We start from the raw sequence: 56,375 nt of genomic DNA, 5'->3' as shown, positions 1-56,375 counted from the left end.
CGGCATCTTTCATCGCGTCACCGGTGGCCGTGCGGATATACCCCAGGTGGAGCATGGACACCATAAACTGCGGCACCGCTGCCGCGACGATCGGACCGATCCCTTTCCAGCCGCCGACCGAGTTGCGATCGACGTTCAGCTTGTCGATCAGAGCATCCATTTGCGTGTGAGCGGCAACGGCACTCAACCGCTTGGCTTCAGGCGATTTGCAGAAGTCGGCGTGCAGGTCGCTCAGCATCGCCCTGGCCGTTTCCAGCGCCTGCCTGTCCATCAGCAAAACCGGTCTGCTGTCCTCAGTGGCGCCCTCCAACTGGCTGTCCAGCGCGGCGATGCGTTCGTCCAGCACCGCGAGACTGTGGTTCAGCCCCGCTTCGATGGATTTACTCGCCCGACCGGCGTATTCGCCAAGCGCCGCCTGACTGACCGCCAGCGTGTTGCGGTCGCGCAGCCCTCCGGGGCCGAATGCCTCAGCCGTCGCGTCATGCATGAGCTGGAAGTGCTCCAGCTGGTCTGCGAGCGACCGGGCAAAGCCCTTAATCAGTTGTTCGGTCTCGGCCTTGCCTGGCAGATGCCCTGGCTCAGCGAATCGTCCGAGCATTTGCTGTAAATCGGAGCCGTGAAACTGTTGCAACGCATAACGCTCAGGCGACAAACGGGCGGCCATGACCTCGAAGGGCAGTTTTTCAGACTGCAACAGACTGCCGATCAGCAGGGCCGCGTTAGCGCTGATAGTCGGCGTGGAAGTGCCTTGTACGGTGGGCTGTTCGGCACGAAACTTCTCCAATATCGGCAGATGTCGCGGCGCGACTGGCAGGCGAGCGGCACCGGCCGCCGAGCTTTCCGGCGCTTGCGCGGCCGACTGGCTGGCGGTCAGCGGCGGGTTGCTGCTCGGGCTTACCGCGTGTGGATGAGCCTGGGCGACAGCGGCAGACGGCTGCGGCTGGTTCGCCTGAACGATTTCGGTACTGCCTGATCCGCCGACTCGTGTGCCAATCATTGGAACCTCCCGGAACTCGCAGGATTGTCACGCGTAGTTGCTTGAGAAGCAGGCATATTGACCGGAGCGCCCGCAGCACCCACCGGCCCCATGAAACCGTGCTCGCGCCACTCTCTGGCCAGGTCGGCAAAGGACTTCATCAGCAACAGCACGCCCTCGGCTGTCGCTCGTTCAAGGCCTATCGATCCCATCAGCAGCACTCGGCCGGTCTGGGCATTCCAGGAGAAAGCCGGGCTGTGGGCACCCGAAAACATATGAAAGTTGATGTCCATCAACGCCAGCAAGGCCCTGTCACGATTGCGCGCGGGCAGCGCGCCCATATCCCCGTAGATGAGAATCGCACGCCCCTCGTCGCGGTCCTGATAGTGAAGGGTGAAGTCGACGTCGCTGATTTTGAAATTGGCTGACTCGTAAAAACGTTCAGGTTCGGAGATCAGGCTGAGCGCGCAAATCTCATTGATAAGCGTGTGATATTCATCATTTTTGTTCATTTCACGGCCTCTGAGTGCGATGTGAGTCCACACCATTTTTTTGCTGGCGTGTGCGCACTGAGTCGGAGGGCAAGGGGTTTTGGTTCCTTGGGGCGAGGTGATCTCTCCAGAGCGATGCATCGGGATCATCGTCCGTCAACGCACACAAACGGGAACCCATCCCCCCGTGCTGCCACTCACTTCGGGCAACGCCAAGGCAGAGTCCTCATCGACCTATAGAACCCGACAAGGACGCGGCGATCAACGCCGGTAAATCCGGAAGACGACGCTGGTTCATATGTCCATCACATCGAGGTAAAGCACCATGAGCATCGGTATCAACTCATCCACCTCCTACCAACCCGCTTCAACCCAGCTGGACTTCTCGGCGCTGAGCGGCAAGAGTCCGCAGACCAATACGTTCAGCGATGAGAGCACTGCACAGGCCGTCGACCCGAGTGCCCTGCTGTTCGACACTGCCAGACAGAAAGACGTCAGCTTCGGACAGCCCGACAATACGGTTCAAAACCCCACCGACAGCAGCGCTGCAACTGACACTCAATCCAACGTCGTCAAGCTGCTCAGTGCACTCGTCACATCGCTGCTGCAAATGCTCATGAACCTCAATAAAAAACAGGACACGGGTCAGGACTCCAACGAGTGGCAAGACCCGTTTCAAAACGAGGGAGGACTCGGTACGCCATCGGCCGAAGGCAGTGACGGTGGTACTCAGGAAACTTCAGGCGGTGACGAGGGCGGCGGTACAACGGCGGCGACGGGTGGTGACGGTGGTGGCAGTACATCCCCGACCACTGAAGGTGACGGCGGCGGTAGTTATGTGTCGACTGGCGCAGACGGCAGCGGCGCGCCTTCGACCGAGGACGGAACCGGCGGAGGCGGTGGCAGTGATGGCGTGACGCCTCAAGTCACCCCGCAACTGGCCAATCCCGGCCGCAACTCGGGCAACGGCACGGTTTCGGATACAACGGGCTCTCTTGAGCAATCCGGCGAAGTCGATGTCGTGGAAGACACCATCAAAGTCGGTGCTGGCCAGGTGTATGACGGCCACGGTGCAACCTTTACCGCCGACAAGTCGATGGGCACCGGCGACCAGGACGAACATCAGAAGCCCCTGTTCGAACTGGCCGAAGGCGCTGTGCTGAAAAACGTGAACCTGGGCGAGAACGAAGCCGATGGCATCCACGTGAATGCCAAAAACTCGGAGCAAGTCACCATTGATAACGTGCATGCCCAGAACGTCGGTGAAGACATGATCACGGTCAAGGGTGAAGGCGGCGCAAAGGTCACCAACCTGAACATCACTAACAGCAGCGCCAACGGCGCCGATGACAAGGTCATTCAGCTCAATGCCGATACCCATCTGAAAGTCGACGGTTTCAAGGCCACCGATTTCGGTACGCTGGTCCGCACCAATGGTGGCAAGCAGTTCGATGACATGAGTGTCGAGCTCAATGGCGTGGACGCGACCCACGGCAAGTTCGCACTCGTCAAAAGCGACAGTGACGATCTGAAACTGGCCACTGGCGACATCGCCATGACCGACGTCAAGCACGCCTATGACAAGACCAAGGCGTCTACCCAGCATACCGAACTCTGATACGACGCATACATGAGGAACAAGCAAAGGGGCGCACTCCATGGAAGGCGCCCCTTTGCTTTACCGGCTATGGGTCGAAACGCTTATGAGCGCCCTGGCTGGAACGGCACCGCGCTCGGTGAACCCGCTGCAATGCCACCCTCTTCGATGTCCGGCTCACGAGCATTGCGACGACGTAATGTGTCACGCAAGGATGCCCCCGTCGCTGCAATCACTTCACCACTCGCGTCAATGCCCGCCTTGGCCAGCTTGACGGTCTGGTCAGCTACATAGCTGGTCGAACTCGACGCCGCCGATTTGACCGTGTCCTGCAAGAACGACTCGGCTTTTTTCACTGCGGGGTCGGTTGCGACCGCTGCAGTGGTCCAGGCCGCAAAAACGCCTGCCGAACCGGCCATATTGGTCAGTTGGCTGACCGCCGCCTTGGTGGCCGGATCAGTGATATTTTTGGTCGCCATCTCCTGCAATTTGCCCACGCCGGCAAAGCCGCCTGCCAGGGCCAGCCCGTTTTGCGCCAGACCGGTGGCCGACACCAGGCTTCTCACCGCTTTCAGGCCGTCGGTGGCGACGTCGAGCGGCAGGCCAGCCACCCGCTTGCCGGCGTTCAGCGCCGCGCCGGAGTAGCTGGCTGACTTGATCGCATTGTAGGCCTCGAGCCAGTCGGTTTCTTCACTCAAGTCTGCCTTGGGTTCCTTGTCCTTGATGCCGAGCACGAATGCACCGCCGCGCAAGTGATCACGCGCCTGCACACTAAGCATACGATTGCCGAACCCCGCGTTGGCCGCCAGGCCACCTGCCGCCGACACGCTGATGTCGACCGCACCCTGCACGGCGGGTCTGGATGCCAGTGCTGGCGCCAGTACGGTACGCACCGCATTTCGCGCGCTGTAAGCCTGGACGGCAATGCCCAGATCGACCGCCTGACGCATGACACCCGGCGAACGACGCTTCACGGAAGCCGCCATCGCATCATGCAGTTTCTCAGGCGGGGTACTCAGGTAGTGCAGGTTGCCCGTGGCGCGATTCATGACCGTGGTGCCGACCTGATCCATGATCCCGGACAACGCTCCGGACACAAATGGCGTCAGGGGTTTGAGCGGCGTCGGCAGCCAGTCGCCCTTGTTGATGGCAGGCTGCATGTATTGCAGCACCGACGCAGCGGCAAACGGCGTGGCGCGCAGCGCGGTCGAAGCGGTGGTTGCCATCCTGTCGAACTTCTCCGCCTTGGCGAAGGTGTCGGCAATGGTGGCAGGCGTTTCGCGCTGGTCCAGCAAGCGTCTGGCGCGAGCATCGATGATGTTGTCGATCTGCTCGTTGTGCGCATGAACGGCATCCTGGTCGACTGCCGACTCACTCAACGGCAGTTTGTGCGCAGCGAATACATGATCTTTCAGGTAATCGGTAATGGCTTGCAGATTGGCGTGTTCGGCAGGGCTGAGCTCGCGAACGGAACTGGAGGCCAACGATTCCGATGTGGAATAAAAGCGCTCCAGCTCGATGCTGGGCTGCGGGCTGCCGGGTCGGTTGATGTGCATTGAAACTCCCTCTCTATTGCTTAAGTTGCGTAGCAACGCGCCGAGACGGGTCTGGCCGGACGACTTGCTTGCGAACAGGCAAGGCAATGAGGCGTCGGTCCGAGAGTGATAGCAATTGCAAACGTCCGGGGGCCCGTCAGCGAAAAGGACCGACAAGGCTGTGTGGTCGCAGCAGTGCCGGGGGTTCCAGCTGTTGGTAGGGGTCGCCATGGTCAAGACAGGCGTGACTGCTTCGCCACCATGGAGAATTAAGCGAGCTTTAAGCCTGGGTCAGTAAGTTTGCGGCGTGGTGTGTTGATTGAACGCACCAAACCTCTTCCAACCCAGCAAAGGAGTGCCGCAATGTCTGGTCCTTTTGAAAAAAAATGGCGGTGCATCAGCAGAACGGTCACCTACGTTGGCTGGTCATTGTTCTGGCTTCTGCTCTGGGACGTGGCCGTGACCATGGACTTCATGTTGATCCAGGGTGCGGGGATAGATCTCCCGCTGATGCCGCTCACGCTGTTGTGCTCGGCGCTTATCGTGCTGATCAGCTTTCGCAATTCCAGCGCCTACAACCGCTGGTGGGAAGCGCGCACGCTATGGGGCGCGATGGTCAACAGCTCGCGCAGCTATGGCCGCCAGGTACTGACCTTGATTGAAGGCAGCGCCAATGAACGTGGCAACCCGGTGAAAGAAGTATTGTTCAATCGTCACGTGGCTTACCTGCGGGTACTGCGCGCTCATTTGAAAGGCGATGTCAGTACAGCAAAACTCGAAGGGCTGTTATCGGATTCCGAGATTCAGCGCGCGCGTGAGAGCAATAACTTTCCCAATGACATCCTCAACGGCTCGGCAGCCATGATCTCCGAAGAGTTTGCCGGAGGGCGAATTGACAGCATCCGTCTGGCGCGACTGGAGTCGACCATGGTCGAACTGTCCAACTGCCAGGGCGGCATGGAGCGCATCGCCAATACGCCGCTGCCCTACCCGTACGTCTATTTCCCCAGACTGTTCAGTACCCTGTTCTGCATCATCATGCCGCTGAGCATGGTGACCACCCTGGGCTGGTTCACCCCGGCGATATCCACGGTCGTCGGCTGCATGCTGCTGGCAATGGACCGCATCGGCACTGACCTGCAAGCCCCGTTCGGCGCCAGCCAGCACCGGATTCGCATGGAAGACCTGTGCAACACCATCGAAAAGAACCTGCGCTCGATGTTTGATGCACCGGCAAGGCAAAGTCTGGTGATTGACTCGCAAGATCAGCAGGGCAGCGCCTGGCAACCGCATCGGCTGGTCGTTTGATGCCAGGCACGCTCGTCGCTATTTATAAACGCTGAATATAACTTGCGTGCTGTAGCCGCTTACGTTTAAGAAAGTGGCAAGGCGACGTTGCAACCAGCCATCGCAGTTATGCCTGAACGTACCGGGCTCAGAGGTTTTGCTGTCGGTTCCCGACAGATCGCGTGCAAGCTCGCTCCCACTGAGACAGCGTTGTTCAGGCAGATCGCGCAACGCATTGCCTGAGCTGTCGGCAGGATGATCGGAGCACCCCATGCATCTGCTGTCGCTCACTGCTCGCTTGCTTGCTCGGATGCTCTAGAGTCGCCTTTTTTGATCCAGACTCGACGTCGCCTGGTTCCCTGTCAGGGCAGTTGGGTAGAATGAAGCACACTTTGCGTCGACGCCAAAACAAGGGAATGTATGTTCAAGCAATGCCTGTTACTCGCTACGGCCATCTCACTGAGCGGCTGCTGGAGCCTGATGTATCACCTCGATGGTGAGCGTTGCGTCTATCCCGGTACACGGCACGGCTGGGCATGGGGTACTAAAGATGTGACATCGACCTGGCCCTGGTTGATAGACGTGCCGTTCTCTCTGGCGCTGGACACGCTGTTTCTGCCCTACGACCTCACCGCTTTCCTGCCGGAAAACATTGGCGGTGATGATCGCGCGTGCCATTTCAATGATGGGCTGAATGTGCTTGGTTGACAGGCTCCCGCTGGGTATGGGCTCACCTCTGTTCAGGAATGCACAGCTTACGACTGGAAAAGGACACGCCTTGATGCTCGCCCCCAGACTTCACCTCCTGTGCGGCAAGATCGCATCCGGTAAATCGACACTGGCAAAATCAATCGCGACCGAGCACTCAGCGATCCTGCTGAGTGAAGATCAATGGCTCTCCCGGCTCTACCCTGACGAGATCAAATCAGTGGCGGACTACGTGCGCCTGGCCCATCGGATTCGCGACATCATCGGCCCTCTGGTCATCGACATGCTGAAGTCCGGCATGTGCGTGGTTCTGGATTTCCCTGCCAATACGCTCGCCGACCGCCAGTGGCTTCGCAGCCTGGCTGAAGACGCGCAGGTTAAGCATCGACTGCACTATCTCGACGTGGAAGATGATATTTGCCTTGCCAGACTGCATGCTCGCAACCAAAGAGCCGAGCATGACTTTGCGGCCACAGATGCGGAGTTCAGACTGATCACACGCTACTACCAGATTCCACACACTGGAGAGGGGCTGGATATTCTGGTTCACCGCCTGTGATTCATCAGAGGGCGCGTGGCGATATCCTTCCAACAGTCTGGTATCTGATGTTCCTGCAACAGGCACCCTGTGTAACCGGTCGACGAAAATTAAAACAAATGGATGCCTTAACGCCACTACACAACGAAGCCTGCCATATGAACCTTCGGCCGATATGGCGCTCACTTTATAGGTTGCCTTGTCTCATTGCCGAAAGGAATTCGCATGCTTTCGACCTCACCATCGACCCCTCTTGCCAGCCCTGTCGAGCGTGAGCTCAGTCTACGCGCGGTGATTACCGGGGTTGTGCTCGGTATCCTGTTGACGCCTTCCAATGTGTACGCCGGGTTGAAGATCGGCTGGTCGTTCAACATGTCGATCATCGCCTTGTTGATCGGCTATGCGATATGGCAAGGGCTGTCGAAGCGCTCTTCCGGGCAACTGCCGTGGACGCTGCATGAGAGCAACATCAATCAGACGGTCGCCTCGGCCGCTGCGTCGATCATTTCCGGTGGGCTGGTCGCGCCGATTCCGGCTTATACCTTGCTGACAGGCCAGCAACTGGACGCCATCCCGATGATCGCCTGGGTTTTCTCGGTGAGTTTTCTGGGGATCTGGATTGCCTGGTATTTGCGGCCGTCACTGCTCAATGACACATCGCTGAAGTTCCCCGAAGGCGTGGCCACTCTGGAAACCCTGCTACACATCTACAACCATGGGCGCGAAGCCGCAATACGCTTGAAGGTGCTGCTCAGCACCGCGTTGCTGTCTGCGCTGGCCAAGTGGGTCGACACGTTCATATGGGCCTTCCCGCGCTGGTCGCCAAGCGCTCACCTGGAGCGTCTGACCTTTACCGCCGACCCTTCGCTATTGCTGGTGGGGTTCGGCGCAATTATAGGCATTCGCGTCGGCATGACCCTGCTGCTCGGTGCTCTGCTGGCCTGGGGCGGCGTAGGGCCGTGGCTGCTGGAACAGGGGCTGGTGACGTTGCCGTCCGACAGCAGCGGCCCGCAGTTCGCCGCGCTGGTGGAATGGTTGCTGTGGCCGGGCGTGAGCCTGATGGTCTGCTCGACCCTGGCCTCATTGGCAATTCGTTTGTGGGCATTGCACAAATCCACCAGAGCCAGTGGCAAGACGGCCTGGTCAGTGCCCAAGGCCGGGCCTGCCGTCGGTTTTGCGCTGGCGATTTTGCTGGTGGTTAGCCTGCAGGCGCTGTTATTCGGTATCAATCTGTGGATGGCATTGCTGACCATTCCCTTGGCAATCTGTCTCGCAGCCGTGGCGGCTCGAGTGGTCGGTGCCACCGGCATTCCCCCTATCGGGGCTATCGGGCAGTTATCGCAACTGAGCTTCGGCATCGTTGCGCCCGGGCAGGTGCCGATCAACCTGATGAGCGCCAACACAGCCGGAGGTTCTGCCGGGCAATGCACGGACCTGATGAACGACTTCAAGGTCGGCCGGGCGATTGGCGCCACGCCGCGTAAACAGCTGATCGCCCAGACACTAGGTATTTTCGTCGGCAGCATCGTCGGAGTTCTGGCTTACATGGCGCTGATTCCGGACCCGCAATCGATGCTGCTTACCGAAGAATGGCCCGCCCCCGCAGTAGCCACCTGGAAAGCCGTCGCACAAACGCTGACCCACGGTCTGGATTCGCTGTCGGCGAGCATCCGCTGGGCGATTTTCATCGGCGGGCTGGTCGGGTTATTGCTGGGCATCCTCGACAGCACGCTGCCCGCCCATCGCACCCGGTACATGCCGAGCGCCGCCGCCCTGGGCCTGGCTTTTGTCCTGCCAGCCTCAGTGTCTCTGATGATGGCCCTTGGCGCAGTGCTCACCTGGCTGGTGAACTGTCGCTGGCCGTCCCTTACAGAACGCTTTGCCATTACCGCGGCGGCAGGCCTGATTGCCGGAGAGAGCATCACCGGTGTTGGTGCGTCGTTGTGGCAGATGGTTGGAAGCGGAGGGTAATCGACGCTTGTATGAGCCGATATTCCAGCTGATATCATTCGCGCATCTGCACGCGAGTTGAAGAGCATGAATCGTCGTAAAAAAATACAGCAGCTACTGAAAGCCCACGCCAAAAAGGCCATCGCCAAACTGGCCCCGCAGAGCAAGGCCAAATACATCAGCAAGTCCGACCGCTTGAAGCTGGCGGCCGAAGCGGATCAGGACTCGACCAGCCCGTCCGAAGGCTGACCCGCCACGTGCGCGCCTTGGCGACGCAGAGCGTCGAGTACTGCATTCCCACGCTGGAGCGTGCGGAACGATGACCGCAACTATTTGGCGAAAGAATATTCCCCGCCCTGCTCCAAAGCCTTGCGGTACGCAGTCCTGCTCTGCAGTCTTTCAACCCACGCCGTCACGTTCGGGTACGGCTGCAGCATTCCCTGAGCCTTGGCGAGTTCGCCAATGAAGCTCATCTGAATATCCGCGCCACTCAGTTCTTCTCCCAACAGATAAGGCGTCAACCCCAGAGAGTCGTTCAGGTAACCCAGATAATTGGCCAGCTCCGACTGGATACGAGGGTGCAGCGGCGCACCCGCGTCCCCCAGACGTCCGACGTACAGGTTGAGCATCAGCGGGAGAATGGCCGAGCCTTCCGCGAAATGCAGCCATTGCACATACTCATCGTAGGTGGCACTGGCAGGGTCCGGTTGCAGTCGGCCGTCGCCATGACGGCGAATCAGGTAGTCGATAATGGCACCGGACTCGATGACGACATGTGGGCCATCTTGAATAACCGGCGATTTGCCCAGCGGGTGCACAGCCTTGAGTTCAGGCGGTGCAAGGTTGCTTTTCGGGTCGCGCTGATAACGCTTGATCTCGTAGGGCAGGTCGAGTTCTTCGAGCAGCCACAGAATGCGCTGCGAACGTGAGTTGTTCAGGTGGTGGACAGTGATCATGTCGGGCTCCGCCGGGTGAGAGTGTCTAGAAAAGACTGCGCTGCCACCGGGGAGTGCCCTGAAATGCCGCTACTTCGACGAGCGTGCCGGAAAAGATGCGCTGATCAGCTGCACACCGATGAAAATCTCAGGCGCTTCTGTCGCTGAAGGCGGCCGCTGGCTCACCACGAAGTTCTCGCTCCACTGCGGCTTTATCAATGACCGACCAGACGCTGACAATCTTGCCGTCGCTGAATGTGTAAAACACGTTTTCAGAAAAGGTAATACGCTGGCCATGCGCGTCCAGCCCCAGAAATCGACCCTGCGGCGAGCAGTTGAATATCAGGCGGGCAGCCACCTGTGAGGCCTCAACCACCAGCAGGTCGATGTTGAAACGCAGGTCAGGAATAATTCTGACGTCGTTTTCCAGCATCGTCCGGTAGCCGGCCACGCTGATCCGCTCGCCGTTGTATTGCACGTCGTCGTCGACGAAATCGCCCAGGTCCTGCCAGCGGCGTTCGTTGAGACAGGCAATATAAGCTCGATATCGCTCGGTCAGATTCATGGCGTGCCCTCCTGTTCAAAATACTCGAAGCAGCCTTTTTAAGGGCATGCGTCAAAAGACATGCGGTTCTGCGCATCTCAAATGCGCTCAGGCCAACGCCTCAGCCGGGCCGAAAAACTCATAATGGCTTTGCCCGTCCGGAACACCCAGCTCGTGCAGCGCGCGCTTCATGAACGCCATGAACGGCTTCGGACCAAGAAAATAGGCCTCGACGTCCCTGTCCGCCGGCAGCCATTGCTGCAGATGCTCAATCGAAGCAAGCCCCGTCACAGTATTTGCCGGTGCGTCACCGGCCGTAGCTTCGCTGTAGACCACGTGCGCCGCAAACTGCGCATACCGCTCGCGCCAGCCATCAATGACCGCCTGGAACGCTTGCACGCTGACATTACGAGCGTAGTGGATAAACACGACGTGTCGGTGACCTGCCTGCAACGCAGCTTCCGCCATGGCCAGCGTCGGGGTAATGCCGACACCGCCGCTGATCAGTACCAGCGGTTTGCTGCCTTCGACAAGCACGAACTCGCCAGAGGGCGGGAACAATTCTACGGTGTCGTCCACTGCGACCTGATCGTGCAGGTAGCCGGACGCAACGCCGCCCTTCTCTCGCTTGACGCTGATGCGATAGCTCACACCGTTGGCAGGCGCAGAGAGCGAGTAATTTCTACGAATTTCTCCGCGTTCGCTGTTCAACCGGATACCGATGTACTGACCGGGCTTGTGCGCGATGACCGGTTTACCATCAACAGGCTGCAGGTAGAACGACATGATCTCGCTGCTTTCCGGCACCTTGCGAACAACCTTGAACAGTCGTCCGCCACGCCAGCCACCCGGTGCTGCGGCGATGCTTTCATACACATCGCGCTCGGCATTGATCAGCATGTCAGCCAGTTGCTGATACGCCTCAGCCCAGGCATCGATCACTGCGTCCGTTGCGACCTCCGCGCCCAGCACCTCGCGAATGGCGCGCAGCAGGCAGGCACCAACAATCGGATAATGCTCTGGCAGTATCTGCAGCGCGACATGTTTGTTGACGATCTGCGCCGCCAGCGGCCCGAGGTTTTCGAGGCGATCAATATTGCGCGCATACATCAACACCGCATTGGCCAGCGCCCGTGGCTGTGCGCCATTAGCCTGGTTGGCCTGATTGAACAGCGGACGAACCTGAGGATATTCATCGAGCATGATGCGATAGAAATGAGTGGTCAGTGCCTCGCCGCCTGTTTCAAGGATCGTTACGGTGGCTTTGATGATGTCGCGATGGGCAGTGCTGAGCATGATCCACTCCAGAGTGTGTAGTTTCGTTCATGGAACCAGAGCAACGCACGTGCCAGATAAAAACCGCTTTAAAATCAATAGATAGCAGCTTTTATAAGTCAAAAAGACTGAGTCTTATTGACCAGAATAAAGAAAATTTTTGGTCATTATGACCAAACCCGATTAATCGTTTCAGCCATCCTCGCACGCAGAGCACCTTCAAGAATTCAATCCCGACCGGGTTTGTAGGGAACTAGCGCGCAACACATCGCCCTAAGCCTGACATCTACGTACTGGCGCGACGCTGGTTTCAAGCGAAGGACTTCAGATTCATGTCTTCAAGTAGCACCTCAGCAGCGGCCGATCCGCAAGGTCGGCAAAGCGCTTCACCGAATCGACTCATCTTTATCTCCGTACTCGTGGCCACCATGGGTGCGCTGGCGTTCGGCTATGACACCGGCATCATCGCCGGTGCATTGCCTTTCATGACGCTCCCCACCGATCAGGGCGGGCTGGGCCTGGATGCCTACAGCGAAGGAATGATCACCGCCTCTCTGATCGTCGGCGCTGCATTTGGCTCGCTTGCCAGCGGCTACATCTCCGACCGTTTCGGACGCCGTCTGACCTTGCGCCTGCTGTCGGTGCTGTTCATTGCTGGCGCACTGGGCACAGCCATCGCGCCTTCCATTCCGTTCATGGTCGCTGCCCGCTTCCTGCTGGGTATCGCGGTGGGTGGCGGCTCGGCTACGGTGCCGGTGTTCATTGCCGAAATCGCCGGGCCGTCGCGGCGTGCGCGACTGGTGAGCCGTAATGAACTGATGATCGTCAGCGGCCAGTTGCTCGCCTACGTTCTAAGCGCAGTCATGGCCGCTCTGCTGCACACACCTGGCATCTGGCGTTACATGCTGGCCATCGCCATGGTGCCGGGCGTGCTGCTGCTGGTCGGTACATTCTTCGTACCGCCGTCACCGCGCTGGCTGGCGTCCAAAGGCCGCTTCGATGAAGCGCAGGATGTGCTGGAGCAACTGCGCACCAACAAGCAGGATGCGCAGCGCGAAGTGGACGAGATGAAAGCGCAGGACGAGGAGGCTCGTCATAGGCCAAAAGCCAGGGAGTTGCTGCGTCAGGGCTGGGTGATCAAGTTGTTGCTGATCGGCATTGGTCTGGGCTTTACCGCGCAGCTCACAGGCGTTAACGCCTTTATGTATTACACGCCGATCATTCTCAAGAATACCGGCATGGGCACCAACGCCGCGCTGACCGCCACCATCGGCAACGGCGTGGTATCGGTTATCGCAACCCTGCTCGGCATTTGGGCGATTGGCCGTTATGGCCGCCGTCACTTGTTGATGACCGGGCTGGTAATGGTCATCCTGATGCAGGCGGCGCTGGGTTGCGTGTTGCAATTCATGCCGCAGAACCTGACCCAGAGCTACACCGCCCTCGCCTGCATTCTGGTGTTCCTGCTGTTCATGCAGATGTGCATCTCGCCGGTTTACTGGCTGCTGATGTCGGAATTGTTCCCGATGCAGGTGAGAGGATTGCTGACCGGCACAGCAGTATCGATGCAATGGCTGTTCAACGCATCGGTGGCATTCACCTTCCCGATTGCAGTCGATACCATCGGCAACCCGACGTTCTTCATCTTTGCGGCCATCAACGTCGGCTCGTTGATATTTGTCTTCCTGTGCCTTCCGGAAACCAAGGGCAAGTCGCTTGAGCAGATTGAAAAGCATTTGAAGAAAGAGCTGTAACGACTGACCGGATGAGGCCATCAACGGCCTCATCTACCCTCCAGACAGATCAGCGCACCAGCATCGAAGCTGCCGCCGCTACCATGATTGCCGCCGCACCGCGAAACAGTTTTCTCTGGGCGCGCTCGCTCGACAATAAATGTCGAATGCGCAATGCGGCAAAAATGAACATTGCACCGACGCCAAGCAACACCAGCACGGTCAACGGCACCAGAACCAGCCCCCAGGTCTGCAACGAGACCGTTTCCAGCTTGATGACCAGCGGTAAAAGAGCCAGATAAAAAGCAATGGTCTTGGGATTGCCCAACGTGATGGTCAATCCGGATGCAGCCGCAGACAGCAGCTCTCTTTTCTTCGTCGGTCTACCCACCTCTATGGCCTGATGGTCTGCGAACCAGAATTGCCAGGCCAGATAGCACAGATAAATCGCCGCTCCCCAACGCACGACCTGAAACAACGCATTGAAGTGTTCGGCAATCATTGCAAGGCCGAATACCGCAAATGACAGATAGGTCAGATCCCCCAGGATGAGACCGGCCAACAGGCAGAAGCCTGACAGCGCACCGCCACTGACACTGCGCGCAACCAGCGCTGCCATGCCTGGGCCGGGAATGGCCGCGGCAACGCCCAGCGCTGCCGAGTACGTAAGAGCCTGAGTCAGATCCAGCATGTAGCACTCCTTGAAATGTAACGGCCAGCTTGAATACCGAGCCTGCTCAAGCTCCGTATTCAAAAATACTACGCGCTTGGAGCCGGAAAAAATCACCTGTTCTTACTGGCTGAGCGGCCGAAATCGGTATAAGTTTCCCTATCTAGGCGGAGTAACGGTATTTATGACCTCACCGACGTTAACCTCGATTGATATGAGGATCCTCACGGCTCTGCAACAGGACGGCCGGATCACCAATCAGACCCTGGCCGATCAGATCGGCATGTCTGCCTCGCCCTGCTGGCGACGGGTCAAACAACTTGAAGAGCATCGCTATGTGCTGGGTTACAGAGCGGTGCTGGACCGTCGCAAGATCGGGCTGGGTGTCATGGTGTTTATTCGAGTCAGCATCGATTCTCACAGTGAAGCCGAGGCAAGAAAATTCGAGCAGGAAGTCATGCAACTGGAGAACGTCGTGGCGTGCTACAGCATCGGCGGAGATGCCGACTTTCTGCTTCAGGTGGTGGCACGCGACCTGGATTCGTTTGCTGACTTCGCCATGACGGTGGTCAGAAGGCTCCCCGGGATTAAAGAGATGCAGAGCATGTTCGTCCTGAAGGAGATAAAGCCTTTCGTCTCATTCCCGGTCAAACCTGCGGCCTGACCGCGTCAGGCCGAGGCTCTGGATGGCAAGTCCGGGTCAGCAAACATGCATCGCCTGCAAACATCAAACAATCGATCGTTTTCAATGAAGGAATAGCCATGTCCACGACCGAGCAAGCCACTGTGACTTTCGACAGTGCCATCCCGATCCTGCGGATGTTCGACGAACGCAAAGCGCGTGAGTTCTACCTCGACTTTCTCGGTTTCAGCGTCGAATTCGAGCATCGTTTCGAGCCTGATCTACCTTTGTATCTTGGGATCAGCCGCAATGGCCTGCATTTGCACCTTTCTGAACATCACGGCGACGCCTGCCCAGGGGCTGCGGTGTTTATTCCCACTCAGAACATCGAACAATTGCGCGATGAGCTGATTGGCAAACAGTACGGTTATGCACGACCAGGCATTGTTCAGCAGGACTGGGGCCAAGTACTTGAAGTCTGCGATCCGTTCGGCAACCGCATCAGGTTCTGCCAGAGTTGAGGCAAACGCATTAATGTCAGCGGATACCGATAAACCGGTTATCCGGCTGACGCGACTGCCGCCTGCACAATGAATATGCCGTGATCCATCGTTGTGCACATGGCCGCGTTCAAGCGCAAAGATGACGCATGACGGCGTCGATAAACTTCGCTAACAGCCCCAATCCCCTTTCAATCCGCCTCCGGCCAACCTTGGCCCATAACGTGCAAACGTGCCAGCTCATCTTGTATACATGAATGAACACCACTATGACCGCACTCGACATTTCCCAACTTCAGTCGGCGCTACGTTCAGGTCAAACAACCCTGACGGCACTGGTGCAAACCCTGACGGCGCACATTGATGCGGATGGCCGGGCGGAAGTCTGGATTCATCGCGTGCCCGTGACGCAGCTTCTTGAAAGGGCGAAGACGCTGGAAAGCATAGCCGCAGAAGCGGGCGATTCAGTGTATGAGCAACTGCCGCTGTTCGGCGTGCCATTTGCGGTCAAGGACAATTTTGACGTGGCCGGCATGCCGACCACGGCAGCGTGCCCGGCTTTCGCCTACACGCCCAAGGAAAATGCTCAGGTCGTACAGTTACTGCTCGACAGTGGCGCGATCCTGATGGGCAAGACCAATCTCGATCAATTCGCCACAGGTCTGGTGGGTGTCCGCTCGCCCTACGGTGCCGTGCGCAATGCCCACGATCCGGCCTACGTCAGCGGCGGCTCCAGTTCCGGATCGGCGGTGGCCGTCGCGCGTGGCTACGTGAGTTTTGCACTGGGCACGGACACGGCAGGGTCAGGCAGAGTGCCCGCTGGTTTCAACGGTATAGTCGGGCTCAAGCCCAGCCTTGGCCTGTTCAGCAGCCGAGGCGTGGTGCCCGCCTGTCGCACGCTGGACTGCCCGTCCATATTTGCCGGGGATGTGCTGCAAGCCTGGCAAGTGGCGCAGGTCATCGCGGCTTACGACCCGCTCGACCCTGCCAGTGTGCTCGTGCAGGCATTGGCTGTGCAGCGCAGGGCTCGGCGTGTCGCGGTGCCACGGCACTGCGAGTTCTTCGGTGATGCGCAGGCGCAAGCGGCTTACCTCAAAACCCTGGAAGCCCTGCAAAGCGACCCGCTGGTGACTATCGAACCCATCGACTTCGATGTCTTCGCCGAAGCGGCGGCCCTGCTGTACCAAGGCCCATGGGTGGCCGAGCGGCGGGCAGCGGTAGGCAGATTCTTCACCAACCATGCTGACGATATTCACCCAGTGGTGCGCGGCATCCTGCAGAGCGCCGCTTCGTTTGATGCCGTGGACACGTTCAATGCCCGCTATCGGCTGGCGGAACTGACGCGAACAGCCCAGCAATTGCTGGCCGGGGTCGATGTGCTGGTGGTCCCGACGGCGCCCTGCATGCCGACCATCGACGCGGTGCTCGCCAACCCGGTCGAGCTCAATTCACAGCTCGGCTATTACACCAACTTCGTCAACCTGATGAATATGTGCGCCCTCGCTATCCCGGCAGAGCGCCGTGCCGACGGGCTACCTGCGGGCATCACGCTGATCGGCCCCGCCGGTGCCGATCAGCGTCTGGCAGAAATAGCCGCAGCCTGGCAGCCGCTCTTCGGCCAGAAAGACCAGAGCGAAGCCGTCGCGATGGCACCCCTGCCCTGCAACAGCCCTGTTGTGCAAGTCGCGGTTGTCGGCGCGCACCTCGTCGGCCAGCCGCTCAACTGGCAATTGCTCAAAGGCAGTGCCCGTCTGCTGCGTACCACAACCACCAGCGCAGATTACCGGTTGTATGCACTGGCCGGGACTTCGCCACCAAAGCCGGGCCTGGTGCGTGTGCCTGACCAGGGCGAGCGCATCGAAGTCGAGGTCTGGGAGATGCCGCTGAGCCTGTTCGGGGCGTTTGTCGCCGCGATTCCCGAGCCATTGGGCATCGGTTCTCTGCAATTGGCCGACGGCCAGTGGGTCAAGGGTTTCATCTGTGAGCCAGCAGGCCTTGAGGGCGCGCTGGACATCACTGATTTCAAAGGCTGGCGCGCCTACCGCGCCGCGCACACATCTTCCATCGCTCATTGATCAGGGGTAGCACGCATGTCGAACGTTGATCGTCGCAGTTTCATCAAGTTGGCGGGCATTATCGGCCTGAGCGCAGCACTGCCGTTTGGTCGTGCCTACTCAGCCGATGCGCCACTGGTGGTGGGTTTTATCTACGTCGGCGCTCGCGACGACTTTGGCTACAACCAGGCACACGCCCAGGCGGCAGCCATCATCAAGACGCTGCCCAACGTCAAGGTGATCGAAGAAGAAAACGTTCCGGAGACTGTGGCCGTGCAGAAGACCATGGAAGCCATGATCCGTCAGGACGGTGCAACACTGATTTTTCCGACTTCATTCGGCTACTTTGAGCCGCATGTGGTCAAGGTCGCGAAAAAGTACCCGGACGTGCGCTTCGCGCATTGCGGCGGCCTCTGGCAGAAAGGTAAGGACCCGATCAACGCGGGCAGCTTTTTCGGTTACATCGACGAAGCGCAATACCTGAACGGCGTGATAGCCGGGCACATGAGCAAGAGCAAAAAGCTCGGTTTCGTGGCTGCCAAGCCTGTGCCTCAGGTGCTGCGCAACCTGAATGCCTTTGCCATGGGCGCACGCTCGGTCGACCCGAGCATCGTGACCACGGTGATCTTTACCGGTGACTGGTCGCTGCCAGTCAAGGAAGCAGAAGCCGCCAACGGCCTGATCGACCAGGGCTGTGACGTGCTGACCTGTCATGTCGACGGCCCCAAGGTGATCGTCGAGACGGCTGAAAAGCGCGGTGTCATGACCTGTGGCTACCACGCCAGCCAGGCTGCGCTGGCACCCAAAGGTTACCTGACCGGTGCCGAATGGAATTGGGAAACGCCTTATCGTGCTCACGTCGCGGCAGCCCAGAGCGGCGCGCCGATGATCAACTTCCTGCGTGGCGGGCTCAAGGAAGGCTTCGTTAAAACGTCCGCCTATGGGCCCTCGGTGACTGACGGCGCCAAACAGCAAGCGGATGCCATCAAGGCGCAAATGATGGCAGGGCAGTTCGTGATCTTCAAAGGCCCGCTCAAGGACAACAAAGGCGCAGTGGTGATTGCCGATGGTGTGTCACTAGGCCAGACCGACATCGCCCTGGAGAGCATGAATTACCTGGTCGAAGGTGTACTTGGCCAGCTCTGAGGAATATTCATGAGCCTATCCATTAGTCTGCGCCGCCTGGCCAGCGCGCTGCTGCCGGGGCTGCCTACGTTGTTGGCGGTGTTTTCCTCGTGCGTGCTGTTCGGGCTGTTTCTGGCGGTTCAGGGCAAGCCTGCCTGGCAAGCCCTGCGACTGGTCGGCGAAGGTGCGTTCGGCTCGTGGTTCGCTTTGGAAAACACCCTGCAACGCGCTGCGCCTCTGATGCTGACCGCATTGTGCGTCGCCCTGCCCGCTCGGGCCGGGCTGATCATTATCGGCGGCGAGGGCGCGCTGGTACTGGGCGGTCTGGCAGCGGCAGTGACACCCTTGTGGCTCGGCCCTTTGTCAGCCGGGGTGATGCTCGTCTGCATGGCCCTGGCGGCGATGAGCGTGGGCGCGCTGTGGATCGGTCTGAGTGGCTGGATGCGCCAGCGTCGCGGAGTCAACGAAACGATCAGCAGCCTGCTGCTTTCCTACATCGCTCTGGCGCTGTTCCGGCAGTTGGTAGAAGGGCCGTTACGCGACCCGGCAAGCCTGAACAAGCCCTCGACTCCGCCGCTGGACGATGCCTATATGATCGGCACCATCAGTGACGGTTTCGAAGTGCATTGGGGTCTGGGGGCGGGCGTGATCGCCTGTCTCCTGGCGTACGTACTGGTGCGCCACAGCATCAAGGGTTTTGCCCTCGCCGTGGTTGGCGGCAACGTACGCACGGCGTTGATGATCGGCTTGCCGGTGGACCGTTTGATCCTGCTCAGTTGCCTGCTGGGCGGCGCGGCAGCGGGTCTGGCTGGAATGTTCGAAGTCACTGCTGTGCAAGGCAGCGCCAACGCCGCACTGATTGCTGGCTACGGCACCAGCGGCATTCTGGTCGCCTTCGCCGCACGCCATCATCCACTGGCCATTATCGTTTGCGCCATTTTGCTGGGTGGGCTGGAAGCCAGTGGCGGGCTGCTGCAACGACGGCTTGGCCTGCCAGACGCCACCACGCTGATTCTTGAAGGGTTGCTGTTCACCAACCTGTTGCTCTGGGAAGCCCTTGGTGGGCGTATCGCCGCCTGGAAGATCAGGCTGACGGCGTCGTCTGCGTCGGTCGACAAGGGAGCACTGCAACATGGCTGATATCGACCTGAGTACCTTTCTGCTGGCATTGCTGGCTGGCGCGATCCGCGTCGGAACACCTTTCTTGTTCGTCAGCCTGGGCGAATGCCTGACCGAGAAAAGCGGCCGGATCAACCTGGGGCTGGAAGGTATCCTGGTTGCCGGCGCGATGTCCGGATACGCCGTTGCGTGCCTGAGCGGCTCGGCGTGGCTGGGCGTTGGCGCTGCCGCCGGGGTCGGCATTCTGTTGGGCCTGCTGCACGGCCTGGCGTGCTCGTTACCTCGGGTCAACGATATCGCGTTCGGCATCGCGCTGATTCTGCTCGGCACCGGGCTGGCGTTTTTTCTTGGCAAAGCCTTTATCCAGCCGCAAGCGCCCATGCTGCCTTCGCTGGCGCTGGGTGCCTGGAGCGACGAAGAACGCGTGCGTTCGGCGCTGAATATCAATGTGCTGTTCTTCGTCGGCGCAGCGCTGGCATTCGTACTGCACTGGGGGCTGCGCACCACGCGCTGGGGTCTGATGCTGCGCTTGGTCGGTGACCACGCCGAAACCGCTCAGGCGCTGGGCTATCGCCCGCTCAAGGTGCGCATTCTGGCGACAGCGGTCGGCGGCGGATTGGCCGGAATCGGCGGCGCTTACCTGTCGCTTTACTACCCCGGCAGCTGGAATGAAGGGCTGTCCAGCGGGCAAGGATTGATGGCCGTCGCGCTGGTGATATTCGCTCGTTGGCGCCCGTTGGCGTGCCTGTGGGCATCGTTGCTGTTCGGCGCAGCCGGTGCCATCGGCCCGGCCCTGCAAGCGGTCGGTATCAGCACCGGCTATTACCTGTTTGCCGCAGCACCTTATGCGCTGACGCTGGTGGTGATGTACGCCACTTGCCGCCGTGGTCGCACCCTGAACGGCGCACCTGGTGAACTCAGCCTGACGCGATGAACTGATCTTTTCGAGGAGGCATGCACATGGCCAGTGGTCTTGGTGGTTTGAACAAGTCGCCCAATGGTGTGGTGATCGGCCTGGCGCAACTGGCGCTGCCTGATCCTCACACCCGCGAGGCGTTGTGGGCACAAACGCAGAAAGTGGTCAGCATGGTGGCCAAGGCGCGACGCAGCAATCCGGGCATGGACCTGATCGTGTTTCCCGAGTACTCCTTGCATGGCCTGTCCATGAGCACCGCGCCAGAGATCATGTGCAGCCTCGACGGGCCGGAAGTCCTGGCGCTGCGTGAGGCGTGCCGGGAGCAGCGCATATGGGGCTGCTTCTCGATCATGGAAGCCAACCTCCACGGCAATCCATTCAACAGCGGCCTGATCGTTGATGACCTCGGCGAGATTCGCCTGTATTACCGCAAGCTCCATCCGTGGGTGCCGGTCGAGCCCTGGGAACCTGGCGATCTGGGTATTCCGGTCTGCGATGGGCCGCGTGGCAGCAAGCTGGCGCTGATCATCTGCCACGACGGCATGTTTCCGGAAATGGCCCGCGAGTGCGCCTACAAGGGTGCCGACATCATGCTGCGCACAGCGGGTTACACCGCACCGATCCGTCACTCGTGGAAGATCACCAACCAGAGCAACGCTTTCACCAACCTGATGCAGACCGCGAGCGTCTGCATGTGCGGCTCCGACGGCACGTTCGACTCCATGGGCGAGGCGATGTTTGTCGACTTCGACGGCACGATCATGGCCGAAGGGGGCGGCCGGGCCGACGAAATCGTCTGCTGCGAACTGCGCCCCGACCTGGTCCGCGAAGCCCGTGTGCACTGGGGCGTGGAAAACAACATCTATCAATTCGGGCATCGCGGCTATGTGGCGGTCAAGGGCGGCGCACGCGACTGCCCTTACACCTACATGCACGATCTGAGCGCAGGCCGATACCGTCTGCCGTGGGAAGACGATGTCGTGCATACCGATGGCAGCTCGTGCGGTTTTGCGGCCCCCGAGCGCGACTTCAAACCCACCCCCGGCAGCTGGAAGGAGTAACGCCATGAGCGAACGTCATATTGCATCGGCGCCCTACCCCTGGCCCTGGAACGGGCAATTGCATGCGCACAACACGGCCTTGATCGTGATCGACATGCAGACCGACTTCTGCGGCGTCGGCGGCTACGTGGACAGCATGGGTTACGATCTGGCGCTGACCCGTGCGCCCATCGAGCCGATCAAGGCGCTGCTCGCCACAATGCGCCCGCTGGGCTTCACCATCATCCATACCCGCGAAGGTCATCGCCCGGACCTCAGTGACTTGCCTGCCAACAAACGCTGGCGCTCACAGCGCGTCGGCGCCGGCATTGGCGACCCTGGTCCGTGCGGCAAGATTCTGGTGCGTGGCGAACCGGGCTGGGAAATCATCGACGAACTGGCACCATTGCCTGGCGAAATCATTATCGACAAACCCGGCAAAGGCTCCTTCTGCGCCACCGATCTGGAACTGATCCTGCGCACACGCGGCATCGACAACCTGATCCTGACCGGCATCACCACCGATGTCTGCGTGCACACCACGATGCGCGAAGCCAATGACCGCGGCTTCGAATGCGTGCTGCTGGAAGACTGCTGCGGCGCGACCGATCCCGGCAACCATGCGGCGGCCCTGAGCATGGTCAAAATGCAGGGCGGCGTGTTCGGCGCAGTGGGACATTCCTCAATGTTTCGCGACCTGTTTGGAGCATGAACATGCACGCCCCAAGCCTTGAGACGATTGCTGCCAGCAAGCATTTCGGTACGTTTCGCGCACTGGACGAGGTGTCGTTCAAGATCCGCGCCGGCACTGTCCACGCCCTGCTCGGCGAGAACGGGGCCGGCAAAAGCACGCTGGTCAAAGGCATCATCGGCTACAGCCCGCTGCAATCGGGCAGTATTCTGGTCAACAACCGCGAGCATGCGATCAGCTCCCCGCGTGATTCTCATCAGTTGCATATCGGTATGGTGTATCAACACTTCACCGTCGCGCCGGGCCTTAGCGTGGCTGAAAACCTGGTGCTCTCACGCGGTGATCTGCCGTGGCGTATCAACTGGGCCAGCGAGCACGAGCGCCTCGAAGCCTTCATGGCAAAGATGCCTTTTCGTCTGGATATCCATCGGCCGGTCAGCAGTCTGGCCGCAGGTGAAAAACAGAAACTGGAAATCCTCAAGCAGCTATATCTGCAACGTCGGCTGATCATTCTCGATGAACCGACCTCGGTACTCACGCCGCAAGAGGCCGATGAAGTGCTGGGGCTGATGCAGACGATGGCGCATCGCGGTGAACTCACCGTGCTGATGATCACCCACAAGTTTCGCGAAGTCAGCACCTATGCCGATGACGTCACCGTGCTGCGCAAGGGCCGCTGGGTAGGCACAGCGACAGTGGCCGACACCACCACGCAGCAGATGGCTGCCTGGATGATGGGCGAAGCGCAAGTGCGTAGCGTGAGCAACGATCGGCCGGTAATGGCAACCCGTACGCCCCAGTTGCAGGTAGAGAGGCTGGATGTACCCGGTGACAAAGGCACGCTGGCGGTGAAAAACCTGTCTCTGGCGGTGCAGCCGGGAGAGATCGTCGGGGTTGCGGGTATTTCCGGTAACGGCCAGCGCGAACTCACCGAAGCCCTGCTCGGCCAGCGACCCTTCAGTGCCGGACAGATATCGGTCGATGGCCAGCCTTACCATGCGCAGCGTGAACAGATGCAGCGCCTGCGCGTGTTCAGCCTGCCCGAGGAGCCCTTGCGCAACGCCTGTATCGGCAGCTTCAGCGTGGCCGACAATCTGGCCCTGCGCAACTTCGACCAGCCGCCGCTGTGCCGTCAGGGCTGGCGTCTTGATCGTCATGCAATAGGCGCACAGGCACGCACATTGATCGAACAGTTCAAGGTCTCGCCCAACGACCCGAACCGCCCAATCGGCACCTTGTCGGGAGGCAACGTGCAGCGCGCCGTACTGGCGCGTGAACTGACCCGTGACGTCGCGGTGCTGATCGTCGCCAATCCGGTATTCGGCCTGGACTTTGCCAGCGTCGCGCTTATCCACCAGCGCCTGATCGATGCGCGCAACAGCGGCACAGCAGTCCTGCTGCTCAGTGAAGACCTCGACGAGCTGCTGAGCCTGGCAGACCGCATCGTGGTCATTCATGACGGCGAACTGGTTTTTGAAACCAGCGCAGCGGCCGCTGATCGAACCGAGCTGGGTCGACACATGGCCGGTGCCGAGCAGCTTGCCGGAGAACCGGCATGATCAGCGTCAATGCGCGTCCGGACTGTTTCACGTTCGCCACCTCCTGTGCCGCTGTGGTGATCATCGACATGCAGCGCGACTTCCTCGAACCCGGCGGCTTTGGTGCCGCGCTGGGCAACGATGTCGCACCTTTGCAGGCCATCGTGCCATCGGTGCAACAACTGCTGGCGCTGGCCCGTGATCAGGGCATAGTGGTCATACATACTCGTGAATCACACAGCGCGGACCTCGCAGACTGCCCGCCCGCCAAGCTGGCCCAAGGTTCACCGGGCCTGCGTATCGGCGACCTGGGCCCGATGGGCCGCATCCTGATTCGCGGCGAACCCGGCAATCAGATTATCGACAGCCTGACGCCGCTCGCCTGCGAGTGGGTCATCGACAAACCCGGCAAGGGCATGTTCTTCGCCACCGACCTGCATCAACGGCTGACCGACGCCGGGATCACTCATTTGATCTTCGCAGGCGTTACCACCGAAGTCTGCGTGCAGACCAGCATGCGCGAAGCCAGTGATCGGGGTTATCGCTGCCTGCTGATCGAAGATGCGACCGAAAGCTATTTCCCGGCCTTCAAACAAGCCACTCTGGACATGATCACCGCACAAAACGCGATTGTCGGGCGTGCAGCGCCACTGGCCGATCTGCAACAGGCCCTGCAAACAAGGAGTACACCCTGATGGAAATCAACCTTGCGCACATAGTCGCCGAAGTGACCAGCGCGTTCACTGATTACGAGCGCGCCCTGCTGGCCAATGAGCTGACCACGCTGGATGGGTATTTCTGGAATTGCGAACAGACCGTCCGCTATGGCGTCGCGGAAAACCTGCACGGTGCCGAAGCCATCGCGCGCTATCGACGCCACTGTCAGCCAGTCGGGCCCGGTCGAAAGTTATTACGCACCGTGGTGAGCACGTTCGGTGAAGACTTCGCCACCGTCAGCACCGAGTTTCACGATGGCGTTACTGAGCGTCTGGGACGGCAGATGCAAACCTGGGCACGCCTGGACGGCGGCTGGAAAGTCGTTGCCGCACATGTCAGCATTGACATGAGCAGCCTGGAGCCACGCCCTTGAATTCCCCCAACACCACCAACGCGCTGGCAGAAGACGTCTATCGTCGGCTCAAGCAGGAGATCTTCGACTTCTATCTGCTGCCCTACGACCGCTTCACCGAAACGCAACTGGCAGACCGTTATCAGGTGTCACGCACGCCGGTGCGTGACGCGTTGTACCGGCTGCAGCGCGAGGGTTATCTGGACGTCGAGTTTCGACGGGGCTGGTCAGTCAAACCGCTGGATTTCGACCAGATCGACCAGTTGTACGATCTGCGCATCGTGCTTGAATGTGCTGCGGTCGAGCGTATCTGTGCATCCCACGACGTGCATCCGGAACTCAATGTGCTACGTCAGCACTGGCTGATTGATCGCAGCCACTGGCAGATCGATATGCAGGTCGTCGCAGACCTCGACGAACAGTTTCACACCCAACTGGTGGCCGCCTCGGGCAATCTGGAAATGGCCCGTGTTCATCAGGAAGTGACCGAGCGCATTCGCATCGTGCGCAGACTGGACTTCTTCAAAAGCGCCCGCATCGAACATACCTACCTGGAGCACGCCGCGATCCTCAATGCATTGCAGGCACGCAAACGGGACGAAGCGCTGTTGTTACTGCGCTCTCATGTGGAAATCAGCAAACTCGAAGTGCGCAAACTGACCATATCGATGCTCAGTGATGCGCGGCGGCGGCATGAAGCATGAAGCATTGACGATTATCAGTTGCTTCTGCCGAGTTTGCCGGTGAACGGTGCGGATATTTCGCACCTCAGCCCGACCGGTTCGTAGAAGAACGTTGCCGAACCATCAAACGCATTACTCAGGCTGCCCTTGATCATCGCCGTGCCATAACCCTTGCGGCTCGGCTGATCGACCTGCGGGCCGCCGCTCTCCGCCCAGACCAGCCTGAAAACAGGCTCGAGATCATCACTGCCCTGCGCAACAATCCCCCACTGCACATTCAGTTCTCCCGCTTCCCGAGACAGCGAGCCGTACTTGGTGGCGTTGGTACACAGCTCATGTATCACCAGTGCCAGCGCCGATGCGGCCTCCTGGGTCAGCAAGACATCAGGGCCGGAAAAACTGATAGCACAGTCTTTTTGATAAGGCGCGAGCATTTCCTGCAGTAAGGCAGCCATTTCGATTTCGCACGTGCTCAGTGCCAGCGAGTGCGCGCGATGCATCATTACCAGCCGCTCGCTAAACACCGCCCGAAACTGCCTCACGTCGGGGTATCGTTTCAAGGTCAGATTGGCGAGACCGCCAATCGTCAGAAACAGATTTCGAATACGGTGCTCAAGCTCGCCCAGAATAAGCGCGTTGGATTCCTGCGACCTGCTATACGCACAGATGCGCGCACATAACGATGATGCCAATTGCAGAAACTCGCGCTGCTCAACAGTCAGCGACATGCCCAGCGGATGGATGATTGCGATACTTCCCTGGGCGTTGTTATCAGCGCTCAGTGCCGGAATCGAAATCATCGCGTGCAGATCATGTCGGGCGAAGAGCGCTTTCCACTCTTGCGAAAAGCGCGGGTCGTTTGCCACGTCCGGAACGTCGATGGTTTTCCCGGTCAATATGCCTAGTCCACATGAGCCGCGCTTGCCGGTGATGATGTTACCCACCAGAGCTTGAGAAAAACCGGACGGCAGGTTCGGGAAAATAGACTGCCGAAATGTTCTGCCGGCCTTATCCAGCACGTTGATGCCGACGACGGCACCCGGCAATCTGACTTGCAGCGCAATGGCAAAATCTTCAAGAAGCGGTTGGGCGGGCAAAGCGGATGACATGACGTCCAGTGCGCGATTACGAAAAACCTCTAGAAACTCACGCATGGCAGCCGCATCCTCAGGTGCGAAAAAGTCAGACATGGTACACCGGTGGCAGGCTTGCGATACGTGAGTTGGACAAAACGCCTTTCAGAGGAAAACAGCGTGCTCGTCGTTGTTCAGCTATTAACGCTATCCTCAGCACTTTCCGGAAATGGAAGCCCACAATGACACGAGCCGTACTGTTGGTGCTGTTGATCCTCGCGGTTGCATGGCTGGCGCAAAGTGGTGATGGCGACGAAATGCACTGCCCTGACAAAGATGCGAATTTTTTTGCTGAATCCATCAACGCGTATTTTGACAAACATCCACCAAAAGCCGGTAACGCCGTGACCATTCCTGACGGCGCCCGCTACGACAATCGTACCCATTGGTGGATAGTTCCGGTCGACGTCGGCCAGGAAAGATTACAAGCGCTGTTGAGTTGCGACGGCCATCTAGAACTGTCCGGGCGTAAAACGTGAACAACATTGCGCTGGATATCACCTGCCTGACGCCACTGCCTTACCATCGACAGGTCGTTGATTATCTGAAAACCAGCGAACCTGCAGTGCGGAGCTGGGCCTAGTCGCTCGGTGTCAGGCAGGAATGTGCCTAGGACGTGAATGTCGGAAGCTCTGCCTCCGCACCGGAGTTGTCAAACAAGTACGCTCGACATAACCGTTTCAAAAGTGAAGCTGGCGGCTTGTTCAAGCAATTGATGCCGGATGAAATCAGCGACGACCGATGAGTGGTACGAATTTATCTGGATCGAGTCGATCATCAGGGGATTGACCGACAATAGTGAAATGCTCGGCCTGAGCCCCCAGCTGTTCTCTGACGATCAACGGATGAGAAGTAAAAAAGTCTTGGAAACGCTTGCTGATCGAGGCTCACGGAGAAAGGCGAGAGGTCTATGAAACCGTTCTCTCCCGCCTCACGTTCCAGGTCGTCAGCATTAACGTATATATAGATTAAATCAGGATCAAGAAGACGCTTAATGGTGCTTTTGCCAGAGCCGTTTGGCCCTGCAAATACACGGAGTCTAGGAACCGGCACTGGCGGACGCCCCAGAGCCGATTTTGAAGCAAACTCCAGCCTTCACGCTGCGACGGGGTTTGGAAGCACAAACAATTTGCTCGGTACCGTCTGCTCGTTCGGCAACGATAAATCCGCCCTTGGAAAGCACAACGGTACGACCAGCTGCCTTGGCTTTTTCGTAAGCCATCCGTGTCGCAAGAGAAGCCTGAGCCGGGATCTGAGCTTCAAGCTTTTGAGTGGCCTCTTCAGACAATGCTTTGTTGACGGCTTTAGGCATGAATCCTCCTGGTCCTTGTGCTTAGGTGAGCGTGAACGACTTCATAGTAGCCCGAAAAAATGCTTTTCGACACGAGACAGATTACACCTTGTTTACCAGATGTGGCGCAAACGAGAGACCTGTCTGCGCCAATCCCGTTTCAGACCAGCCAATGCCACAACAACAGCGTACCTATCAGCCCCCTACCGAAACAATCGTCTGTAACGCCGACCCAAAAGGTTTGCTTGAGTTGCAGGCCGAAGTATTCGCGGACCATCAGAATCACCGGCAGAAGAATGATCAGCAAGGAAATACCGAACCCGGGCTGGCGACGGGTATCAGGCTTGGCACTGAACAACTCGCCCAACTCGGCGGGCTCTTCAATGTGCATGCGCCTGGACAGTATTTGCCAAGCCGGTCAGAAATTCGGGTAAAGAACTAAATGTCCTGAATCATCGCAGCACCCGCGGCAGCGTCAGTCGCAGACGCCCCGCAGCGCAACGGATATAGTCGTTACGCACGTAATGCACCCTTTGAATCATGTGGGTATAGTGCCTGTGCAACAAGTGCCTGGTGCCTGCGGTCCAACCCACTGCATTCACTACCCGCCCGGCATTGCGTCACCCATTATCTGATCAGAGCCGCGATCAATTTAACGGATCACTCGACAGGACATCAGATGACCTCATCCAGCCAGCGCCTTGCCTTGCCTTGCCTTGCTTGAAGCAGTTGTCGAGCAGTCATTCAATGCCGTTTTGATCACCGATGCCAATCTGACCAATGGCGGCCCGTTCATTGTGTATGTCAATCCGGCATTCTGCGCGATGACCGGCTACGCAGCAGAGGCATTGATAGGCCTTTCGCCACGGATCCTGCAAGGACCCGACACCGATCGTCAGGTGATCGAGCGTATGCGCAAGTGCCTGGGCGAAAGCCTCTTTTCGAAGGGTCGACAGTTAATTACCGCGCGGACGGAAGCCCCTATGTCGTCGAGTGGAAAATTTCCCCCGTGCGCGACGAAGCGGGTGCGGTTTACAACTTTGTATCCGTTCAGCAAAACATCAGCCCGCGCATTCGGGCGGAGCGCGAACAGTATTTGCTGGCTCAGGCGCTGAACGCCGCGCTTGATCCAATCATGATTACCGATTGCAACTCCACTATCGTCTTTGCCAATGAGGCCTTTCAGCACATCACCGGTTACAGCGCGCCGGAAATCATCGGCGAAAACCCGCGAGTGCTTAGTTCTGGTAAGCATGATGAGATGTTTTATGCCCAATTCAATGAAGCGTTGGCAAGTGGTATGCCCTTTCGTACGACCTTCATAAACAGGCGCAAGGACGGCTCCCTGTTCTATGCAGAACACAGCATTTCCCCGCTGTGTAACCTGGAGGGAACCATCACGCATTACGTCAGCATCAGCCAGGATGTAACGACACGGCTGGGCCGTGAACAGAAGTTGCTGGAAATTGCTCACAGCGACCCGCTGACCGGGCTGAATAACCGAAGGGCAGCGGAACACACCCTTGAGCGTCTGATCAATACCGCGCGGATATCGGGCAGGCCGTTCAGCCTTATCATCGGCGACATCGATCATTTCAAATCGGTCAATGACCGATACGGCCACCCCGCTGGCGACAGGGTATTGACCAGCGTTGCAGTCATCCTCAAACAACGGATCCGCCTGCAGGATGTCGCGGCCCGATGGGGAGGAGAAGAGTTTCTGATACTGGTGCCTGATAGCTCACTGAGTCATGCCGCTGAATTGGCCGACCGCATTCGCAAGGGCGTTGAGAGTCTGTTGATACCGGATACAGGCTCAGTGACTATTTCTCTGGGGGTTGCGCAACTCAGCCCCGGAGAAACAGCAGCAAGCCTGATCCAGCGCGCAGACAAAGCGCTCTATCAAGCCAAGCGCCTGGGCCGCAACCGTGTCGACATCGCACAGACAGACGACGCGATTTATTGAGGTGGTCTGCGAGCGGAGTCGTCAGGAATACCGCACGGCGCTATCGGTATTTCATGGTGACGGACGCTTTACGGCCGACTGCCGCCAACAAGAGCGGGTATTCTCAGCACCTTGTTGGCAGCGGTGATGTAAACCCAGTGCTGTGAACCGGTAGAACAGAATGCAAGATTGCCGGTGTCTTTCGCCGTGACCTTTATTTTCCCCAGCAACTCGCCGCTGGCAGAGAACACCTGAATGCCCTCTTTGCTGCTGCTCCAGACGTTGCCTTGCGCGTCGACCTTGAGTCCGTCAGGGATGCCGGGGGCAATCTCGGCAAACACCTTACCGTTACTCAGCGCACCGTCGCGCACCTGATACACCCGGATGCTGTGTGCCAGTTTCGGATTCTTGAAATCATGCGCCAGTTGCGAGTCCGCGACATACAGCAAGCTTTGATCGGGTGAAAACGCCAGACCGTTCGGCGAATGAAGTTCAGGGGTGTTCAATCTCGCCAGTTGGTTTTGTTCCGGATCGTAGCGGTAGACATACTCGCCGCCCTGCTCTGGTTTGCCGCCATAACTTTCAGCCTTGTTCAACACGCCGAAGGTTGGATCACTGAACCAGATACCACCGCGCTCATCGACCGCGACATCATTCGGGCTGTTCAAGCGCTTGCCCTCGTACCTATCGACAACTGTGCGCCATTGACCATCCGCTTCCTGTCGCACTATTGCGCGTTCACCATGGGATGCGGCGATAACTCGGCCTTCGGCATCCAGAGCATGCCCGTTCTGATAATGGGCAGGGTCCAGCCATACAGTCACGCCGTCATGCTCTTTCCAGCTCATGACTTTGTTCGCCTTCACATCACTCCAGATCAACCGACCGTCTGGCAAACACAAAGGCCCTTCCGCCCACTGCGCATCGGCGGTAAGCACTTGTGCCTGCGCGCTGGGCTGGATGAGTGCAGCAAACCGGGGATTATTGGCAACCACCGTGATTGGCGAAGCGTCTGAAGCCATCACTGCGCCTGCGGCGAGAAGCGCGCCCGCCAACACGAGCGAAGTGGTTTTCTTGCCTGGATGACGGAAGACTCGATTCATGCATTTCGCCCCATTGATCAGTAGGCACACCGGCCAGAAGAACGTTTGGCAGCAGCATCCGGTTTGAGTTTCACGATGAGTTGAACGTTGGGCTGATCACCCACGGTACGAGTCAGATGCCCGACCCTGTTGTCGCCAGGCCTTGCTTTGGAGCTGCTGTCGGCATTGAACTGCATTTCCCCAGGCCCCTGAACCAATACCGTGCCATCAGTGGTTTCCACCGACCACTGACCCTGTAGGGTGATCACCCACTGAGGGCCCGGCGCATGGTGCCAACTGCCGACGTAACCCGGCGGCAGTACCGCGTAGGCAATACTTTCTACTTCGTCGGGCGATACTCCGATCCACTGAGGCTCGGCGGGTGGCGCGTAACTTTTGAATTCCAGCCCCTCGATACGGCAATGCTCGACATGAGTGGCACCTGCCTCGTCGGCCCAGACAGTGGCGTACTTCACGGGGGGCTGAAGCTTGCCGTTGCTGGTGGTGCTTTGTTGAGAGTTTGCGGGTACAGACAGTACCGCCGCATTGACGCTAGTGCTTGCCGCACAAACGGCAACACAGGTCAGTGCAAGTGCGAAGAGCGTTTTCATGGGTAAATCCTTGTTCGCGAGAACACTGGGTAAAAAGACAACGTCGCTGTTTCGTTAAGGGTAACGAAGCGGGTCCGAATAAAACAATCAGGGAAACCTGGCCAAGTTGCAATCGACCATCCGATTACCTATATTCCGGCGTGGCGCCATCTACGCCACCTACCGCGGAAAGGGCTGCGCCCAGGATTCTGATTCGATATTCCGTCACTACGACTCCCGACCTTCAAGCGGACAAGGTTTTTGCAAGGAGATCGTATGCCCAGCAATAAAAAGTCCTCGTCCCATCACGGCCGTATCAACCTCGAACAGCAGCGCAAGCGTGCCAAAGAGCTTCTGCTGCGAATGGAAGACGGCACTGCAACTGATCAGCTCATCCTGCTCGACAAGACGACGCCGACCTTATCGGATGCGCAATGGCTGATCGCGAGGCAATTGGGCTTCAGCAGCTGGCCCAGGCTAAAGGCCCATGTCGATGCGGTCGACTTCGCAGCCCGGAATCCGGATTTCGAAGCAAGCGACGAAGCGAGAACCGTGCATTGGCGATGCGGCAGCGACATTGCCCACACTCTCAAAATCGCGGGTTTCAAAGGCTCTTTCAAGATGCTGACAGACCCTTTGTGCATGGGTCCGGTTCAGGCTGTGCCTGAAAAGGCATATCAGGCAGCGCGCAGCCAGTACATCAGCCAGGCATTCGGGCTGAGTCTTACGGATGTCGCACGCCGGTTTGATGATGAATACACCGATCTGCAGCAAATGAGCAGTGCCGATCACAGCGTGCTGTGGTGCGAGGCAGATGCCTACGACCAGCTCTTCCTGATCAGGACGCTGGCAGTCCTTGAGCAATTGCCTGCCAGGCTTGAAATTATCCAGGTGAGCCAGATTCCCGGCGTCCAGCGCTTCATCGGCATTGGCCAACTGGCGCCCGACCTGCTTGCCTGGCTGTGGCCGCAGCGCAAGGCGGTGACTGAGGAAATGCTGCATCTGGCCCGCCAGGCATGGGCGGCTTACTGCAACGCCTCGCCGGTTGCCCTTGCCGAACTGGCCCACACCGCGCAACCATCATTGCCCTGCCTTGCCCCGGCCCTGCTACGTCAGCTACAGGAATTACCAGGCGTCGATGACGGCCTGTCACTCACCGAGCGCCTGTCGTTGCAGTGCATCAGCGAAGCCGGGGCAATGACCTTCGGCCAAGTGTTTGCTGAGCTGACGGACAAGCGCGAGCCTTTACCGTTTCTGGGCGACATGATGTTTCACGCGATGATGCGTCCCTTGATTGATTCTCCAACCGCGCTAATGATCGAATCAGACAGCCGACTTGAATGGCCTCGCCGCTCGCTAAAGCTAACGCCGTTGGGGCAGCACGTATTGGCCGCAAAGGCCTATTGGCCCGACTACTGCCATCAAGCGCGCTGGGTTGGCGGCGTCTGCATTCAGCCCGGGCAGCCTCACTGGGTGATAGATAAGCACTTGCGCCCCCTATGGCGCGCCTGAGCCCGGGCAGCCCGGCTCAACGTCTTCAACGCTCACTGGCGGCCGACACTGGCGACAGAGACCGTGTATCAAGACAAATACAATTGGAAATAAAATTTCGTTAACTGTATGAAGTGAAGGGACTCTTCGATCAACGCCAGCAGTGCAATGCGTTGCGCGACGGGTCCATGCCCTTCGACAGTTAACAAGCCTGAGGCTTTTTATGAATTCGTCCTTGTCCCGCCGCAAGATCCTTCAGTGTGCTTGCTGTCTTCCTGTTGCTGCAGGGCTGATGGAGTTACCTTCGATTGCCAATGCCGCTACACCGACTTCGCCTCGTACTTCACTGACTGCCGACCAAGCGCTGAAAGCGCTGCGCGACGGCAATGATGCGTTCATGAAGGACAAGGAAATCAATGTCGAGCGTAACCGTGATCGCCGCCTGGAAATCGCCAAGGGACAAACCCCGTTCTGCATTCTGATTTCCTGCTCAGACTCGCGCGTACCGCCAGAACTGCTGTTCGGACGCGGTCTGGGTGAACTGTTCATCGTGCGTAACGCGGGTAATACTGTCGATACCGCCGCGCTGGGCTCGATCGAATATGGCGTCAGTCAACTGGGTGTGCCACTGGTGGTGGTGATGGGTCACGAGAAGTGTGGTGCGGTAGCTGCCGCCGTGTCGGTGGTAGAGGACAACACTGTGTATCCGGGTGCCATTGGCCAGATGATCGAACCCATTTTGCCTGCCGTGCTGACTGCCAAATCGAAAAAAGGCACGAGCCTGCTGGAGGACTCGGTCAAGGCCAATGTTCAGCGCACCGTCGCGCGTCTGCGCACCGCCTCGGAGCCTACCCTGATGAATCCGATCAAGGATGGCAAGGTCAAGGTTGTCGGCGCCTATTACAGCCTGGAAAACGGCAAGGTCGATTTCTTCGACGTCTGAGTCACATGCGTTTGCCCGCAATAAATCAAGCGCATGGACTGCGCTGATCTTCCCCAAGAGCAATGATTTCCTGTTTCGTCATCGCTCTAGCCCATACCAACAGGTTGAGCGAGCATTATTCGCTGGTGTGCCTGCACCCGAACCGGACACAGGCACGGCGCATCAGATCACGCCACAGGCCGCACGATCGCCGCCACCGCCCAAGGGTGCAGGGTGGTCGGAATGGTTATCGCCGCCCGCATGAACCATCAGCGCATGGCCTTTGATTTCCGAGATTTTCTTCAGCCGTGGCGCCAGTACCGGATAGTGGGCGGTGCCGTCGGCGTTAACGTACAACGCAGGCAGATCGCCTAGATGACCATCAGCGTAGGGCCCCAGATGCTTGCCGGTCCTGGCCGGGTCAAAGTGACCACCTGCAGCCAGCGCAGCGACCTTCTTACCGTCCTTCGTACCGGCTTCGCAGCTGCCGTTTTCATGTACGTGAAAACCGTGAATACCCGCAGGCAGGTCTTTCAGATTCGGGGTAAACAGCAAGCCATACTGTGTTTCGCTCACCGTCACGTTGCCAACAGGTTTGGGCGCGCCGTCAGCGCTGACCAGATTGATGGGAACGTCCAGCGATGCAGCCTGGACACTGAGGGAGAAAACGCCAAGCAGGCCTAGCCAAAGATGAGGTTTCATGATTTCAATGCGTCCCTGATCTGGTAATCGGATTGAACGTCACGGTGGGCAGCGTGAAGCTGCATGCCACGCAACGTCCTTGATGTCACAGAGGGTGTGACCACAGACCAGCGCACTTGATGCAAAAAGATGACCGGGGAAAGTTATGCAAAACGTCTCGACTGGCCTGCCATGACGAAAGTTGGCAGACCAGCGATTTTGACTTGCGCTCAGCTATCGGCGTAGGGGCATCACTCAGATATCCAGGCAGATCTTGCCGAAGTGCTGATTGGTTTCCTGATAACGGAACGCCTCGACAATGTCGGTCATCGGGAAGGAGCGGTCCATGACCGGACGCATGCCATTGGCATCAATGGCGCGGATCATGTCTTGCTGCTGGGTGCGGCTGCCCACCAATACGCCCTGCATGCGCAGTTGCTTGACCAGTGCCGGGACGAATTCCAGCTGACCGGCAACACCGCTCAGAATACCGATGACCGAGATATGCCCTGCGACCCGTGCGGCTGTCATGGAGTGCTGCAATGTCGAAGGGCCGCCCACGTCGATGATGTGATCAACACCACGGCCGCCAGTCAGCTTGCGGGCCGTCTCGCCCCAGTTGCTGTCCTTACGGTAGTTGATCAGATGGTCAGCGCCCATGGCTTGCAGACGCTCCAGTTTTTCATCACTCGACGACGTCGCGATAACGGTCGCACCCACCATCTTGGCGAACTGCAGCGCAAAAATAGACACGCCGCCAGTGCCTTGCACCAGAACGGTATCACCGGCTTTCAACGCGTCATCGACCATCAGCGCGCGCCACGCGGTCAGGCCTGCGGTGGTCAGCGTGGACGCTTCGGCATGGGTATAACCCAGTGGCGCGTGGGTAAATGAGGTGGCACGGGCAGTCACCTGCTCGCGGGCATAACCGTCGACGCCGTCGCCCGGCACAGTGACGAAACCTTCAACCAGCGGCTCGCCGCTGATCCACTCAGGGAAGAACGTGCTGACGACAGAGTCGCCGACAGCGAACTCGCTGACGCCCTCGCCTACTGCGGTTACTACGCCTGCGCCATCGGCCATGGGAATGCGTTTTTCAGTCGGTGCCCACATACCGGTGACGACCGCGAAGTCGTGATAGTTGAGCGAATTTGCGTGCAGACGCACAGTGATCTCACCGGCTTTCGGTGCCAGCACTTCGCTTTCGCCAACGCTGACCTGATCGTAGCCGCCGCCAGCCTGCACGTAGATGGTTGTATTGCTCATGGTCAATCTCCTATCAATTCAACATTACGCAAAATGACGAAATGTATAAGTAACGCTAAAGGGTCATAGTTCTTTCTTAAGCCTATCGGCGAACCGGTCGATGGCTTGCTCGTCGCGGCGAAAATAAGTCCATTTGCCGATCCTTGTCGCCTGAACCAGCCCGGCGCGTTGCAGGATCGCCAGGTGCGCAGACGCGGTGGAAGCCGACAGACTGGCCTTGGCCTGAATGTGCGAGACGCACACGCCTATAGCCGGATCACCATGGTCCTGTGGGGGGAAATGGGCTTGCGGGTTTTTCAGCCACTCCATGATCAACATGCGAGTGTCATTGCCGACCGCTTTGATTTGCTCAAGAATCATGGGGCACAACATTACGCTTTTTTACGAAATGTTCAACCCCTGATTTATGCACGCACATTTGACTTCATGTTTTCATTACAGCTTCACATCGGCCTGACAAATGAAGCAATCTGTCGACTCCAACAAAACCGACTGCACGGTTGAGAGCACTCAGACTCATGATGAACCTTAAATACAGCGCATTCACCGCCCTGCTGCTGGGCATGACAGGCATGGCTCAGGCTCAGGCTCAGGAATCCGCGTCGCATCTGGACAAGGTTCTGCAAACCGGCCAGCTGACAGTCTGCACCACTGGCGATTACACGCCCTATACCCTGCTGCGCGAAGACGGTGAATACGAAGGCATCGATATCACCATGGCACGCTCGCTGGCCAAGAGCCTGGGAGTTAACGTGCAGTGGGTGCCTACGACCTGGAAGAACCTGATGCCTGACATGGTTGCCGGCAAATGCGACATCGGCATGGGCGGCATCTCGGTCAGCCTGGAACGGCAGAAAAAAGCCTTCTTCAGCAATACGCTGGATGTCGATGGCAAGATTCCCCTGGTGCGCTGTGAAGACAAGGCCCTGTACCAGACGGTCGAGCAGATCAATCAGCCCTCGGTGCGCTTGATAGAACCGGCTGGCGGCACCAATGAAGCCTTCGCGCGCGCTCATCTGCCGAAGGCGTCTTTGGCATTTCACGACAACAAAACCATCTTCCAGGAACTGTTGGACAAGAAGGCTGACGTGATGATCACGGATGCCTCCGAAGCGCTTTACCAGCAGAAACGCATGCCAGGCTTGTGTGCAGTCAACCCGACCGCATACATGCAATACGGCGAAAAGGCTTACCTGTTGCCCCGCGATGATGTGACCTGGAAAAGCTACGTTGACCAATGGCTGCACTTGAGCAAGGCCACTGGCGAGTATCAGCAGGCGCTCGGGGAATGGCTGGCGGTGCCTGTGCAGCCGCAATAAATATCATTTAGCCACCATTCCTGATCTAAAGCTTGAGTCCGGGAAGCCGATAGTTGGTGACTTGCGATGCATTTCGCAAGGTCCTGATTTAGCAGGCGAACAAACCCTACAGGGGAACTCCCATGTCACAGACTCAAGCGCCTCGTGGCGGTTTCACCATAAAACAACGGTTGATGGCCTCGACCTTCGCCATCATCGTGGCGTTTATCGCTTTGTCGTTTTTCATGATCCATACACTCAAGACATCCACTGAGAATGTCGACGCTCTGTACAACCGGGATTTTCTGGCCACCGAGGCCGTGAACAATATCGACGGTGCACTGACCCGTGTGGACATCAATATCCTGCGCATGATCGCCATCGGCAATCCGGAACAGACTGCGGGCTGGAAAAACGAGAACGAGGCCGCTTTTGCCAAGCTTGATGAGCTGACCGTTTTGCTCGGCAAGGACACCGCTGAAACGCTGGATGTTACGCTGACCCAGCAGTTGCAGCGCGACTACACAAAGTTGCGTGACGGTATGCGGCACCAGACGAGCGTTATCCAGACGGGTGATATCGCCGCCGCCACCAACATCAATCGCACCGAGGTCAAACCCTTCGCCGAGCAGGTCTTCAAAACCCTGCAAACTCTGCGCGAACAAGGCAAACAAAAGGCAGGCGAGCGTTTTGAAGCTCAGGAAGCAAGTGCCACCCGGACCAACAACCTGTCCATCGCCGCCACACTTTTGATTGCGGTGCTGGGTGTCGTGGTGACATTGCTGACCATACGCAGCATTCTGGCCGCCATCGGTGGCGAACCGGGCACGGTGGCCACCATTACCCGCACCATCGCCAGAGGCGATCTGAGCAGTACGATCAAGGTCAATGCCAATGACAACACCAGCGTTGCCGCTGCCGTGGTTGCCATGCAGACTCAACTAAGGGAAACCCTGCAACAGATTTCAAACTCAGCGACCCAACTGGCTGCCGCTGCTGAAGAGATGACCGCCATCACTGAAGACGGGGTTCAGGGCATCCAGCGACAGAACAACGAGATTGACCAGGCCGCAACTGCTGTCAATGAAATGACCAGTGCGGTAGAAGAAGTGGCGCGTAATGCCGAACACACTGCACGCTCTTCAAGCAATGCGACCAGCGCAGCACAAGCAGGTCTGGGCCTCGTTAAAAAGACCGTAAGCGCAATCAACACCATGAGCACCGACGTACAGAAAACAGCTGTGCTGATTGGCGAGCTGGCGGATCAGTCGCGTGACATCGGCAAGGTTCTGGATGTGATCCGTGGTCTCGCCGAGCAAACCAACCTGCTGGCCCTCAATGCCGCTATCGAGGCAGCCCGAGCGGGTGAAGCCGGACGCGGATTTGCCGTGGTGGCGGATGAAGTGCGTGCGTTGGCGCACCGCACTCAGCAATCAACCAGCGAAATAGAGCGTCTGGTCAGTAATATTCAGAACGGCACTGACCGGGCGGTGAGTTCCATGCGCGGCAATACTGAACTGGCCAGCGACACCCTCAGTATCGCCGAGGGTGCCAACGATTCTTTGAGCGTCATCAGTACAGCAGTCAGTGAAATCAACGACCTCAATCTGGTCATCGCCAGCGCCGCGCAACAACAGGCACACGTTGCGCGGGAAGTGGACCGCAATCTGGTCAACATTCGTGACCTGTCTGCGCAATCTTCATCGGGTGCACAGCAGACCAGCAGCGCGAGTCGCGAATTGTCGACGCTGGCTCTGGACCTGAACAATATCGTCGGGCGCTTCCGTCTGTCCTGATGCGAGGTATGCTCTGTGCGCGGCCAAAGCGCGCAGAGTGCGCAGATTTCGGATAGGGCCTCAAGCCGATATGCGCGTCTGCGTACATATTCTGTTGCAAGCCCGTTGCGCCTGAAATAGCGTGGTGCCTTGGACGAACAAGGACGGCACGCATGAAGCCTGGCAAACCTATCACACGCGCATTCTGTGTCGAGTTGCAGCAAGAGCTGTCAATCGCTGCTGCCCGACGCGAATACTTCTCTCAGGAGCCGCCACGCAAACGCTTCGAGTTTCTCTGTTCGAATGAGGCTTGCAGGGCAATGGGGGCAAAGGTGACTGGTGTTCGCTATGACGTGAAACCACAGGACAACCCGACCTTCGTTGCTGCGCACTTCCGCGCCAACCCGCACTACGATCACCATCCGGGGTGTGAATGGGTGGATGAGAACGCAGACGAAAAGCCGGACGTTCATGTCGAAGAAACAGATGCTCAGACGCGTCTGCGCCAGGCCAAGCGCAAGCTGGATGACTACATCGACATATTCGACCCGACGCTTAAAGCACCGGCCAAAGAGAAATCCGGGGAAGAAAAAACCGGTGCAGGCAATCTGCAGCCCATCGTCAGCCAGCCTTTGAGCGAACCCGCGTCACCCAAGGCCGCTCGCTACAGCGAAACCCGCACCAATAACCTGGAGCGCCTGGTAGACAGCTATCGACAGGCCAAGGCCGAGTTGTCACTGGACGATTTCAAGCTGTTGAAACTGAGAATTCCCGGCCAGGGCGAAGTGTCGCTACGCGGGTATTTTCGCCATATCAAATACGCGCAAACGGGTGACAACGGCCGTGTGCTATTTGGTGGCGGGTTGATTGAGCAACGTTACGGACTGGGCTTCAAGTTCAGGTTTTTTGACCGTATCGATGGCAAACTGGTGACGCTCTACATATCGCCCGCGCAAATGCAGGCCTATCGTTCAAACCGCTATATCAGTGAGTTATTAAGCCACGCAGAAGAAGTGAAGTTCTTCACGGTATATGCATTGGGAACGGTCACGCAAAGCCCGTCTGGCAAGAGTTATGGCTTGGAAGTAGACGACTTGCGGCATCTGGCGATTGTGCTGGGCCCAACGAAGGAGTTGGTCGGGGAAGGGAAAGCCGCTGCACCTTGAGCATGCGGCCAATGATCGTTCCAGCGCATGGCGCTGGAACGATACAGGTCAAGCTATCAGGCCTTGACGATCCAGCCGGCTGGCGCCTCGATGTCACCGGATTGAACGCCGGTCAATTCCTTGTAGAGACGCTGAGTGACCGGACCGACTTCGGTCTGGCTGTGGAACACATGCAGCTTGTCCTTGTAGGAAATCCCGCCAATCGGGGTGATCACCGCAGCCGTACCGCAAGCGCCCGCTTCCTTGAAGGTGTCGAGCTGGTCGATGAATACATCGCCCTCCTCGACCGTCAGGCCCAGACGGGATTTTGCCAGTTCGATCAGCGACAGACGGGTGATGCCCGGCAGCACCGACGGTGATTTCGGCGTCAGGAACACATCATTATTGGTGATGGCAAAGAAGTTTGCCGAACCCACTTCCTCGATCTTGGAATGAGTCTGCGGGTCGAGATAGATGCAATCTGCAAAACTGTGTTTCTTGGCTTCAGAACCTGGCATCAGGCTGGCGGCATAGTTGCCACCAACCTTGGCAGCCCCGGTGCCATTGGGCGCAGCGCGGTCGTAACCGGAAATCACAAAATTGTTTGGCTTCAGGCCGCCCTTGAAATAGGCACCCACCGGAATGCAGAAGATCGAAAAGATGAACTCCGGAGCGGTACGCACGCCAATGTTGTCACCCACACCAATCACGAACGGGCGCAGGTACAACGCGCCGCCGGAACCGTATGGCGGGATGAAACGTTCGTTGGCCTTGACGACCTGCTTACAGGCCTCGATGAACACATCAGTGGGTACATGAGGCATCAACAGGCGAGAACAACTGCGCTGCATGCGCTGCGCGTTCTGATCGGGACGGAAAAGATTTATCGAGCCATCCTTGCAGCGATAGGCCTTGAGACCTTCGAAGCACTGCTGACCGTAATGCAGCGCGGTCGAACCCTCGCTGATATGCAGCGTGTTGTCCTCGGTCAGCGAACCCTGATCCCAGGCACCGTCGCGCCAATGAGAAAGGTAGCGCTTGTCAGTCTTGATGTAATCGAAACCCAGAGTGTCCCAGTTGATGCTTTCTTGACTCATAACGCCCTCTATCATTTTAGCGACTGCCTGGACGAGTCAGGCCAATGCCTTATTCTGCCAGATCATTCAGGCCCTGAGGCTCGAAATAAATGCAAACCGACATCGCATTTCTGAAGCACATCCACACCCAGGCATCAACTGAGCCCTATCCAATGGCCGACTGCGCTGCCGATGCCTGACGCTGGCGAACATAGCCGAGAAAGGCATTCATGTCAGAACTGCACAACGTTCGCGCTACGGCCTTGACCTCCTCCATCGGCCAGTCCCACCAGGCAGTTTGTAACAACAGGTCGCGAACATCCTCTTCAAAACGCCAGCGGATGAACTTGCAGGGGTTGCCCCCCACAACCGAATAGGGGGCCACATCCCTGACAACCATCGCACCAGCGGCAACGATTGCACCGTGGCCGATGTTAACGCCCGAAACAATGACAGCGTTGGCGCATATCCAGCAGTCACTGCCAATGGTCACGTCTCCCTTGCTGGGCGAGTAGTCCTTGATATCTGCCAATTGCTTGACCATCGCGGGGAATGGGTAGGTGGTGATCCAGTCCGTGCGATGTTCGCCACCCAGCAGAATCCTCACGCCCTCGGCGATGGAAGTGTAAGAGCCTACCCGTAGTACCGAGTCATCGCCAAACTCAACGATATCCGGGGTGCCATAGGTACCTACACCCACTTCAGCTCGCGGGTATTGCAACCTGATTTTCTCGGCAAGCCTTTCCAGCTTGTCCATCTTGCGCAATTGTCTGCGTACTTTTCTGGTCTTCAGCAGCTCGATAAATTTCATAACCACCTTGAATCAAAGAATTTTCCGAGCGGCAACGCCATACTCACCGATAGCTCAGCAGCAAGCGCTTGCAGCGTCGCCAGGTCGTACTATTGAAATATTTCCAGGGGATGGTACGTAAAAGACTCCAGGCGTATCGCTTATCCGCGACAGCGGCGTATTTCAAGGCCTTGTTGACGGCCTGCGTACGGCCCCTCTGATATTCGGGATGCTCACGGTAAGGCTCGATACTTTTCAGGTCAGCCTCGAGCAGCACCTTGTACTTGCGTGAAAGGTTGTTCGGGTGACGTCGATAGCGTGTCACGACTTCGGGGATCACATGAATTTCATAGCCCAGGCGGGCAATTCTCAGCGTGGCCTGGAAATCCTGAACCTTTATCTCCGGGTCGTAGCCGTTCGCATCGCGCATGACCTGCATCCGATACAGCGCCACCGGCGCCCCGACAACGACCGCACCGCGCAACACGTCGTCGAATGTCAGCCGTTCAATATAGTCGCGCGATTGGCATTTGATCGTGTTGCCGTCACAGTCCATATAGCTGATCAGTGCGCCCACGCAGCCGACTTCGGGGTGCTCGTCGAGATAATGCGCACGGATACGCAGCGAAAACGGGAGCATGATGTCATCGAGGTCCGGAGTGGACAGATAGACGCCTTTCGCATATCGCAGGCCATGATTGAGAGCGGCACTGACCCCCTGATTGGCTTGGCGATAGAGCTGGAACGGGTAACGCGCCTGCAATGACTCAAGCATCGCGATGCTGTTGTCGGTCGAACCATCGTCAACGATGATAACTTCAAAATTACCGTAGTCCTGAGCAAAGATGCTCTGAAGGGCAGCTTCAAGGAAGCGCTCGGCGTTATAGCAAGGGGCGACGATCGAAACCAGGGGTTGAGGCGTGAGGCTCTGACTTTCTGAGGGCATCATGGGGTAATAGCCATAATCATTATCGGCCCTGACGGGCTCGGGAAACGGGTTATCCATAACAGGCGTTCGAAAAGCCGCACATCATGCGGTAAACAGCCCGTTTTTTCTATGGAAGGTCACAAACGCCCAATAACGAGGCATATCCGGCCGCAAAAAATGCTGCCACCGCCGAACATTCATCAAGTGTAGATCGCATCCGAAAAAAAACCCCGTTCTTCGCAGAACGGGGTTTTCAGGTTGTGCATCAGGTGAACATCAGAAGGCGTAGGTCACCAACAATTCTTTTGTCACCTGAAAGTCCACCGACATCATCACGCTTAAGGCAGTGATGGTGAAGATAGAAAACACGAACAGCTTGCGAGCCCAGACAGTATCGTCAACGGCCTTGTAACCCTTCCAGGCCATGTACAACCAGTACATGCCCATGCCTGCTGCAACAGCCAGGTAGTTGAGGCCCGCATAACCACCTACGGTCAACATCAGGGTCGCCACGAGGAACGCCAGAATGTAGAGCATGATGTGGCGCTTGGTGACCAGAATGCCGCGCTTGACCGGCAGTACCGGAATTTTCGCCGCACGATAGTCATTGAAACGGAAGATGGCAATCGCATACGAATGCGGCATCTGCCACAGGCTGAACATCACCAGTAGCGTCAGGGCCGCGAAGTCGAAGCTGTTGGTCACTGTGCAGTAGCCGATCACTGGGGGCATGGCCCCCGAGAGACTGCCCACCAGCGTGCCGTGAACCGATCTGCGTTTCAGGTACAGACTGTAAAGGCCGACATAGATCACAAACCCGATGACGGCAAACAAGGCAGCCAACAGGTTGGCCTCGGTGTACAGCAGGGCAACGCCCGCAACGCCGAGTATGGTTGCGTAGAGCAGCGCCAGTTTCAATGAAACCAGGCCCTGCACCAAGACCCGGTTACGGGTCCTTTCCATACGCTGATCGATATCGCGATCGATACAGTTGTTGAACACGCAACCAGACGCAACGACCAGGGAAGTACCAATTACTGCAGCGAGGAACACGCCGAAGTCGATATTTCCCTTGGAAGCCAGAAAAAAGCCACCTGCCACCGAAAGCACGTTACCGAAAATGATCCCCGGCTTGGTGATTTGGATAAAGTGCTTCAGTGACATCTGGTATTCCTCAATGCGCCATCATTTCGCGGTGGACGCTGAAAATGATCCACAGCGACAGGCCAACCAGCAGGACGATAACCATCGTGGTAAAGGCGAAGGCCATCACGTTGTTGCGCTGCACGCTCGTGAAATCCAGGTGCAGGAAGTAATGCAGGTGCACCAGGATCTGGATGATCGCGAAGACCAGAACGATTGCAATCGTCATGTCCTTCGGCAGCGACGGCGACATCACCAAGGCAAACGGAATGGCGGTCAGGATGACCGACAGTACGAAACCGATGATGTACGACTTCACCGAGCCGTGACTATTGTCTTCAGCGGAGTGATGCGAATTTGACATTACAAAGCTCCCATCAGATAGACAACGGTGAACACGCCGATCCAGACAACGTCCAGGAAGTGCCAGAACAGGCTTAGGCAGCTCAGGCGCGTCTTGTTGGTGTTGGTCAGGCCCTTTTTCTGGACCTGGAACATCATGATCGCCATCCAGATCAGACCGCTGGTCACGTGAGCGCCGTGCAGGCCTACCAGCGCGAAGAACGCTGACAGGAAGCCGCTGCGGCTCGGACCGTAGCCTTCGTGGATCAGGTGATGGAATTCATAGATTTCCATACCGATGAACGCAGCACCACACAGGAAGGTCAGTGCCAGCCAGCCCAGTACCTGGCTCTTCTTGCCTTTGTACAGTGCCAGCATGGCGAAGCCGTAAGTGATACTACTGACCAGCAGGAACGCGGTTTCCACAGCCACGAATGGCAGCAGGAAGATGTCCTGGCCCGACGGGCCACCCGCGACACTGTTGACCATAACGGCGTAGACCGCGAAGAACGAGGCGAACAACACGCAGTCAGTCATCAGGTACAGCCAGAAGCCGTAGACCGTCATGCCACCGCTGTCGTGGTGATCGTCATGCCCATGATCATGGTCGTGACCGTGATCGTGGGCTCCGGAGTTGATTGCAATATTTGACATTGTTTAAACCTGTTCCAGCGAGGACTTGACAGGAGTGTATGCACCGTTGGCCGCCAGGACCTTGTGATGCTCACCTTCAATACGCGCTACATCTTCAGCCGGCACCATATAGCCCTGGTCGTCACGGACAGCGTGAGCAACGAAGACTGCAATGGTCGCCACCAGGCTTGCGCCTACCAGCCACCAGATGTGCCAGATGAATGCGAAGCCGAAGACCGTCAGCAACATACCCATGTACAGGCCGGTCGCCGTGTTGTTAGGCATGTGGATCGCCGAGTAGCGGGCAGGAACCTTGTAAGCAGTGCCGGCACGCTTGGCGTCGGTGAACGGGTCGATGTCGTCAGCTTTTGGCAGCTCGGCAAAGTTGTAGAACGGCGGTGGCGAAGAAGTGGACCATTCCAGAGTATGGCCATTCCATGGGTCACCGGTCAGATCGCGGTTGTTGTCACGGTCACGGATACTTACGAACAACTGAATCAGCTGCGAAGCGATACCCATGGCGATCAGCACGGCACCGAACAGCGCGACGTCCAGGTAGATGTTCCACTCAGGCATGTCGGTAGCGTTCAGACGACGGGTCATGCCCAGGAAGCCCAGCGCGTAAAGCGGCATGAATGCGACGAAGAAGCCGACGATCCAGAACCAGAACGCTGCCTTGCCCCACTTCTCGTTCAGGGTGAAACCGAACGCTTTAGGGAACCAGAACGCGAAGCCGGCTATGTAACCGAATACCGCACCACCGATGATGACGTTGTGGAAGTGAGCGATTACGAACAGGCTGTTGTGCAGTACGAAGTCAGCACCTGGAATCGCCAACAGAACGCCGGTCATACCGCCGATCGAGAAGGTGACCATGAAGCCCAGGGTCCAGAGTACCGGCGCGGTGAAGCGCAGACGCCCTTGATACATGGTGAACAGCCAGTTGAATAGCTTCACACCCGTCGGGATCGCGATAAGCATCGTCGCCAGGCCGAAGAAGGCGTTGACGTTGGCACCCGCACCCATGGTGAAGAAGTGGTGCAGCCAGACCATGAAGCCCAGGATACAGATCGCACCGGAGGCGAAGATCATCGACTTGTGGCCGAACAGACGCTTGCCGGAGAACGTGGAGATTACTTCCGAGAACACGCCGAAGGCCGGCAGGATCAGGATGTACACCTCAGGGTGACCCCACGCCCAGAACAGGTTCACGTACATCATGGGGTTGCCGCCCATTTCGTTCGTGAAAATGTGGAAGTCCAGATAGCGGTCAAGAGTCAGGAACGCCAGGGTAGCGGTCAGGATCGGGAAGGAAGCCACGATCAGGATGTTTGCCCAGGTGCAGGTCCAGGTGAAGATCGGCATGTCCATCAGTTTCATGCCAGGGGTACGCATCTTCAGAACGGTTACGAGGAAGTTGACCCCCGTTAGCGTCGTACCTAACCCGGATAACTGTAGCGCCCAGATGTAGTAGTCAACCCCTACGCCAGGACTGTATTGCAACCCGGACAGAGGTGGATAAGCTACCCAGCCGGTCTTGGCGAATTCACCGACACCCAGGGAGATGTTGATGAGCAGCATACCTGCGACCAGCAGCCAGAAGCTCAGGGAGTTCAGGAACGGGAACGCCACGTCGCGAGCGCCGATCTGCAGAGGCAGAACGATGTTCATCAGACCCGTGAAGAACGGCATCGCCATGAAGATGATCATGATCACACCGTGAGCGGTGAAGATCTGGTCATAGTGTTCAGGCGGAAGGAAGCCTTCGGAACCGTTCTGGGCCATCGCCAGTTGGGTACGCATCATGATGGCGTCGGCAAAACCGCGCAGCAGCATGACCATGGCAACGACGATGTACATCACGCCGATTTTCTTGTGGTCGACAGAGGTCAGCCATTCAGACCACAAGTACGTCCACTTGCGGAAATAGGTGATCAACCCGACAACCGCAATGCCGCCGAGCGCAATCATGGCAAGTGTCACCATGACTATCGGCTCGTGGAACGGCACCGCTTCCAGACTTAATTTGCCAAACATCGTTTACTCCTCTGCCCCAGCAGCTGAATTTTTGCCTTTTTCCGCACCAGCGTCACCGGCCACTTCCTTCTCACCAGCAACAACCTTCTTGCCTGGATTCATACCTTCATACTTGTCGATGACGATCTGGAACAGGTTCGGGGTGACCGAGGAAAAGAGTTCGACAGGGTTGCGTTCGCTCGGCTTGATCAACTCGGCGTATTCGGCCGTGCCAAGCTTTTTAGGTGAGCTCTTGACTTCGCTGACCCAGCTGTCGAAATCGGCCTGGCTGGTGGCGATAGCCTTGAACTTCATACCGGTAAAGCCCGCGCCACTGTAGTTGGCCGAAATACCGTTGAATTCGTGATTTTCGTTGGCAATCAGGTGCAGCTTGGTGTGCATGCCCGCCATTGCGTAGATCTGACCACCCAGACCCGGGATGAAGAAGGAGTTCATCACGCTGTCCGAGGTAACCTGGAAATTGATCGGGGTCTTGGCCGGGAATACGATCTTGTTGACCGTGGCGATGCCGTAGTCCGGATAGACGAACACCCACTTCCAGTCGACCGAGATCGCCTGAATGGTGATCGGCTTGACGTCCGACTCAAGCGGACGGTAAGGGTCCAGCGAATGAGTAGAGACGTAGGTGATGTACCCCAGGAAGACCAGCAGCAGCATGGGTACGCCCCAGACTGCGATTTCGATCTTGGTGGAGTGGGACCAGTCCGGCGTGTACTTGGCGGCCTTGTTAGAAGCGCGATACTTCCATGCGAAGATCAGGGTCATCAGGATGACCGGGATCACGACAATCAGCATCAGCAACGTAGCGATTACGATCAGGTTCCGCTGCTCGATACCCACCTGCCCTTTTGGATCGAGCAGAGGTACGCCATCGCATCCACTGAGCAAAAGCATACAGAAAAGGGCCAAGAAGCCAAAAAACCTGGGGTACCTTTTTTTACTCATTTCACGACCTCTAAAAGCAGCTTGCGCGGTGCAGTTGGGTTTCGACCGCCAACACTTCGCCCTGCCAGTGCCGGCTAATTTTTTTGAATTGAACAAGGGCCTGCCAGTACGCACAGCGGCATATCGACAAGTCCGGGTTTAGCTATGGATTCTTGTTTTTTGAGTTGCTGGAACTGCCCAAAATATCGGGCAGACGCTTTCGACGCGGCCATCATACGCCCTCAGAGGCAAGCGTTGCGCTGCCTGTTCAGAGTGCACAGGGGACGCTCCAAGCCTCAAAATGCTGATCGTTCAGCCAGGCTGGACGACAAGTGGTGGGGATTGTAGATACGTAAATTTTTAATGACTATGCCTAATTTTGTAACAGTTATTCTCCTGATGCGTAACAATCACCCTCCAAACATGTCATTTCACCCAAAAAAAGCCCCGTAATCACGGGGCTTTTTCTCTCGAAAGCCCCTGTATTTAGTAAGGTTTGCGGCGGTTGCGAATGATGCACGCCGGTACCAGAACTGCAGTCAGGACGAACGCTACCAGCGCCCATTGCGCGAGCGACAATCCGAGGACCGGCGGATACGGCGTCGTGCAGAAACCGCTGACCTGAAACCCTGTAGGGAACAGTGTAGCCAATGGCAGGCCGTCAACGATCGGTTGCAGGACGTCGATACCGCAACTGTCGGACGGATGGGCAAGTATCCATACATGCCGACCGGCCGCGGCAATTCCGCCCAATGCGCTGAGAGTGACCAGCGTTTCACACACCGTAACGCCGCGACGTCCGGACATGGCAGCGCCGATGAACGCAAAAATGGCGATGAACAGCAGTGCGTAGCGCTGCAGGATACACAGCGGGCAAGGCGCCTCGCCCAGCACGATCTGCATGTACAGGGCCCCGCCGATCAGGGCCAGGCAGATAATCCCCAGCAAAACCAGAAAGCGCTTTTCGCGTCTCAGGTACAACGTGTTGTCGCTCATTCACATACCTTACTGAACTGATGAAGTGGTTGGTCAACGCCATGCAACGTGCGGGCGAAGCCTGAAACAGGAGTGTACAGCCCGGCTGCACCTAGGCGTGCGCGATGATCATCTGTCTTATTCGGCAACTCAAGCGTTCGCCAGCCATACGGACACATTTGCCCGCTGGGTGGTCTGAGCAGCGTCGTTACGATCGACAAAGCAGTCTTCGCCAACAGCCGGATGAAAACCTCTTCTATATAGAGAGGGCGCGTCACTTTGTCGCACCAGCTCTTCTATATATAGCTGCGGTATTTTGCCGCAGGGCACGCTGCTGTCAAAGCACAGTAGCGTACGAACCTGCGACGCTGACTGTCGGAATGCGCGGAGCGACAATGTGCCGCCCCTCGCCCGGTTTGACTGGACCGAAGCCAGACTGCCACTATTCACACCTGCGCAGGCAGCTCATGCAGGCCGCCGTTAGGCGTTGAAACAACTTTCACTGACCAGTGAGCGGCGCGGCCAGCCGTACGTTAAAAATCCTCAAGCCTGCCCGTCGCAGGTCGATAACCTGTCATAGAAAGTTGTTTGCCGCTTCCAGGCGACGAAACACCTACAGCCAGAAGGTTCATATGTCCAATAACGTCCGAGCAGATTCACTTTCGCTGCTCCTCTTCACGTTGCGCAGCGGCAAGCTGATGGCGATCAACCTGCTCAAGGTCAGTGAGATCATTCCCTGCCCTCCCCTGACCCATCTTCCCGAATCGCACCCGCACGTCAAAGGTATCGCCACGTTGCGCGGCTCGTCACTGTCGGTCATTGACCTGAGTCGTGCAATCGGTGAGCGCCCTCTGGCGGATCCCGACGGTGGCTGCTTGATCGTTACCGACGTCAGCCGCTCCAAACAGGGCCTGCACGTTCAGGCCGTCAGCAAGATTGTGCACTGCCTGACCACCGATATCCGTCCGCCACCCTACGGCTCGAGCAGCAAGTCGTTCATCACCGGGGTCACTCAGGTCGATGGCGTGCTGGTACAGGTTCTGGATATCGAAAAAGTGATTCACGGTATTGCTCCGGCGCAGATCGTCGTGCAATCGACGGAGCTGGCCAAAGAGGATGCCGAAATGCTCGGCAAGGCGCGGATTCTGGTTGTCGATGACAGCCAGGTTGCGCTGCAGCAGTCGATCATCACCTTGCGCAATCTGGGCATCGAATGCCACACGGCGCGTAGTGCCAAGGAAGCCATCGACGTTCTTCTGGATCTGCAGGGCACTGAGCGGCAGATCAACGTGGTGGTTTCCGATATCGAAATGTCGGAGATGGATGGCTACGCCCTCACCCGGACTCTTCGCGATACGCCCGACTTCAGCGATCTGTATATCCTCTTGCACACCTCGCTCGACAGCGCGATGAACAGCGAGAAATCGCAGATCGCCGGAGCCAACGCTGTGCTGACCAAGTTCTCGTCACCCGAGTTGACCAAATGCCTGATCGAGGCAGCACGTACGGTGGTCGCCCAAGGGCTCTGATCCCGGAACGCGCACCGACGCAACGTCCGAACCTGACCGATGCATCTGCCAGACATTACTGGCTGATGCGTCGGACTCTCGCCTTACCCGTACCCGCTGCGGCCTGGCCGCCGCGCGTCCTGCCGCGACCTTTCACCCTTGAGCAAGCTCCAGAGGTTCACCGCCTGCTGACACTGGGTCATGCCAGCGCGGCGGGCAGCGTGCCGGATTACCCGGACTGGCGAGCCGCCTTCGAACAAGACCCTGAATTCGACACGTCGCGGTGCTTTCTGGCCATCCTGGACGAAACGGTGGTGGGCGTGATCGTCTGCTGGACCAGCGCATTCATCAAAGACCTGGTTGTGCATCCCGAAGTGCGACACAGCGGGATAGGCTCCGCTCTGCTCAACCACCTGCTCGCCCATTTGAGTAGGTGCGGCGAAGCAGCAGTCGATCTTCACGTCATGGAAAACAATCTCACGGCACGGCGTCTTTACGAGAAATCAGGGATGTCCTACCTGAAACGTTTCGACGTTCCTGCAACCTGACGGGCCTGTTGACCCAACCAGCGACTGGCGCACAACTTGCTTCCTGCGCTGTATCAGCCGGGCGAGCGACCAATTGTTGTCGCCCGGCGCGTAACTCTGAAAGGGTCATCGAGACAATGGACACCAAGTTTTCCTGTGTGGGTTGCGGCGGTTGCTGCACCGACCACCACGTGCCTCTCACGCTCGGCGAAGCCGCGCAATGGGCGGCAGACGGCGGCAACGTGATTGTCTTGACCGAAGCTTTTCTGAGCAATGGCTATGGCGTTTCCGAGGCCCAGCTGACCCATGCCAGCCGTCGCTCGACGCAGGTGAACAGCGGCAGCACCACAGCCTTTGTGGCGATCACCTTCGCGGCCTACAACGTTGGACGTTGCCGGAATCTTGACGAGAAAAACCTGTGCCGCATTTACGAGCGCAGGCCGCTGGTGTGCCGGATCTATCCGATGGAGATCAATCCGCACATTCCATTACGCCCCGAAACCAAGGGCTGCCCGCCAGAGTCCTGGGAGCAGGGCCCCGACCTTATCGTTGGCGACAGGCTGGTAGATACGCAGTTGATGGAGCTGATCGAACAATCCCGTCAGGCCGATCGGGATGAAATAGAGACCAAACAGTTGATCTGTCAGAAACTGGGCATTCGCACCACCGCCCTCAAGGGTAACGGCTTCGTCGCGTATCTGCCGGACATGAACGCATTTGCGACCGCCATCGCGGAGGTCGCAAACCGTGCGCAGGATATGCAACCCAATGGCTCGCACTGGGAGTTTCATGTAGCGGGGCAGCAGGTTCTGGACACCCTGCAACAGGAGGGTGCCGACGTTACGGATCGGGAGCCGGTTTCCTACCTGTTCATACCCTTGCAGGCCGCCTGAACAGGGTTACTCACGCGATCAGCGCTTGCCCATCGATCTGCGCGTGCCCGCCGGGGCTACGCCAGGGGTTTTGTGATGGCCATGCTTGTTGGCTTTCTGATGCCATGCGGGTTCCTTTTTGGCTTGGGCAAACTCAGAAGGCTTGAACGGAAAGCTGAAAGGCGCAATGACAGCCTTCTTTTCAGTGTCTGCGACGGAGTCGGCTGCGGCGTCTTGAACAGGGGGTTGTTCAGGAGTGGTCATGGTGTCACCAGAAAGTCGAATTGGCCGGGCACATGCCCGCGGTCGCGCAGCATACATCAATCGCCGCGCAACCGCCCGAGCCTCCTGTCGCCGTCATTTGTAGAACAGATCGACCATGATCTCGGCATTGAACGGTCCCGGCGTTGGAGTATTGGTATTCCAGAGTAATTGCGCATTGAAGTCAGCACTGGCAGCGTTGGTTTCACCCAGCAGTTCTGCCAGATGGAACGGCTCGTTGTAACGTAATGGCTGACCGCTGACGGCGCTGGCAATGCGAATCCCCAGTGAATCATTGCCGGAGGGAACGAGCAGTTCGCCGGACAGATTGCCTGTCACCGGTCTGAAACGCGCATCAATGCTGAACGGCGAATCGCACGTGCGGCTGGTTAGCAGAGAAAATGTCTGTGTGGCGATTACCTTGCCAATGGCCACCTGATGTATGGCAATGTCGCCAAACTCCACGGTCTCCGGGAGCACTTGCAGATCGGCGTCGCAGGCCACGAACCGTAGCCCCCGCAGGTTGTTGATCACGTAACTGAGGCTGCGCCCCGGCACCCGGCTTGAGTCCGTCGCACCACCCAGTTGAAAAAACCGGTAATCCAGCAGATCACTTGCCACGCCAGAGGGTGGTGTTGCGCCGAACTTCTGAATAAACACGGAAAACGCCAGATTGAAGCGCACCTTTGGACAATTTTCGATATTGCTGTCGCCTTCATGGCAGACCGGCAAGTAGGTGCCGGTACTGACCCGTCCGCTGCCTTGCAGATGATCGGTGCCCTGAAGCGTCAGGCCGGCGCGGATACCCTGACCGATCAAACGATTGTCCGGATTCAGGTAGATGAAAATCTCTTCCTCGACAGACTGCGAGCCATCCTTGGCACATTCGACCTGAACATTCACAGGCTCGGAACGCCACACCACTTCCCCGTTGGGAATCGACTCCGGAATCGCCACCGTACTGCCCAGGTCATCGTGAATTTCGGTTTCACCGCCCCCTTGAGTGGTACAGACCAACGCGAAGACGGAAGCCGGATTCAGCATCAGCAACACCACAGTGGATCGCAGCCAGCGTCTGGCAGACATTAGTTTCATATCAGCATTCGTCCTGAAAGGAATGGGTCTCCAGCAGGCGGGCCGTAAAGGCCGCCTGCCCCTTGAGCGGTGTGCAATAAGTACGCTGACCGCCATAGTCGGTCAGCGCCTTGTATGAAAAACGATGGGTTGCGGAGGGCAGAACGCTCGCAGGCACAACCATTTCAAAATGGGCACCCGGTGCCAGCAGCAGGTACTCGCTGAGTTGAATAGAGTCGATGCGCAACGCTTGCAGAGAGGCGTGATAAGGCATGGGGTTACTGACCGTCAGCAAGGAAGTGCCGGCATTGTCCTGAGTCAGTGTCCACAGCAACTTTGCGCCAGTGTCAGCCGGATCCCCCTCAAGACCAACGGGCCGGTAAAACACATTGATGCGTTGACGCACGGCGACATTCAACTGGCGAACGCCTTCCTGCCGCCGGGGCACCTCAAGCACATACAAATGCACCAGCGACTCGTGCCCCTGCGGCATGCCTGTGCCCTGATACAACACGCGCAGGGTCTGCCTGCCGCCAACTGGCAGACGTGAAAGCGGTGGCGTGACCACGAACGGCAGCGTTCTGCGCCGAGCCGGAGGAGTGTCGTCGTCATCCCGGGCATCACTTAGCCAGGCCTGAAAAAGCGCTTCGGAATCACCTCGATTACGTACCTCGATACTGGCTTCGTGATACTGGCCGTCAAAGACCAGCCGTGTCCCGCTCAGCGAAATCGCCCCTTGTGCGCCAACGCTGCCCGACAGCAGTAACACCGCCAACACTGCCAGGCATGAATCAGCAAGCGCGCTCATTGGCATGTCACCCTGATCCGCTCGTAGGCACGAGCCGGATCTCTGGGCGGTAGCGAGAATGCTGCCTGACAACTTTGATCAGACCAGCGAACCCGCAAGCTGCCGACATCCTGCTCGCTGAGCACCAACGCCTGACTGCCAGGGTCGACCACCGCCAGCGCCCTGCCCTGTTCATCCTCGACACTGGCACCCAGCGGTACCTTGCTGCCGTCGGCGCGCACCAGTTCAAACTGGACGCGGCGGCCCACAATGGCTTTGAAGCGCACCACCGGTATCGCTCCGCGGCGCGGTACGAGCTGGGTGATGGCATTTTCCAGGTCGACATCAGCGCCCAACTGGCGGGTATCCAGGCTGACCCAGTTGGTCCGGTAGGCCTGCGCATAGGGCAGAACGGCATAGCCGTTGCCTGCAGTTTCGACGTTACTGAAGGACTTCAACCGAGCCCCGCTGACGTCCGGAACCTGAACCAGGGCGAAGGTTTCACCCAGCGCCTGCCCCAGGTTCAAACCGCCGGGGTGAGCCACCAGCGAACCCGCCGCAGACAGGCTGAATGCATCGTAGTCCTGGCCCTGGCTATAACCGGCCTCGAAGCGACCGAAACCGGTGGTGGTCATGATCTTCCCGGCACCGAAACTCCCGGAACTGCTGTCACGCCCGGCCTGTACCGAATAAAACGTCTCACGATCGCCCAGCACTTGACCGTTGAGCCCGGCCTGAGCGTTGTACTCGCCGGTGCTGTCGCGCACCGCATTGAAAGACAGTCGCGACGAACCGGGGCTCGATCCGAGCGGCAGGGTCACGCTCAAGGCAACACGGTTGTCGGTGCTCGCTTCACCGTTTCGCCCGAAGTCCTCGTTGCGTTCAATGGACAGGCTGTAATTCACGGTCTGCCAGGCAGCGTTATAGGACAGGTAAAGTTGCCGGGTCTTGCCGGGCAGGTTCCAGTAGCGCTGCTCGGAAGCGGTCAGACTCAGCGATGCGGCCTGGTTCGGCACTATCTGGGTAACACTGAGTTCAAGCCGATCCCGAGCCAGGCCAGTGGACAGCGCCTGTCTCTGCGGGTCGGTATCGCTGACGTGCTGGCTCAGGGTCCGGTACGCTTCAGTGGAGTAGCGGTAACCTGCCACGGCCAGAGTGGTGTCGGTAACGTCCAGCGTGTTGGCATAACGCACCCGCATGCTCTGGCCGCTGCGCGACTGTTGAGCCACCTGACTGACAGACCGGGTGATATCCAGCGACACTGCGCCCAGCCCGGTATTGATCCCGGCACCTATATTCGCGGCCTGGTACTCTTCGGCCAGCTGCAGACCACCGAACCCGGTAATCCGCTCGGAAATCCCATAAATCAGGGCTGTGCTGGCAAAATCGGGAGAGGCCTGAACATTATCGTTGTTATCGACCTGCCCGACGGCCAGGCTGTAGCGCAAGGCTCCCGAGGGGACCATGATCGGCAGCGATGCGTAGGCCTGGGTAAAAGTCCTTATGCGCCCGTCTGCCTCAATGACCGACACCGACAAATCACCATTGGAACCACTGGGGTATATATCGGCAATTTCGAAAGGCCCGGGCGAAACACTGCCGCTGTACAGCAGAAAACCGTTCTGACGAACTTCCACCGTCGCGTTGGTCTCGGCAATTCCGCGGATGACCGGGGCATAGGCTCGCTCGCTGTCGGACAGCATGCCATCGTCAGAAGCCAGTGCAGCGCCCTTGAAGCGAACGCTGTCGAAAACTTGCGAGTCGCTGAAGGTCTCCCCCACCGTAAACTGGCTTTTCAGGAAAGTGATGTCGCGCTGCGCGAAAGTACGATTGCTGAGATAACGCCAGGGCCGATCACTGCCGCCGACCAGTGAGGACTCATTGCGCAATCGCCAGGCCCCAAGGTTCAGGCCATTTCGCAGCCCGAGGTAATACTGGTCCGTTTCCAGCCCCTTGTTACGGCGCCTGCTGCCATTGACGTTGTAGTTGATAAAACCTGCCGTCTCACCCTGATCCCAAAGCTCCGGTGAAACATAACCGCGCGCGCCCCGCGACATAACGGCTTGCGGCACACTGATAGTGAGTCGCAACGCACCGGGCTGATAGTCGACACGCGCAAACTCGACATGCGCGGGCAAATCGAAACAGCCCTGAGCTGTGCCTTCATCTGAAGGCAGGCGACTCAGGTCCAGACCGAAGCTCTGTAGCATTTCAAGCGACAGACAGGGTTCAATCAGGCCTGACACTCGATTTTTTGAAAAAGTGATATCTCGCCTGCCGCTC

At 58.0% G+C, this 56,375-nt stretch carries 56 protein-coding genes and 1 pseudogene (2 of these 57 cut by a window edge); 29 read left to right on the top strand and 28 right to left on the bottom strand.

Annotated elements, in window-relative coordinates:
* Both RGM3321_RS26025 and RGM3321_RS26020 read right to left on the bottom strand, forming a co-directional pair.
* Positions 1–997, bottom strand: the beginning of a protein-coding gene (locus tag RGM3321_RS26025; RefSeq protein WP_244395442.1) for a restriction endonuclease. It extends 1,166 nt beyond the left edge of the window; only the first 997 of its 2,163 coding nucleotides appear in the window; its start codon is at positions 995–997; the stop codon falls past the left edge of the window.
* Positions 994–1,488 (bottom strand): CesT family type III secretion system chaperone, encoded by a 495-nt coding sequence (locus tag RGM3321_RS26020; protein WP_244395781.1) that lies wholly within the window; start codon positions 1,486–1,488, stop codon positions 994–996. Before RGM3321_RS26020 ends, RGM3321_RS26025 begins: the two co-directional genes overlap by 4 nt.
* Before the next feature lie 304 nt (positions 1,489–1,792).
* Here RGM3321_RS26020 and RGM3321_RS26015 point away from each other — a divergent pair, with 304 nt between their 5' ends.
* Positions 1,793–3,085 carry a pectate lyase gene (locus tag RGM3321_RS26015; protein WP_244395441.1) on the top strand — a complete coding sequence of 431 codons (1,293 nt, stop codon included), beginning with the start codon at positions 1,793–1,795 and terminating at the stop codon, positions 3,083–3,085.
* Positions 3,086–3,168: 83 nt separating this feature from the next.
* Here RGM3321_RS26015 and RGM3321_RS26010 read toward each other — a convergent pair whose 3' ends face one another.
* Positions 3,169–4,620 (bottom strand): type III effector, encoded by a 1,452-nt coding sequence (locus RGM3321_RS26010; protein WP_244395440.1) that lies wholly within the window; start codon positions 4,618–4,620, stop codon positions 3,169–3,171.
* Positions 4,621–4,962: 342 nt separating this feature from the next.
* Between RGM3321_RS26010 and RGM3321_RS26005 the strand changes: the two genes are divergently transcribed.
* The 5 genes from RGM3321_RS26005 (at position 4,963) to RGM3321_RS25985 (ending at position 9,331) form a co-directional block, all read left to right on the top strand.
* Positions 4,963–5,907 (top strand): bestrophin family ion channel, encoded by a 945-nt coding sequence (locus RGM3321_RS26005; protein ID WP_244395439.1) that lies wholly within the window; start codon positions 4,963–4,965, stop codon positions 5,905–5,907.
* A gap of 399 nt (positions 5,908–6,306) precedes the next feature.
* Positions 6,307–6,594 carry a YceK/YidQ family lipoprotein gene (locus tag RGM3321_RS26000; RefSeq protein ID WP_244395438.1) on the top strand — a complete coding sequence of 96 codons (288 nt, stop codon included), beginning with the start codon at positions 6,307–6,309 and terminating at the stop codon, positions 6,592–6,594.
* 73 nt (positions 6,595–6,667) lie between these two features.
* Positions 6,668–7,153 (top strand): ATP-binding protein, encoded by a 486-nt coding sequence (locus RGM3321_RS25995; RefSeq protein ID WP_244395437.1) that lies wholly within the window; start codon positions 6,668–6,670, stop codon positions 7,151–7,153.
* A 204-nt stretch (positions 7,154–7,357) separates the two neighbouring features.
* Positions 7,358–9,103 carry an OPT family oligopeptide transporter gene (locus RGM3321_RS25990; protein WP_244395436.1) on the top strand — a complete coding sequence of 582 codons (1,746 nt, stop codon included), beginning with the start codon at positions 7,358–7,360 and terminating at the stop codon, positions 9,101–9,103.
* A 66-nt stretch (positions 9,104–9,169) separates the two neighbouring features.
* Entirely contained in the window at positions 9,170–9,331 is a 162-nt protein-coding gene (locus tag RGM3321_RS25985; protein ID WP_244395434.1) for a DUF2986 domain-containing protein, read from the top strand.
* A gap of 80 nt (positions 9,332–9,411) precedes the next feature.
* Here the strand turns inward: RGM3321_RS25985 and RGM3321_RS25980 are convergent, their stop codons facing one another.
* From RGM3321_RS25980 to hmpA, 3 genes are all read right to left on the bottom strand, one after another.
* Complete coding sequence (locus tag RGM3321_RS25980) at positions 9,412–10,038, bottom strand: glutathione S-transferase (RefSeq protein WP_244395433.1); 627 nt, start codon at positions 10,036–10,038, stop codon at positions 9,412–9,414.
* Between the two features lie 127 nt (positions 10,039–10,165).
* Entirely contained in the window at positions 10,166–10,582 is a 417-nt protein-coding gene (locus tag RGM3321_RS25975) for an ester cyclase (RefSeq protein ID WP_244395432.1), read from the bottom strand.
* An 87-nt stretch (positions 10,583–10,669) separates the two neighbouring features.
* Positions 10,670–11,857: an NO-inducible flavohemoprotein gene (gene hmpA, locus RGM3321_RS25970; protein ID WP_244395431.1), complete on the bottom strand. Its 1,188-nt coding sequence runs from the start codon at positions 11,855–11,857 to the stop codon at positions 10,670–10,672.
* Between the two features lie 311 nt (positions 11,858–12,168).
* Between hmpA and RGM3321_RS25965 the strand changes: the two genes are divergently transcribed.
* Positions 12,169–13,590, top strand: a complete 1,422-nt coding sequence (locus RGM3321_RS25965) for a sugar porter family MFS transporter (protein WP_002552378.1) — start codon at positions 12,169–12,171, stop codon at positions 13,588–13,590.
* A 49-nt stretch (positions 13,591–13,639) separates the two neighbouring features.
* On the opposite strand, the gene RGM3321_RS25960 is transcribed toward RGM3321_RS25965, so the two are convergent.
* On the bottom strand, positions 13,640–14,260 hold the full coding sequence (locus tag RGM3321_RS25960; protein WP_244395430.1) for a LysE family translocator: 621 nt from the start codon (positions 14,258–14,260) through the stop codon (positions 13,640–13,642).
* 163 nt (positions 14,261–14,423) lie between these two features.
* Here RGM3321_RS25960 and RGM3321_RS25955 point away from each other — a divergent pair, with 163 nt between their 5' ends.
* The 12 genes from RGM3321_RS25955 to RGM3321_RS25900 all read left to right on the top strand — a co-directional run bounded on the left by RGM3321_RS25955 (position 14,424) and on the right by RGM3321_RS25900 (position 25,617).
* Positions 14,424–14,903: an Lrp/AsnC family transcriptional regulator gene (locus RGM3321_RS25955; protein WP_244395429.1), complete on the top strand. Its 480-nt coding sequence runs from the start codon at positions 14,424–14,426 to the stop codon at positions 14,901–14,903.
* Positions 14,904–15,001: 98 nt separating this feature from the next.
* Complete coding sequence (locus RGM3321_RS25950; RefSeq protein ID WP_244395428.1) at positions 15,002–15,382, top strand: glyoxalase superfamily protein; 381 nt, start codon at positions 15,002–15,004, stop codon at positions 15,380–15,382.
* A gap of 248 nt (positions 15,383–15,630) precedes the next feature.
* Entirely contained in the window at positions 15,631–17,436 is a 1,806-nt protein-coding gene (gene atzF / locus RGM3321_RS25945) for an allophanate hydrolase (protein WP_244395427.1), read from the top strand.
* Between the two features lie 15 nt (positions 17,437–17,451).
* A complete protein-coding gene (locus RGM3321_RS25940) occupies positions 17,452–18,561 on the top strand; it encodes a BMP family ABC transporter substrate-binding protein (RefSeq protein WP_244395426.1) in 1,110 nt (369 codons plus the stop codon).
* A gap of 9 nt (positions 18,562–18,570) precedes the next feature.
* A complete protein-coding gene (locus tag RGM3321_RS25935) occupies positions 18,571–19,680 on the top strand; it encodes an ABC transporter permease (RefSeq protein WP_244395425.1) in 1,110 nt (369 codons plus the stop codon).
* Complete coding sequence (locus tag RGM3321_RS25930; protein WP_058408961.1) at positions 19,673–20,593, top strand: ABC transporter permease; 921 nt, start codon at positions 19,673–19,675, stop codon at positions 20,591–20,593. The genes RGM3321_RS25935 and RGM3321_RS25930 overlap by 8 nt, the downstream gene beginning before the upstream one ends.
* A 26-nt stretch (positions 20,594–20,619) precedes the next feature.
* A complete protein-coding gene (locus RGM3321_RS25925) occupies positions 20,620–21,636 on the top strand; it encodes a formamidase (protein WP_244395424.1) in 1,017 nt (338 codons plus the stop codon).
* A 4-nt stretch (positions 21,637–21,640) separates the two neighbouring features.
* The gene (locus RGM3321_RS25920; RefSeq protein ID WP_244395423.1) at positions 21,641–22,327 is read left to right on the top strand and encodes an isochorismatase family cysteine hydrolase; all 687 of its coding nucleotides are present in this window, start codon (positions 21,641–21,643) and stop codon (positions 22,325–22,327) included.
* Positions 22,324–23,865 (top strand): ABC transporter ATP-binding protein, encoded by a 1,542-nt coding sequence (locus RGM3321_RS25915; RefSeq protein WP_244395422.1) that lies wholly within the window; start codon positions 22,324–22,326, stop codon positions 23,863–23,865. Before RGM3321_RS25920 ends, RGM3321_RS25915 begins: the two co-directional genes overlap by 4 nt.
* Positions 23,862–24,539, top strand: a complete 678-nt coding sequence (locus tag RGM3321_RS25910) for an isochorismatase family cysteine hydrolase (protein ID WP_244395421.1) — start codon at positions 23,862–23,864, stop codon at positions 24,537–24,539. Before RGM3321_RS25915 ends, RGM3321_RS25910 begins: the two co-directional genes overlap by 4 nt.
* Positions 24,539–24,934: an oxalurate catabolism protein HpxZ gene (gene hpxZ / locus RGM3321_RS25905; protein WP_244395420.1), complete on the top strand. Its 396-nt coding sequence runs from the start codon at positions 24,539–24,541 to the stop codon at positions 24,932–24,934. Before RGM3321_RS25910 ends, hpxZ begins: the two co-directional genes overlap by 1 nt.
* A complete protein-coding gene (locus RGM3321_RS25900; RefSeq protein ID WP_058401719.1) occupies positions 24,931–25,617 on the top strand; it encodes a GntR family transcriptional regulator in 687 nt (228 codons plus the stop codon). Before hpxZ ends, RGM3321_RS25900 begins: the two co-directional genes overlap by 4 nt.
* A gap of 14 nt (positions 25,618–25,631) precedes the next feature.
* Here the strand turns inward: RGM3321_RS25900 and RGM3321_RS25895 are convergent, their stop codons facing one another.
* Entirely contained in the window at positions 25,632–26,750 is a 1,119-nt protein-coding gene (locus RGM3321_RS25895) for an HWE histidine kinase domain-containing protein (protein WP_244395419.1), read from the bottom strand.
* 161 nt (positions 26,751–26,911) lie between these two features.
* Between RGM3321_RS25895 and RGM3321_RS25890 the strand changes: the two genes are divergently transcribed.
* Positions 26,912–27,208 (top strand): hypothetical protein, encoded by a 297-nt coding sequence (locus RGM3321_RS25890; RefSeq protein WP_244395418.1) that lies wholly within the window; start codon positions 26,912–26,914, stop codon positions 27,206–27,208.
* Positions 27,209–27,768: 560 nt separating this feature from the next.
* On the opposite strand, the gene RGM3321_RS25885 is transcribed toward RGM3321_RS25890, so the two are convergent.
* Positions 27,769–28,041 (bottom strand): hypothetical protein, encoded by a 273-nt coding sequence (locus RGM3321_RS25885; protein ID WP_005745863.1) that lies wholly within the window; start codon positions 28,039–28,041, stop codon positions 27,769–27,771.
* Between the two features lie 139 nt (positions 28,042–28,180).
* Positions 28,181–28,411 (bottom strand): hypothetical protein, encoded by a 231-nt coding sequence (locus tag RGM3321_RS25880; protein WP_244395417.1) that lies wholly within the window; start codon positions 28,409–28,411, stop codon positions 28,181–28,183.
* Between the two features lie 288 nt (positions 28,412–28,699).
* On the opposite strand from RGM3321_RS25880, the pseudogene RGM3321_RS25875 reads away from it, so the two are divergent.
* Positions 28,700–29,986 (top strand): annotated as a pseudogene (locus RGM3321_RS25875) (diguanylate cyclase).
* Positions 29,987–30,054: 68 nt separating this feature from the next.
* Here the strand turns inward: RGM3321_RS25875 and RGM3321_RS25870 are convergent.
* Together RGM3321_RS25870 and RGM3321_RS25865 are read right to left on the bottom strand one after the other, a co-directional pair.
* Complete coding sequence (locus RGM3321_RS25870) at positions 30,055–31,068, bottom strand: SMP-30/gluconolactonase/LRE family protein (RefSeq protein WP_244395416.1); 1,014 nt, start codon at positions 31,066–31,068, stop codon at positions 30,055–30,057.
* A gap of 17 nt (positions 31,069–31,085) precedes the next feature.
* Complete coding sequence (locus RGM3321_RS25865; protein WP_244395415.1) at positions 31,086–31,658, bottom strand: hypothetical protein; 573 nt, start codon at positions 31,656–31,658, stop codon at positions 31,086–31,088.
* A 255-nt stretch (positions 31,659–31,913) separates the two neighbouring features.
* On the opposite strand from RGM3321_RS25865, the gene RGM3321_RS25860 reads away from it, so the two are divergent.
* Both RGM3321_RS25860 and RGM3321_RS25855 read left to right on the top strand, forming a co-directional pair.
* The gene (locus RGM3321_RS25860; RefSeq protein ID WP_244395414.1) at positions 31,914–33,149 is read left to right on the top strand and encodes a DUF1835 domain-containing protein; all 1,236 of its coding nucleotides are present in this window, start codon (positions 31,914–31,916) and stop codon (positions 33,147–33,149) included.
* A gap of 202 nt (positions 33,150–33,351) precedes the next feature.
* Positions 33,352–34,071 carry a carbonic anhydrase gene (locus RGM3321_RS25855; RefSeq protein ID WP_244395413.1) on the top strand — a complete coding sequence of 240 codons (720 nt, stop codon included), beginning with the start codon at positions 33,352–33,354 and terminating at the stop codon, positions 34,069–34,071.
* Between the two features lie 162 nt (positions 34,072–34,233).
* Here RGM3321_RS25855 and sodC read toward each other — a convergent pair whose 3' ends face one another.
* The 3 genes from sodC to RGM3321_RS25840 all read right to left on the bottom strand — a co-directional run bounded on the left by sodC (position 34,234) and on the right by RGM3321_RS25840 (position 36,369).
* Positions 34,234–34,752, bottom strand: coding sequence for a superoxide dismutase [Cu-Zn] SodC (sodC, locus tag RGM3321_RS25850; protein WP_244395412.1), 519 nt, complete (start codon positions 34,750–34,752; stop codon positions 34,234–34,236).
* Between the two features lie 234 nt (positions 34,753–34,986).
* On the bottom strand, positions 34,987–35,997 hold the full coding sequence (locus RGM3321_RS25845; RefSeq protein WP_058401709.1) for an NAD(P)-dependent alcohol dehydrogenase: 1,011 nt from the start codon (positions 35,995–35,997) through the stop codon (positions 34,987–34,989).
* A 63-nt stretch (positions 35,998–36,060) separates the two neighbouring features.
* Positions 36,061–36,369, bottom strand: a complete 309-nt coding sequence (locus tag RGM3321_RS25840; protein WP_074594616.1) for a helix-turn-helix transcriptional regulator — start codon at positions 36,367–36,369, stop codon at positions 36,061–36,063.
* Between the two features lie 146 nt (positions 36,370–36,515).
* Between RGM3321_RS25840 and RGM3321_RS25835 the strand changes: the two genes are divergently transcribed.
* The 3 genes from RGM3321_RS25835 (at position 36,516) to RGM3321_RS25825 (ending at position 40,236) form a co-directional block, all read left to right on the top strand.
* Positions 36,516–37,316 carry a transporter substrate-binding domain-containing protein gene (locus RGM3321_RS25835; protein WP_244395411.1) on the top strand — a complete coding sequence of 267 codons (801 nt, stop codon included), beginning with the start codon at positions 36,516–36,518 and terminating at the stop codon, positions 37,314–37,316.
* A gap of 122 nt (positions 37,317–37,438) precedes the next feature.
* The gene (locus RGM3321_RS25830) at positions 37,439–39,091 is read left to right on the top strand and encodes a methyl-accepting chemotaxis protein (RefSeq protein ID WP_279614138.1); all 1,653 of its coding nucleotides are present in this window, start codon (positions 37,439–37,441) and stop codon (positions 39,089–39,091) included.
* 152 nt (positions 39,092–39,243) lie between these two features.
* Positions 39,244–40,236, top strand: coding sequence for an ATPase (locus tag RGM3321_RS25825; protein WP_244395410.1), 993 nt, complete (start codon positions 39,244–39,246; stop codon positions 40,234–40,236).
* A 56-nt stretch (positions 40,237–40,292) separates the two neighbouring features.
* On the opposite strand, the gene RGM3321_RS25820 is transcribed toward RGM3321_RS25825, so the two are convergent.
* The 9 genes from RGM3321_RS25820 to RGM3321_RS25780 all read right to left on the bottom strand — a co-directional run bounded on the left by RGM3321_RS25820 (position 40,293) and on the right by RGM3321_RS25780 (position 49,084).
* Positions 40,293–41,312 (bottom strand): branched-chain amino acid aminotransferase, encoded by a 1,020-nt coding sequence (locus tag RGM3321_RS25820; protein ID WP_244395409.1) that lies wholly within the window; start codon positions 41,310–41,312, stop codon positions 40,293–40,295.
* 145 nt (positions 41,313–41,457) lie between these two features.
* Positions 41,458–42,102: a CatB-related O-acetyltransferase gene (locus RGM3321_RS25815; RefSeq protein WP_244395408.1), complete on the bottom strand. Its 645-nt coding sequence runs from the start codon at positions 42,100–42,102 to the stop codon at positions 41,458–41,460.
* A 43-nt stretch (positions 42,103–42,145) separates the two neighbouring features.
* Complete coding sequence (locus RGM3321_RS25810; RefSeq protein WP_244395407.1) at positions 42,146–43,030, bottom strand: glycosyltransferase family 2 protein; 885 nt, start codon at positions 43,028–43,030, stop codon at positions 42,146–42,148.
* Positions 43,031–43,285: 255 nt separating this feature from the next.
* Positions 43,286–44,173, bottom strand: a complete 888-nt coding sequence (gene cyoE / locus RGM3321_RS25805) for a heme o synthase (protein WP_244395406.1) — start codon at positions 44,171–44,173, stop codon at positions 43,286–43,288.
* A 10-nt stretch (positions 44,174–44,183) separates the two neighbouring features.
* Positions 44,184–44,516 (bottom strand): cytochrome o ubiquinol oxidase subunit IV, encoded by a 333-nt coding sequence (gene cyoD / locus RGM3321_RS25800; protein WP_024643949.1) that lies wholly within the window; start codon positions 44,514–44,516, stop codon positions 44,184–44,186.
* Positions 44,516–45,148, bottom strand: coding sequence for a cytochrome o ubiquinol oxidase subunit III (locus RGM3321_RS25795; RefSeq protein ID WP_002552344.1), 633 nt, complete (start codon positions 45,146–45,148; stop codon positions 44,516–44,518). Before RGM3321_RS25795 ends, cyoD begins: the two co-directional genes overlap by 1 nt.
* A gap of 3 nt (positions 45,149–45,151) precedes the next feature.
* Positions 45,152–47,164 (bottom strand): cytochrome o ubiquinol oxidase subunit I, encoded by a 2,013-nt coding sequence (gene cyoB / locus RGM3321_RS25790; protein ID WP_011266851.1) that lies wholly within the window; start codon positions 47,162–47,164, stop codon positions 45,152–45,154.
* Between the two features lie 3 nt (positions 47,165–47,167).
* Entirely contained in the window at positions 47,168–48,109 is a 942-nt protein-coding gene (gene cyoA / locus RGM3321_RS25785) for a ubiquinol oxidase subunit II (protein WP_004656081.1), read from the bottom strand.
* Positions 48,110–48,574: 465 nt separating this feature from the next.
* Complete coding sequence (locus RGM3321_RS25780; RefSeq protein ID WP_244395405.1) at positions 48,575–49,084, bottom strand: disulfide bond formation protein B; 510 nt, start codon at positions 49,082–49,084, stop codon at positions 48,575–48,577.
* 611 nt (positions 49,085–49,695) lie between these two features.
* Between RGM3321_RS25780 and RGM3321_RS25775 the strand changes: the two genes are divergently transcribed.
* From RGM3321_RS25775 to RGM3321_RS25765, 3 genes are all read left to right on the top strand, one after another.
* A complete protein-coding gene (locus tag RGM3321_RS25775) occupies positions 49,696–50,592 on the top strand; it encodes a chemotaxis protein (protein WP_244395404.1) in 897 nt (298 codons plus the stop codon).
* A gap of 65 nt (positions 50,593–50,657) precedes the next feature.
* Positions 50,658–51,119: a GNAT family N-acetyltransferase gene (locus tag RGM3321_RS25770; protein WP_244395779.1), complete on the top strand. Its 462-nt coding sequence runs from the start codon at positions 50,658–50,660 to the stop codon at positions 51,117–51,119.
* A gap of 116 nt (positions 51,120–51,235) precedes the next feature.
* Complete coding sequence (locus tag RGM3321_RS25765) at positions 51,236–51,991, top strand: YkgJ family cysteine cluster protein (RefSeq protein WP_244395403.1); 756 nt, start codon at positions 51,236–51,238, stop codon at positions 51,989–51,991.
* Between the two features lie 18 nt (positions 51,992–52,009).
* Here the strand turns inward: RGM3321_RS25765 and RGM3321_RS25760 are convergent, their stop codons facing one another.
* From RGM3321_RS25760 to RGM3321_RS25745, 4 genes are all read right to left on the bottom strand, one after another.
* Positions 52,010–52,234: a hypothetical protein gene (locus RGM3321_RS25760; RefSeq protein WP_002552338.1), complete on the bottom strand. Its 225-nt coding sequence runs from the start codon at positions 52,232–52,234 to the stop codon at positions 52,010–52,012.
* A 93-nt stretch (positions 52,235–52,327) separates the two neighbouring features.
* Positions 52,328–53,326 carry a fimbrial protein gene (locus RGM3321_RS25755; RefSeq protein ID WP_244395402.1) on the bottom strand — a complete coding sequence of 333 codons (999 nt, stop codon included), beginning with the start codon at positions 53,324–53,326 and terminating at the stop codon, positions 52,328–52,330.
* 1 nt (position 53,327) lies between these two features.
* Positions 53,328–54,113 carry a molecular chaperone gene (locus tag RGM3321_RS25750; protein WP_244395401.1) on the bottom strand — a complete coding sequence of 262 codons (786 nt, stop codon included), beginning with the start codon at positions 54,111–54,113 and terminating at the stop codon, positions 53,328–53,330.
* Positions 54,110–56,375: the 3' portion of a fimbria/pilus outer membrane usher protein gene (locus RGM3321_RS25745; RefSeq protein ID WP_244395778.1), read on the bottom strand. It continues 206 nt past the right edge of the window; 2,266 of the gene's 2,472 nt are visible here — the last part of the coding sequence; its start codon lies beyond the right edge, outside the window; its stop codon occupies positions 54,110–54,112. Before RGM3321_RS25745 ends, RGM3321_RS25750 begins: the two co-directional genes overlap by 4 nt.

It is taken from the genome of Pseudomonas sp. RGM 3321, from assembly GCF_022836805.1.
Lineage (GTDB): Bacteria > Pseudomonadota > Gammaproteobacteria > Pseudomonadales > Pseudomonadaceae > Aquipseudomonas.
The sequence above is the reverse complement of the archived record's forward strand: the minus strand, read 5'-3'. Positions and strand labels throughout refer to the sequence as shown.

Coding starts and splice junctions, on each gene's coding strand:
- atzF (WP_244395427.1), top strand. CDS start 15,631: ATGACCGCACTCGACATTTCCCAACTTCAGTCGGCGCTACGTTCAGGT.
- cyoD (WP_024643949.1), bottom strand. CDS start 44,516: ATGTCAAATTCGCATCACTCCGCTGAAGACAATAGTCACGGCTCGGTG.
- RGM3321_RS25765 (WP_244395403.1), top strand. CDS start 51,236: ATGGACACCAAGTTTTCCTGTGTGGGTTGCGGCGGTTGCTGCACCGAC.
- RGM3321_RS25975 (WP_244395432.1), bottom strand. CDS start 10,582: ATGAATCTGACCGAGCGATATCGAGCTTATATTGCCTGTCTCAACGAA.
- cyoB (WP_011266851.1), bottom strand. CDS start 47,164: ATGTTTGGCAAATTAAGTCTGGAAGCGGTGCCGTTCCACGAGCCGATA.
- RGM3321_RS25860 (WP_244395414.1), top strand. CDS start 31,914: ATGCCCAGCAATAAAAAGTCCTCGTCCCATCACGGCCGTATCAACCTC.
- RGM3321_RS25830 (WP_279614138.1), top strand. CDS start 37,439: ATGTCACAGACTCAAGCGCCTCGTGGCGGTTTCACCATAAAACAACGG.
- RGM3321_RS25870 (WP_244395416.1), bottom strand. CDS start 31,068: ATGAATCGAGTCTTCCGTCATCCAGGCAAGAAAACCACTTCGCTCGTG.
- RGM3321_RS25940 (WP_244395426.1), top strand. CDS start 17,452: ATGTCGAACGTTGATCGTCGCAGTTTCATCAAGTTGGCGGGCATTATC.
- RGM3321_RS25925 (WP_244395424.1), top strand. CDS start 20,620: ATGGCCAGTGGTCTTGGTGGTTTGAACAAGTCGCCCAATGGTGTGGTG.
- RGM3321_RS25835 (WP_244395411.1), top strand. CDS start 36,516: ATGATGAACCTTAAATACAGCGCATTCACCGCCCTGCTGCTGGGCATG.
- hpxZ (WP_244395420.1), top strand. CDS start 24,539: ATGGAAATCAACCTTGCGCACATAGTCGCCGAAGTGACCAGCGCGTTC.
- RGM3321_RS25840 (WP_074594616.1), bottom strand. CDS start 36,369: ATGTTGTGCCCCATGATTCTTGAGCAAATCAAAGCGGTCGGCAATGAC.
- RGM3321_RS25865 (WP_244395415.1), bottom strand. CDS start 31,658: ATGAAAACGCTCTTCGCACTTGCACTGACCTGTGTTGCCGTTTGTGCG.
- RGM3321_RS25775 (WP_244395404.1), top strand. CDS start 49,696: ATGTCCAATAACGTCCGAGCAGATTCACTTTCGCTGCTCCTCTTCACG.
- RGM3321_RS26000 (WP_244395438.1), top strand. CDS start 6,307: ATGTTCAAGCAATGCCTGTTACTCGCTACGGCCATCTCACTGAGCGGC.
- RGM3321_RS25920 (WP_244395423.1), top strand. CDS start 21,641: ATGAGCGAACGTCATATTGCATCGGCGCCCTACCCCTGGCCCTGGAAC.
- RGM3321_RS25845 (WP_058401709.1), bottom strand. CDS start 35,997: ATGAGCAATACAACCATCTACGTGCAGGCTGGCGGCGGCTACGATCAG.
- RGM3321_RS25760 (WP_002552338.1), bottom strand. CDS start 52,234: ATGACCACTCCTGAACAACCCCCTGTTCAAGACGCCGCAGCCGACTCC.
- RGM3321_RS25755 (WP_244395402.1), bottom strand. CDS start 53,326: ATGAAACTAATGTCTGCCAGACGCTGGCTGCGATCCACTGTGGTGTTG.
- RGM3321_RS25910 (WP_244395421.1), top strand. CDS start 23,862: ATGATCAGCGTCAATGCGCGTCCGGACTGTTTCACGTTCGCCACCTCC.
- RGM3321_RS25795 (WP_002552344.1), bottom strand. CDS start 45,148: ATGTCAAATATTGCAATCAACTCCGGAGCCCACGATCACGGTCACGAC.
- RGM3321_RS25980 (WP_244395433.1), bottom strand. CDS start 10,038: ATGATCACTGTCCACCACCTGAACAACTCACGTTCGCAGCGCATTCTG.
- RGM3321_RS25890 (WP_244395418.1), top strand. CDS start 26,912: ATGACACGAGCCGTACTGTTGGTGCTGTTGATCCTCGCGGTTGCATGG.
- RGM3321_RS26010 (WP_244395440.1), bottom strand. CDS start 4,620: ATGCACATCAACCGACCCGGCAGCCCGCAGCCCAGCATCGAGCTGGAG.
- RGM3321_RS25915 (WP_244395422.1), top strand. CDS start 22,324: ATGAACATGCACGCCCCAAGCCTTGAGACGATTGCTGCCAGCAAGCAT.
- RGM3321_RS26015 (WP_244395441.1), top strand. CDS start 1,793: ATGAGCATCGGTATCAACTCATCCACCTCCTACCAACCCGCTTCAACC.
- cyoE (WP_244395406.1), bottom strand. CDS start 44,173: ATGTCACTGAAGCACTTTATCCAAATCACCAAGCCGGGGATCATTTTC.
- RGM3321_RS25990 (WP_244395436.1), top strand. CDS start 7,358: ATGCTTTCGACCTCACCATCGACCCCTCTTGCCAGCCCTGTCGAGCGT.
- cyoA (WP_004656081.1), bottom strand. CDS start 48,109: ATGAGTAAAAAAAGGTACCCCAGGTTTTTTGGCTTCTTGGCCCTTTTC.
- RGM3321_RS25960 (WP_244395430.1), bottom strand. CDS start 14,260: ATGCTGGATCTGACTCAGGCTCTTACGTACTCGGCAGCGCTGGGCGTT.
- RGM3321_RS25895 (WP_244395419.1), bottom strand. CDS start 26,750: ATGCGTGAGTTTCTAGAGGTTTTTCGTAATCGCGCACTGGACGTCATG.
- RGM3321_RS25825 (WP_244395410.1), top strand. CDS start 39,244: ATGAAGCCTGGCAAACCTATCACACGCGCATTCTGTGTCGAGTTGCAG.
- RGM3321_RS25950 (WP_244395428.1), top strand. CDS start 15,002: ATGTCCACGACCGAGCAAGCCACTGTGACTTTCGACAGTGCCATCCCG.
- RGM3321_RS25770 (WP_244395779.1), top strand. CDS start 50,658: ATGCGTCGGACTCTCGCCTTACCCGTACCCGCTGCGGCCTGGCCGCCG.
- RGM3321_RS25885 (WP_005745863.1), bottom strand. CDS start 28,041: ATGCCTAAAGCCGTCAACAAAGCATTGTCTGAAGAGGCCACTCAAAAG.
- RGM3321_RS25965 (WP_002552378.1), top strand. CDS start 12,169: ATGTCTTCAAGTAGCACCTCAGCAGCGGCCGATCCGCAAGGTCGGCAA.
- RGM3321_RS25820 (WP_244395409.1), bottom strand. CDS start 41,312: ATGAGTCAAGAAAGCATCAACTGGGACACTCTGGGTTTCGATTACATC.
- RGM3321_RS25935 (WP_244395425.1), top strand. CDS start 18,571: ATGAGCCTATCCATTAGTCTGCGCCGCCTGGCCAGCGCGCTGCTGCCG.
- RGM3321_RS25810 (WP_244395407.1), bottom strand. CDS start 43,030: ATGATGCCCTCAGAAAGTCAGAGCCTCACGCCTCAACCCCTGGTTTCG.
- RGM3321_RS25930 (WP_058408961.1), top strand. CDS start 19,673: ATGGCTGATATCGACCTGAGTACCTTTCTGCTGGCATTGCTGGCTGGC.
- RGM3321_RS26005 (WP_244395439.1), top strand. CDS start 4,963: ATGTCTGGTCCTTTTGAAAAAAAATGGCGGTGCATCAGCAGAACGGTC.
- RGM3321_RS25780 (WP_244395405.1), bottom strand. CDS start 49,084: ATGAGCGACAACACGTTGTACCTGAGACGCGAAAAGCGCTTTCTGGTT.
- RGM3321_RS26020 (WP_244395781.1), bottom strand. CDS start 1,488: ATGAACAAAAATGATGAATATCACACGCTTATCAATGAGATTTGCGCG.
- RGM3321_RS25855 (WP_244395413.1), top strand. CDS start 33,352: ATGAATTCGTCCTTGTCCCGCCGCAAGATCCTTCAGTGTGCTTGCTGT.
- RGM3321_RS25995 (WP_244395437.1), top strand. CDS start 6,668: ATGCTCGCCCCCAGACTTCACCTCCTGTGCGGCAAGATCGCATCCGGT.
- RGM3321_RS25955 (WP_244395429.1), top strand. CDS start 14,424: ATGACCTCACCGACGTTAACCTCGATTGATATGAGGATCCTCACGGCT.
- hmpA (WP_244395431.1), bottom strand. CDS start 11,857: ATGCTCAGCACTGCCCATCGCGACATCATCAAAGCCACCGTAACGATC.
- RGM3321_RS25880 (WP_244395417.1), bottom strand. CDS start 28,411: ATGCACATTGAAGAGCCCGCCGAGTTGGGCGAGTTGTTCAGTGCCAAG.
- RGM3321_RS25750 (WP_244395401.1), bottom strand. CDS start 54,113: ATGAGCGCGCTTGCTGATTCATGCCTGGCAGTGTTGGCGGTGTTACTG.
- sodC (WP_244395412.1), bottom strand. CDS start 34,752: ATGAAACCTCATCTTTGGCTAGGCCTGCTTGGCGTTTTCTCCCTCAGT.
- RGM3321_RS25985 (WP_244395434.1), top strand. CDS start 9,170: ATGAATCGTCGTAAAAAAATACAGCAGCTACTGAAAGCCCACGCCAAA.
- RGM3321_RS25815 (WP_244395408.1), bottom strand. CDS start 42,102: ATGAAATTTATCGAGCTGCTGAAGACCAGAAAAGTACGCAGACAATTG.